General features: G+C 54.6%; 46 protein-coding genes and 9 tRNA genes. 23 read left to right on the top strand and 32 right to left on the bottom strand.

Annotated features, from left to right (window positions below):
- Nucleotides 1-353 precede the first annotated feature (353 nt).
- The 8 genes from ettA to ACYVG7_RS08155 all read left to right on the top strand — a co-directional run bounded on the left by ettA (nucleotide 354) and on the right by ACYVG7_RS08155 (nucleotide 9,623).
- Nucleotides 354-2,021, top strand: a complete 1,668-nt coding sequence (ettA, locus tag ACYVG7_RS08190; RefSeq protein ID WP_460882690.1) for an energy-dependent translational throttle protein EttA — start codon at nucleotides 354-356, stop codon at nucleotides 2,019-2,021.
- 418 nt (nucleotides 2,022-2,439) lie between these two features.
- On the top strand, nucleotides 2,440-2,916 hold the full coding sequence (locus ACYVG7_RS08185) for an Lrp/AsnC family transcriptional regulator (RefSeq protein WP_460882689.1): 477 nt from the start codon (nucleotides 2,440-2,442) through the stop codon (nucleotides 2,914-2,916).
- A gap of 28 nt (nucleotides 2,917-2,944) precedes the next feature.
- Nucleotides 2,945-3,370, top strand: a complete 426-nt coding sequence (locus ACYVG7_RS08180) for a nucleotide triphosphate diphosphatase NUDT15 (RefSeq protein ID WP_460882688.1) — start codon at nucleotides 2,945-2,947, stop codon at nucleotides 3,368-3,370.
- Between the two features lie 113 nt (nucleotides 3,371-3,483).
- Complete coding sequence (locus ACYVG7_RS08175) at nucleotides 3,484-4,038, top strand: DUF4136 domain-containing protein (protein ID WP_460882687.1); 555 nt, start codon at nucleotides 3,484-3,486, stop codon at nucleotides 4,036-4,038.
- Nucleotides 4,039-4,134: 96 nt separating this feature from the next.
- Nucleotides 4,135-5,313 carry a chromate efflux transporter gene (gene chrA / locus ACYVG7_RS08170; protein ID WP_460882686.1) on the top strand — a complete coding sequence of 393 codons (1,179 nt, stop codon included), beginning with the start codon at nucleotides 4,135-4,137 and terminating at the stop codon, nucleotides 5,311-5,313.
- 25 nt (nucleotides 5,314-5,338) lie between these two features.
- Complete coding sequence (locus ACYVG7_RS08165) at nucleotides 5,339-5,977, top strand: HD domain-containing protein (protein WP_460882685.1); 639 nt, start codon at nucleotides 5,339-5,341, stop codon at nucleotides 5,975-5,977.
- 146 nt (nucleotides 5,978-6,123) lie between these two features.
- Nucleotides 6,124-7,146 carry a polyamine ABC transporter substrate-binding protein gene (locus tag ACYVG7_RS08160; protein WP_460882684.1) on the top strand — a complete coding sequence of 341 codons (1,023 nt, stop codon included), beginning with the start codon at nucleotides 6,124-6,126 and terminating at the stop codon, nucleotides 7,144-7,146.
- Nucleotides 7,143-9,623 (top strand): putative bifunctional diguanylate cyclase/phosphodiesterase, encoded by a 2,481-nt coding sequence (locus ACYVG7_RS08155; RefSeq protein ID WP_460882683.1) that lies wholly within the window; start codon nucleotides 7,143-7,145, stop codon nucleotides 9,621-9,623. The genes ACYVG7_RS08160 and ACYVG7_RS08155 overlap by 4 nt, the downstream gene beginning before the upstream one ends.
- A gap of 10 nt (nucleotides 9,624-9,633) precedes the next feature.
- Here the strand turns inward: ACYVG7_RS08155 and dusA are convergent, their stop codons facing one another.
- Nucleotides 9,634-10,623: a tRNA dihydrouridine(20/20a) synthase DusA gene (dusA, locus tag ACYVG7_RS08150; RefSeq protein WP_460882691.1), complete on the bottom strand. Its 990-nt coding sequence runs from the start codon at nucleotides 10,621-10,623 to the stop codon at nucleotides 9,634-9,636.
- 326 nt (nucleotides 10,624-10,949) lie between these two features.
- Here dusA and ACYVG7_RS08145 point away from each other — a divergent pair, with 326 nt between their 5' ends.
- Nucleotides 10,950-11,411 (top strand): chemotaxis protein CheX, encoded by a 462-nt coding sequence (locus ACYVG7_RS08145; protein ID WP_460882682.1) that lies wholly within the window; start codon nucleotides 10,950-10,952, stop codon nucleotides 11,409-11,411.
- A gap of 62 nt (nucleotides 11,412-11,473) precedes the next feature.
- Entirely contained in the window at nucleotides 11,474-11,692 is a 219-nt protein-coding gene (locus ACYVG7_RS08140) for a hypothetical protein (protein ID WP_460882681.1), read from the top strand.
- A 90-nt stretch (nucleotides 11,693-11,782) separates the two neighbouring features.
- Here the strand turns inward: ACYVG7_RS08140 and alr are convergent, their stop codons facing one another.
- A complete protein-coding gene (gene alr / locus ACYVG7_RS08135) occupies nucleotides 11,783-12,856 on the bottom strand; it encodes an alanine racemase (RefSeq protein WP_460882680.1) in 1,074 nt (357 codons plus the stop codon).
- Between the two features lie 9 nt (nucleotides 12,857-12,865).
- Nucleotides 12,866-14,263 (bottom strand): replicative DNA helicase, encoded by a 1,398-nt coding sequence (gene dnaB / locus ACYVG7_RS08130; RefSeq protein ID WP_460882679.1) that lies wholly within the window; start codon nucleotides 14,261-14,263, stop codon nucleotides 12,866-12,868.
- A gap of 131 nt (nucleotides 14,264-14,394) precedes the next feature.
- Between dnaB and ACYVG7_RS08125 the strand changes: the two genes are divergently transcribed.
- A complete protein-coding gene (locus ACYVG7_RS08125; protein ID WP_460882678.1) occupies nucleotides 14,395-14,589 on the top strand; it encodes a hypothetical protein in 195 nt (64 codons plus the stop codon).
- 58 nt (nucleotides 14,590-14,647) lie between these two features.
- Nucleotides 14,648-15,523, top strand: a complete 876-nt coding sequence (locus tag ACYVG7_RS08120) for a Tim44 domain-containing protein (protein ID WP_460882677.1) — start codon at nucleotides 14,648-14,650, stop codon at nucleotides 15,521-15,523.
- An 85-nt stretch (nucleotides 15,524-15,608) separates the two neighbouring features.
- On the opposite strand, the gene ACYVG7_RS08115 is transcribed toward ACYVG7_RS08120, so the two are convergent.
- From ACYVG7_RS08115 to ACYVG7_RS08005, 23 genes are all read right to left on the bottom strand, one after another.
- Nucleotides 15,609-16,739, bottom strand: a complete 1,131-nt coding sequence (locus ACYVG7_RS08115) for a sodium ion-translocating decarboxylase subunit beta (protein ID WP_460882676.1) — start codon at nucleotides 16,737-16,739, stop codon at nucleotides 15,609-15,611.
- A 21-nt stretch (nucleotides 16,740-16,760) separates the two neighbouring features.
- Complete coding sequence (oadA, locus tag ACYVG7_RS08110) at nucleotides 16,761-18,584, bottom strand: sodium-extruding oxaloacetate decarboxylase subunit alpha (protein WP_460882675.1); 1,824 nt, start codon at nucleotides 18,582-18,584, stop codon at nucleotides 16,761-16,763.
- The gene (locus tag ACYVG7_RS08105; RefSeq protein WP_460882674.1) at nucleotides 18,581-18,838 is read right to left on the bottom strand and encodes an OadG family protein; all 258 of its coding nucleotides are present in this window, start codon (nucleotides 18,836-18,838) and stop codon (nucleotides 18,581-18,583) included. The genes oadA and ACYVG7_RS08105 overlap by 4 nt, the downstream gene beginning before the upstream one ends.
- A gap of 196 nt (nucleotides 18,839-19,034) precedes the next feature.
- Nucleotides 19,035-19,111: transfer RNA gene (locus ACYVG7_RS08100), tRNA-Arg, on the bottom strand.
- Between the two features lie 33 nt (nucleotides 19,112-19,144).
- Nucleotides 19,145-19,221 (bottom strand) — tRNA-Arg (locus ACYVG7_RS08095).
- Nucleotides 19,222-19,241: 20 nt separating this feature from the next.
- A tRNA-Arg gene (locus ACYVG7_RS08090) sits at nucleotides 19,242-19,318 on the bottom strand.
- A 9-nt stretch (nucleotides 19,319-19,327) separates the two neighbouring features.
- Nucleotides 19,328-19,420: transfer RNA gene (locus ACYVG7_RS08085), tRNA-Ser, on the bottom strand.
- A 181-nt stretch (nucleotides 19,421-19,601) separates the two neighbouring features.
- Nucleotides 19,602-19,799, bottom strand: coding sequence for a carbon storage regulator CsrA (gene csrA, locus ACYVG7_RS08080; RefSeq protein WP_460882673.1), 198 nt, complete (start codon nucleotides 19,797-19,799; stop codon nucleotides 19,602-19,604).
- 79 nt (nucleotides 19,800-19,878) lie between these two features.
- Nucleotides 19,879-20,400, bottom strand: coding sequence for an ACT domain-containing protein (locus ACYVG7_RS08075; protein ID WP_460882672.1), 522 nt, complete (start codon nucleotides 20,398-20,400; stop codon nucleotides 19,879-19,881).
- A gap of 148 nt (nucleotides 20,401-20,548) precedes the next feature.
- Nucleotides 20,549-23,173 (bottom strand): alanine--tRNA ligase, encoded by a 2,625-nt coding sequence (gene alaS, locus ACYVG7_RS08070; RefSeq protein ID WP_460882671.1) that lies wholly within the window; start codon nucleotides 23,171-23,173, stop codon nucleotides 20,549-20,551.
- 209 nt (nucleotides 23,174-23,382) lie between these two features.
- Nucleotides 23,383-23,901, bottom strand: a complete 519-nt coding sequence (locus ACYVG7_RS08065; protein ID WP_460882670.1) for a regulatory protein RecX — start codon at nucleotides 23,899-23,901, stop codon at nucleotides 23,383-23,385.
- A gap of 67 nt (nucleotides 23,902-23,968) precedes the next feature.
- Nucleotides 23,969-25,045, bottom strand: coding sequence for a recombinase RecA (gene recA / locus ACYVG7_RS08060; protein WP_460882669.1), 1,077 nt, complete (start codon nucleotides 25,043-25,045; stop codon nucleotides 23,969-23,971).
- An 84-nt stretch (nucleotides 25,046-25,129) separates the two neighbouring features.
- Nucleotides 25,130-25,624: a CinA family protein gene (locus tag ACYVG7_RS08055; protein ID WP_460882668.1), complete on the bottom strand. Its 495-nt coding sequence runs from the start codon at nucleotides 25,622-25,624 to the stop codon at nucleotides 25,130-25,132.
- 317 nt (nucleotides 25,625-25,941) lie between these two features.
- Nucleotides 25,942-27,240, bottom strand: a complete 1,299-nt coding sequence (locus ACYVG7_RS08050) for an adenylosuccinate synthase (RefSeq protein ID WP_460882667.1) — start codon at nucleotides 27,238-27,240, stop codon at nucleotides 25,942-25,944.
- 352 nt (nucleotides 27,241-27,592) lie between these two features.
- The gene (hflC, locus tag ACYVG7_RS08045; protein ID WP_460882666.1) at nucleotides 27,593-28,483 is read right to left on the bottom strand and encodes a protease modulator HflC; all 891 of its coding nucleotides are present in this window, start codon (nucleotides 28,481-28,483) and stop codon (nucleotides 27,593-27,595) included.
- Between the two features lie 3 nt (nucleotides 28,484-28,486).
- Nucleotides 28,487-29,641, bottom strand: coding sequence for an FtsH protease activity modulator HflK (hflK, locus tag ACYVG7_RS08040; RefSeq protein ID WP_460882665.1), 1,155 nt, complete (start codon nucleotides 29,639-29,641; stop codon nucleotides 28,487-28,489).
- Between the two features lie 44 nt (nucleotides 29,642-29,685).
- The gene (gene hflX, locus ACYVG7_RS08035) at nucleotides 29,686-30,972 is read right to left on the bottom strand and encodes a ribosome rescue GTPase HflX (RefSeq protein ID WP_460882664.1); all 1,287 of its coding nucleotides are present in this window, start codon (nucleotides 30,970-30,972) and stop codon (nucleotides 29,686-29,688) included.
- Between the two features lie 77 nt (nucleotides 30,973-31,049).
- Nucleotides 31,050-31,307, bottom strand: a complete 258-nt coding sequence (gene hfq, locus ACYVG7_RS08030) for an RNA chaperone Hfq (protein ID WP_460882663.1) — start codon at nucleotides 31,305-31,307, stop codon at nucleotides 31,050-31,052.
- A 75-nt stretch (nucleotides 31,308-31,382) separates the two neighbouring features.
- On the bottom strand, nucleotides 31,383-32,312 hold the full coding sequence (gene miaA / locus ACYVG7_RS08025; RefSeq protein WP_460882662.1) for a tRNA (adenosine(37)-N6)-dimethylallyltransferase MiaA: 930 nt from the start codon (nucleotides 32,310-32,312) through the stop codon (nucleotides 31,383-31,385).
- A complete protein-coding gene (mutL, locus tag ACYVG7_RS08020) occupies nucleotides 32,305-34,128 on the bottom strand; it encodes a DNA mismatch repair endonuclease MutL (protein ID WP_460882661.1) in 1,824 nt (607 codons plus the stop codon). Before mutL ends, miaA begins: the two co-directional genes overlap by 8 nt.
- 1 nt (nucleotide 34,129) lies before the next feature.
- The gene (locus ACYVG7_RS08015) at nucleotides 34,130-35,776 is read right to left on the bottom strand and encodes an N-acetylmuramoyl-L-alanine amidase (RefSeq protein WP_460882660.1); all 1,647 of its coding nucleotides are present in this window, start codon (nucleotides 35,774-35,776) and stop codon (nucleotides 34,130-34,132) included.
- Between the two features lie 5 nt (nucleotides 35,777-35,781).
- On the bottom strand, nucleotides 35,782-36,240 hold the full coding sequence (gene tsaE, locus ACYVG7_RS08010) for a tRNA (adenosine(37)-N6)-threonylcarbamoyltransferase complex ATPase subunit type 1 TsaE (protein ID WP_460882659.1): 459 nt from the start codon (nucleotides 36,238-36,240) through the stop codon (nucleotides 35,782-35,784).
- Nucleotides 36,230-37,801, bottom strand: a complete 1,572-nt coding sequence (locus ACYVG7_RS08005) for an NAD(P)H-hydrate dehydratase (RefSeq protein WP_460882658.1) — start codon at nucleotides 37,799-37,801, stop codon at nucleotides 36,230-36,232. The genes tsaE and ACYVG7_RS08005 overlap by 11 nt, the downstream gene beginning before the upstream one ends.
- On the opposite strand from ACYVG7_RS08005, the gene queG reads away from it, so the two are divergent.
- Nucleotides 37,800-38,945: a tRNA epoxyqueuosine(34) reductase QueG gene (gene queG, locus ACYVG7_RS08000; protein WP_460882657.1), complete on the top strand. Its 1,146-nt coding sequence runs from the start codon at nucleotides 37,800-37,802 to the stop codon at nucleotides 38,943-38,945. The genes ACYVG7_RS08005 and queG overlap by 2 nt on opposite strands.
- A 16-nt stretch (nucleotides 38,946-38,961) precedes the next feature.
- Nucleotides 38,962-39,720: a polyphosphate--glucose phosphotransferase gene (gene ppgK, locus ACYVG7_RS07995; RefSeq protein ID WP_460882656.1), complete on the top strand. Its 759-nt coding sequence runs from the start codon at nucleotides 38,962-38,964 to the stop codon at nucleotides 39,718-39,720.
- A gap of 136 nt (nucleotides 39,721-39,856) precedes the next feature.
- Here ppgK and ACYVG7_RS07990 read toward each other — a convergent pair.
- The 6 genes from ACYVG7_RS07990 to orn form a co-directional block, all read right to left on the bottom strand.
- A tRNA-Gly gene (locus ACYVG7_RS07990) sits at nucleotides 39,857-39,932 on the bottom strand.
- A gap of 35 nt (nucleotides 39,933-39,967) precedes the next feature.
- Nucleotides 39,968-40,043: transfer RNA gene (locus ACYVG7_RS07985), tRNA-Gly, on the bottom strand.
- Nucleotides 40,044-40,078: 35 nt separating this feature from the next.
- A tRNA-Gly gene (locus tag ACYVG7_RS07980) sits at nucleotides 40,079-40,154 on the bottom strand.
- A 17-nt stretch (nucleotides 40,155-40,171) separates the two neighbouring features.
- A tRNA-Gly gene (locus ACYVG7_RS07975) sits at nucleotides 40,172-40,247 on the bottom strand.
- 28 nt (nucleotides 40,248-40,275) lie between these two features.
- Nucleotides 40,276-40,351: transfer RNA gene (locus tag ACYVG7_RS07970), tRNA-Gly, on the bottom strand.
- A 121-nt stretch (nucleotides 40,352-40,472) separates the two neighbouring features.
- Nucleotides 40,473-41,018 (bottom strand): oligoribonuclease, encoded by a 546-nt coding sequence (gene orn, locus ACYVG7_RS07965; RefSeq protein WP_460882655.1) that lies wholly within the window; start codon nucleotides 41,016-41,018, stop codon nucleotides 40,473-40,475.
- A gap of 81 nt (nucleotides 41,019-41,099) precedes the next feature.
- Here orn and rsgA point away from each other — a divergent pair, with 81 nt between their 5' ends.
- From rsgA to ACYVG7_RS07920, 9 genes are all read left to right on the top strand, one after another.
- Nucleotides 41,100-42,134, top strand: coding sequence for a small ribosomal subunit biogenesis GTPase RsgA (gene rsgA / locus ACYVG7_RS07960; protein ID WP_460882654.1), 1,035 nt, complete (start codon nucleotides 41,100-41,102; stop codon nucleotides 42,132-42,134).
- 54 nt (nucleotides 42,135-42,188) lie between these two features.
- The gene (asd, locus tag ACYVG7_RS07955; protein ID WP_460882653.1) at nucleotides 42,189-43,049 is read left to right on the top strand and encodes an archaetidylserine decarboxylase; all 861 of its coding nucleotides are present in this window, start codon (nucleotides 42,189-42,191) and stop codon (nucleotides 43,047-43,049) included.
- Between the two features lie 402 nt (nucleotides 43,050-43,451).
- On the top strand, nucleotides 43,452-45,284 hold the full coding sequence (locus ACYVG7_RS07950) for a methyl-accepting chemotaxis protein (protein ID WP_460882652.1): 1,833 nt from the start codon (nucleotides 43,452-43,454) through the stop codon (nucleotides 45,282-45,284).
- A 339-nt stretch (nucleotides 45,285-45,623) separates the two neighbouring features.
- The gene (gene frdA / locus ACYVG7_RS07945) at nucleotides 45,624-47,405 is read left to right on the top strand and encodes a fumarate reductase (quinol) flavoprotein subunit (RefSeq protein ID WP_460882651.1); all 1,782 of its coding nucleotides are present in this window, start codon (nucleotides 45,624-45,626) and stop codon (nucleotides 47,403-47,405) included.
- Nucleotides 47,398-48,135 carry a succinate dehydrogenase/fumarate reductase iron-sulfur subunit gene (locus ACYVG7_RS07940; RefSeq protein ID WP_460882650.1) on the top strand — a complete coding sequence of 246 codons (738 nt, stop codon included), beginning with the start codon at nucleotides 47,398-47,400 and terminating at the stop codon, nucleotides 48,133-48,135. Before frdA ends, ACYVG7_RS07940 begins: the two co-directional genes overlap by 8 nt.
- 4 nt (nucleotides 48,136-48,139) lie before the next feature.
- Nucleotides 48,140-48,544, top strand: coding sequence for a fumarate reductase subunit C (locus tag ACYVG7_RS07935; protein ID WP_460882649.1), 405 nt, complete (start codon nucleotides 48,140-48,142; stop codon nucleotides 48,542-48,544).
- An 11-nt stretch (nucleotides 48,545-48,555) separates the two neighbouring features.
- Nucleotides 48,556-48,906 carry a fumarate reductase subunit FrdD gene (gene frdD, locus ACYVG7_RS07930; RefSeq protein WP_460882648.1) on the top strand — a complete coding sequence of 117 codons (351 nt, stop codon included), beginning with the start codon at nucleotides 48,556-48,558 and terminating at the stop codon, nucleotides 48,904-48,906.
- A 277-nt stretch (nucleotides 48,907-49,183) separates the two neighbouring features.
- The gene (locus ACYVG7_RS07925; protein WP_460882647.1) at nucleotides 49,184-51,826 is read left to right on the top strand and encodes an Ig-like domain-containing protein; all 2,643 of its coding nucleotides are present in this window, start codon (nucleotides 49,184-49,186) and stop codon (nucleotides 51,824-51,826) included.
- A gap of 684 nt (nucleotides 51,827-52,510) precedes the next feature.
- A complete protein-coding gene (locus tag ACYVG7_RS07920; RefSeq protein WP_460882646.1) occupies nucleotides 52,511-53,473 on the top strand; it encodes a DUF932 domain-containing protein in 963 nt (320 codons plus the stop codon).
- Nucleotides 53,474-53,634: the final 161 nt, after the last annotated feature.

Below are 53,634 nucleotides of genomic sequence, written 5' to 3'. Positions count from 1 at the left end.
CTTGTTTCTGGCCATGATTTAATCCTCCAGAACAGAACCCTTTAAGTGTAGTCCTGAAGGACTGAATCATGGTGGTAATCAGGATTATTTTTATCCTTTCGAGCCACTCACCCAATAACGAGCCGGATAGCCGGCATGGCGCTGAGGTTTCTCATGGCCGGGGTCACTGAGTGTCGGCATCTGCTTGAGCAGTCGCCGAGCATGGCGAGGCGTGATGACACAAGCCGGTTCCCATCGCCTGGCGCCGTGATGTGATGCGCCACCAAAGGCTGTCGCACCACGCTTTCACCCCTAATCACCATGGTTTAAAATGCGGGCCTGTGAATTTTCCTCTGGCTGACAGCGAGATTCGTATGGCTCAGTTTATTTACACCATGAACCGGGTGGGCAAGGTTGTTCCGCCCAAACGACATATCCTGAAAAACATCTCCCTCTCCTTCTTCCCGGGCGCCAAGATCGGCGTACTGGGTCTGAACGGTGCCGGTAAATCCACCCTGCTGCGCATCATGGCCGGCATCGATACCGAGATCGAAGGCGAAGCCCGCCCGCAACCGGGGATCAAGATCGGTTATCTGCCTCAGGAGCCAAAACTGGAGCCAGAGCAAACCGTTCGTGAAGCCGTCGAACAGGCGATGGGCGAACTCAAAAACGCCCTGACCCGTCTGGATGCGGTCTACGCCGCCTATGCCGAGCCGGATGCCGACTTCGACAAGCTGGCCAAAGAGCAGGGCGAGCTGGAAGCTATCATCCAGGCCCACGACGGCCACAACATGGAAAACCAGCTGGAACGCGCGGCCGATGCCCTGCGCCTGCCCGCCTGGGATGCCCAGATCAAACACCTCTCCGGGGGTGAACGTCGCCGGGTCGCTCTGTGCCGGCTATTGCTGGAAAAGCCCGACATGCTGCTGCTGGACGAACCGACCAACCACCTGGATGCCGAATCCGTGGCCTGGCTCGAACGCTTCCTCCACGACTATGAAGGCACAGTCGTCGCCATCACCCACGATCGCTACTTCCTCGACAATGTGGCCGGCTGGATCCTGGAGCTGGACCGCGGCGAGGGTATCCCGTGGGAAGGCAATTACTCCTCCTGGCTGGAACAAAAAGATGCTCGTCTGGCGCAGGAAGCCTCTTCTGAAGCGGCGCGTCGCAAGTCTATCGAGAAGGAACTGGAGTGGGTCCGTCAGAATCCCAAGGGCCGTCAGGCCAAGTCCAAGGCCCGTCTGGCGCGCTTTGAAGAGCTAAACAACAGCGATTACCAGAAGCGCAACGAGACCAACGAGCTGTTCATTCCGCCAGGACCTCGCCTCGGCGACAAGGTGGTGGAAGTCCAGAACCTGCGCAAATCCTATGGTGATCGGGTGCTGATCGATGATCTATCCTTTGCCATTCCCAAGGGCGCCATCGTCGGCATTATCGGCCCCAACGGTGCCGGTAAATCGACTCTGTTCCGTCTGCTCTCCGAGCAGGAACAGGCCGACAGTGGCACCATCACCCTCGGTGATACGGTGCAGTTGGCCTCGGTGGATCAGTTCCGCGACAAGATGGATGGCAAGAAGACGGTGTTCGAAGAGGTGGCCGACGGTCAGGATATCCTGAAGATCGGCAATCTGGAGATCCCGAGTCGCGCCTATATCGGCCGCTTCAACTTCAAGGGCTCGGATCAGCAAAAGCGGGTCGGCGAGCTCTCCGGTGGTGAGCGTGGCCGTCTGCACCTGGCCAAACTGCTGCAAGCCGGTGGCAACGTGCTGTTGCTGGATGAACCGACCAACGATCTGGATATCGAAACCCTGCGCGCCCTGGAAAATGCCCTGCTGGAGTTCCCCGGCTGCGCCATGGTCATCTCCCATGATCGCTGGTTCCTCGACCGCATCGCCACCCATATCCTCGACTATCAGGATGAGGGCAAGATCGAATTCTTCGAAGGCAACTTCACCGAATACGAAGAGTGGAAGAAGAAGACCTACGGTGCCGATGCCGTTCAGCCCCACCGCGCCAAATACAAGCGGATTGCCAAATAACCGCGGATCAACCGGGCAGCCTCCGCGCTGGCCTGACGTTCACCATCACGGGACCTGCGGGTCCCGTGTTGTTTTTACCGAACATCACCTGTGTAGAACGCAAAAAGAACGAAACCAGCACTAAGGCTGGTTCGTCGTCGTGTCCTGCTTCCCTGATCCGGCGATAACCGTCTTTGCCCCCACCCGGCTTGTGGTGCAAGCGGGTCGTTCGGTGGTGCCCCATCTCCGGTAAGAGAGGGGGCGGCCTGCAAGACCGGATGGGTCTGGGCTTGCCACTGGAAGTGAGGAAATAATAGCGAGGATCGGCGGGTGAGTGGTTGCAAAGTTAGTCTTGTTTTCGCACCACATTGGCAGATAAACTCATATCCGGTTATTAATGCGCAATAATTCACCCTTCATATACAAAAGGCGTTATATAGTGCTCAAGCTGGATCGCATCGATCGTAAAATTCTGACCCTGATGCAACAGGATGCTCGCATCAGCAATCTGGAGCTGGCCGAGCAGATCGGCCTCTCGCCTTCCCCCTGCTCGCGCCGAGTCAAGGCGCTGGAAGATGCGGGCCTCATCCTCGGCCATGTCACCCTGCTCAACCCCGAGCGGCTGAACCTGAAACTTACCGCCCACATCCATGTCACAGTAGACAAGCACACGCCTGAACGACTGGACAACTTCAACCAGGCGGTGAGCCAGATGCCGGAGGTGTTGCAGTGCGCGCTGATCACCGGCAACGACGCCGACTACATGCTCACCGTCATGGTGCCAGATATGGAACACTATCAGCGCTTCTTGCTGGACAAGTTAACCCGCATCGACGGGGTGACCGGGGTGCGATCCAGCTTTGTGCTGCGCCAAATCAAGCAGCAGACCGCGCTGCCGCTGGATCATCTGGAATAACCGCCCTTACCGAGAATGGAGACTGATCATGCAACCTGAATATCCTCGCGTCGGGATCGGCGTCATCCTGGTCAATGGTGACGGCCATATCCTGCTGGGCAAGCGCAAAAACAGCCACGCCCCCTACTGGTCCATTCCCGGGGGCCACCTGGAGATGGGGGAGAGCTTCGAAGCCTGCGCCATCCGTGAAGTGGCAGAGGAAACCGGGATCCGCCTGGAAAACGTGCGCTTTGTGGCCGTCAGTAACGATCTGACGACCCATGCCGCCTGTGGCAAGCACTACATCTCCATCGCCCTGCTGGCCGAAGGCGTGACCCAACAGCCGCGGTTGTGCGAACCGGATAAATGTGAGGGTTGGCAGTGGTGTGATCCGGCTGCCCTGCCAGAGCCCCACTTCGAAGCCAGCCGCAGTGCCATTCGGTGCTGGCTAGCCCAGAGACCCTATCTTCCGTAACGGCTTGATGCGCTTCAATATACTCGTTGAAAGTACGCGACGGCTGCAGCCAATAGCATTATGCTCATGCACAAAATTTCATCTTGCTCCCCAGATCCCGGCCCGGAGGCTTCATGCGTAAACTGGCTCTACTTCTTCCTCTGCTATTGAGTGCCTGCGCGCAACCAACCGGCTCCTCAGGCAGCAGCACTGATGCCGCACTCAACGAGCCGACGGTGCAAATGACCCTGGTCGCCACCTCGCTCGCCAACTGGCCCTATGCGTCCCCCGTGACCTTTGCGGTGCCGGACAACTTGCTGTATGGCAAGGAGCAGGGCCGTCCCTGGCTGCCGCTGTTCCAGAGCGCCGCCCGGGATTACCTGACCTCGCAGGGTCTGAAGGAGGCACCTGCCGCAGAAGCCAATGTGCTGGTCGCCATCGGGGTGCTGGGTGAAAAAGAAGATACCGCCGGATTACTGTTCAGCAAGCTGGGCATGGACCCCGGTGTCACGGTCAGCAAGAAAGGGACGGTCGCCCTGGTGCTCAAGGATCGGCAGAGCGATACCAAGCTGTGGAGTGCCGCGTTGCAGGCCAGCAGCGATATGCCGTTGAAGGCCAACGACGTGCGGGACAGAACCGCTCGCACCCTGATCCAGCAGATGATGATGCGGCTCCCCCCGGCGCAATAACCCGCTAACTGCTGACACCACAGGCCCCAACCGGTTCACAATGGTGTCATATTCCGCCGCTATATATACTGGCCTCCCGATCCGTAGGCTGAGCTGATGATGCTCTCGATCTTTATCTGCTTTTTACGGCTGGGCTGTCTGAGCTTTGGCGGCCCGATGGCCCATATCGCCCTGTTCCGCGATGAATTTGTGGTCAAACGCGCCTGGCTAAACGCCGAAACATTCCAGCATCTGCTCGCCATGTGCCAGCTATTACCCGGACCCGCGTCCAGTCAGTTGGGCTTTGCCATCGGCCTGCAACGGGGGGGACTCTCAGGAGCGATCGCCGCGTTTCTCGGCTTCACCCTGCCCTCCTTTATCCTCATGATTGTCTTGGCCCAGGCTCAGGCACTGGTGAGTGATCAGCCGCTCTTCCTGATCCTGGGTCACTGGCTCAAGCTGTTTGCCGTCTGTATCGTGCTGGATGCCGTGGTCAGCCTGTTTCGTCAATTCTGTCGTGAACCCCAACATCGCCTGATTGCCCTGTTCACCGCTTTGTTGCTGGTATTCATGCCCAGCAATGCCCTGCAGTTAGTGCTGTTAGCGCTCGCAGGCGTTGTGGGTTACGGGTGGTCCGCAGTCCATGCCGCCGCGCCACCGCCTGAACCTCTCCCCTCCCCAGCCAGCACCGATGGCACGGTCCGGATCCACCGTTGGTCCCTGATCCTGTTTCTGTTGCTGTTTGCGGGCAGCCTACTGGATAGCGGAACCGGATACCTGTCGCTCTTTGCCCTGCACTATCAAGCCGGCAGCCTGGTCTTTGGCGGTGGTCATGTGGTGCTGCCCCTGCTGCAACAAGGGGTTGCCGACCGTCTCACCCCCGATCAGTTTCTCAACGGCTATGCCGCCGCCCAAATCATGCCCGGCCCCATGTTTACCCTGGCCAGCTATCTGGGGGCCATGCTGGTTCCCTCAGCCCCCTGGGCGGGTGGCGCCGTGGCAACGCTCGCCATCTTCTTACCTGGCTTCTTGCTGGTATTAGCCATTCTCCCGGTGTGGCAGCAATTGCAGACCCAGCCTCGTCTTCGCGCCGCCATCAGTGCCATCAATGCCAGCGTAGTCGGGCTGCTCGTCGCCACCCTGTACCACCCACTGTTGACCAGCGCCATCACCCAGGTCACCGATCTGCTGTGGCCGCTGCTCGCCTGGTTGGCCTGGCGACGTTATCGACTGCCAATCTGGGTGCTGGTGAGCCTGTTTCTAGCCGCCGCCTTGATAGATAATGCGCGGCTGTGAATTGGAACAACAGACAAGGCATGGCATGACCCTGACGCATTGGCAAAACCAACTGGAATCCTGGCTCGATCAACACCACACCATGGACGATGGGGCCCACGATATCGCCCACTTCCGGCGCGTGTGGAAAACCGCTCAGCAGCTGAACCAGGCCGAAGGCCAGCAGGCTGACGAGCTGGTTCTTCTGGCGGCCGCCTATTTACACGACATCATCAGCCTGCCCAAGGACCATCCCGAGCGCCACCTGAGCTCCCGACTCGCAGCCCGGGAAGCCGTCTTCATCCTGAACGAGCTGGGGTTTCCTGCAGAGTTAATCCCGGCCACCTGCCACGCCATCGAGGCGCATAGTTTTTCTGCGGCACTGCCCGCCGAAACCCTGGAGGCCAAGCTGCTGCAGGATGCCGATCGGATGGAAGCCCTGGGAGCCATCGGCTTGGCACGGGTGTTCTACACCTCGGGGCGCATGCAAAGAGCCATGTTCGACCCGTTCGATCCGCTGGCTCGCCATCGCCCACTGGACGATCTGGCCTATGCCCTGGATCACTTCTTTGTCAAGCTCTACAAGGTCGCCGACAGCATGCAAACCAGTGCCGGACGCGCCATGGCACTCCAACGTCGCCACGTGCTGGAGCGCTATGTCGAGGATCTGCTGCAAGAGCTCTGAGCCACAAAGCGCTAGTCGATTGAATATCTCTGTCAATTAGCGTTTCTGACAGGTCGGAAGCAATCGCGAAAGTCTATAGTTGCGTAAAGCCATCAGCTCCACTGTGGGCCATGCCAGCATGGCCCTCACTGCCTTCCAAGGAGTGCATGATGATACGCACCGTCTGGCTCAGCCTGGTTTTCATGCTTGTCACTCCGTCACTGCGGGCTCTTGAGCTGGTGATCTACAACTGGCCGTATTACCTGGCACCGGAAGTGAAGAGCCTGTTTACCCAAGAAACCGGCATCACCATCAAAGAGCTCTACTACGACAGCGATGAAGCCCGCAATCGGCTGTTACTCTCCGAGCATCCCCCGGTTCTCGATATTGCCATCGTCGACTATTTCACCCTGAAAAATAACTCCTGGGCTTCACTCTTTGTGAACAAACCAGCCGGTGGCTACCACAACGAGTCGCATATTGACTCCCGCTATATAGCGGCCTGTGGCCAGCATGCCGCCCCCTATTTCTGGGGCTCGGTCGGGATCGCCTATCGCGCCAGCAAAGTGAAACAGCCCATTACCCAATGGCGCGATCTGTTAACTCCAGCCCCGGAGCTGAGCGGACACATCATCATGATCGATGATGCGATCGACTTGGTCTCGATTGCGCTAAAAACCTTGGGCTACTCGATCAATACCGATACCCAAAGCGAGTTGCAGCAGGCCTTTAAACTGCTCAAAGCACAAAAACCTCATGTTCTGGCGTATGCACTCTCCTTGGCCGCGATTCAGGATCCAGAACTCAGCCCCCAGGTGTACGCCACCGTGACCTACAGCGGTGATTTTTACTCCCTGCAATCCATGTCTGAATTTCAAGACTGGCGCTACGTTGCCCCCACGGAAGGTTCGCCGTTATGGATCGACTGTCTGGCAATCAGTAAAACCAGCCCACATCCAGCAGAGGCCGCCCTTTTGGTCGATTTTCTGATGCGGCCGGACGTCGCACGGCTCAATGGTGAACGGTTAGGCTTTACCCCCACGCTGCATGACAGCGAGATATCTAACAAAATCAAACAAGATAGTGTGGCCTACCCAAGCGGAACACATCTTCAGGCCTCTGAATACTACACTGACAAAATCAGTAGCGACCGGATCCGTAACGCCATCTACTTTTCGGTGTTGAAATGAAGAAAATTCGCAGCAAACTCAGTCTGGCTCTTCTTCCCGTAGTGGTATTTCCGCTGCTGGCACTCGGGCTGCACAGCATGTTCCTGCTGGAGCGCCTTAGTCAGGAAAATAGTGCTGTCCAGTTCAAATTATTATTGCGCAACAGCCAAGCATTCTTAAATGCGAGCATTAAAACCAACCATGCTAATCTTGCCTTCTTGCCACAAACTTCAGCCGTAAACCGCTATATCAGCGCAGAAAATATAGAAGATAAAAACTCGCACCTCGGACCCATGGTGCAACTGTTATTTCACCAGATGATGAAGAGCAATCCCGGCATCTTACAAATTGTATTAGTCAATAATAAGCAGGAGGAGGAGTTGCAGGCCGGCGATGGCATTGATCCATTCAGTCCTATCAGCCCAACCAACAAGGCAGTGCTGAAGCTGATGCAAAGCCAGGCGGAAAAGAGCTATGTCGACTTCATTTATTCACCAGAGCTGTCACAGTTTGTATTTAAACAGGTCATCAGCTTTAGCAATAACAATCCCGAGCTAAAGGCATACAACTACCAGCCAGAGCCAAACACACTGATTTTAACCTATTCATTATCTCCGCTATTGGATTACATCAAGGCGCAAGAAAAAATCAGCGGTTATCAATTATTGCTTATCGATAGAATTCAAGAAAAAACCTTGGATGCCCGCTATAAAAATATGCCAATAGAGAATATAAAAAACAGTTCAGAAGTGAACCTGAATGACACCTCCTTTTATATTGAAAAAGCCAACCTGACGGACGGAATGGCCCTGATTGCCATGATCCCCAAAGCCATAGTCACGGCACCCATCGACAGTATTCGCTGGGCATTGATCATTTGGCTAGTGTTGAGCATGACCGTATTATTATTTCTTTGCAGTTGGATTCTTGGTCGCGTAATTGTTCATCCGATGGAAAAATTGCGCCGCTTGATGCATCAAGTCGCCAAACAAGAAATTCGGCATATACCATTACTGCCACCCGATGATGAAATGGTAGAACTGCGCAATCAATTCTCTTTAATGCTCTCCCGGCTGGAAGCCTCTCAGCTGGAGTTGGAGCATTCTGCATTTATGGATCCGGTCACCGGCCTGAATAATCGAGGCGCATTCCTACAATATTTGCAAAAGCGAGTCTTTCAGGCCAAGCAGGAAGGTAGTAGCTTCTTCATGGCACAAGTAAAAATGCATAACCTCAGTGGCATTAATAACACTTTCGGCTCGCGCACTGGCGACCAGGCATTGCAATTAATCGCACAGGTATTAATGGGATTACTGAAAAAATATCGTTTGTATGATAATGCCAAAGTTAGCCTTGCCCGTATCGGTTCGGATGAATTTGCCTTTATTATACCGCCGCCCCAGAAAGACAACCAACCCAGTGCCGCCCAGCTGTGTGAGCAATTAGCACGGCGCATGAAAACCCCGATGATGGTTGGCAATTATGAATTAAAGCTGAGATTCAGTGCCGGTATTATCAGCTATCCAGAAGCCGGAAGCCGAGTGGAGGAGTTAATGCAGTCGGCAAATCAGGCGAGACATGAAGCTAGCCGCTATACCGGCAACTATTGGTATCTTCTCGATGGCATGATCGCCGCCAAGCTGCGCGAAGATAAATGGCTGGAATCAGAGTTAAGTTCGGCCATTCAACTGCAACAACTACGGGTAGTCTTTCAACCACAGTACTCATTAATCACCAAGAAAATAATAGGAGCCGAGGTGTTATTACGCTGGCACCATCCGGAATTTGGCATGGTTCCACCGGACCGATTTATCCCTATTGCCGAGCACTCTTCACAAATTCTGGATATTGATTTATGGGTGCTGAATCAGGCTTGCCAGTGCTTGGCTAAATTGCAGGAGCTTGGCTTTACCGAGTTTCATTTAGCTGTCAATGCCTCCGCCACCGAACTCTCCAACCCTAATTACCCGAAGGAGGTCTCTCGCCTCTTAAAACACTATAATTTGTCACCTGCGCTCTTCGGCATCGAAATTACAGAAACAGCGTTAGTCGAGCTGGATGATGTCGCGAGAAACATGGTCAAAACACTCAAGGAAATAGGTGTCGAGATCGCCCTAGATGATTTTGGAACCGGATATACGTCCTTAAATCACCTAGCTGCACTGCCTCTGGATATTCTAAAAATTGATAAAAGCTACACCGATCAATTATTGGAAAACCCGAAGCTGGTTGACTCAATTATTCAGCTGGCCGAGGCGTTTAATCTCCAGGTCATCGCGGAGGGCGTCGAAACCCAGGCGCAACTGCAGGAGCTGATCAAGAAGGGGTGTCACATGGCACAGGGTTATCTGTTATCTCGCCCCATCACGCAAGATGCCCTGCTCACCCTACTGGATGAGTCTCCCGATTTTGAGCAGTGGGAGACCCATACCGATGTCAACACAGAGTCCCACGGTCTGATGACGCAGAGCCGCTACCCGGAACGATCCGGACTCTAGAATCCGGCACTCAAAGCTCTGGCATTGGCGCTGGATGATCAGGCACCAGCGCTAATGCATCGAGCAGCACCCGGATATCCGCACCCCGTTTACCCGCATTCTCGCTCAGATGACGTCGCCAGGAGCGCGCACCGACCACCCCTTGAAATAAACCCAACATATGGCGGGTGATATGGGATAACTGATTGCCGCTCGCCAGCTCGGCCTCGATATATGGCACCATCTGCTGCACCACCTGGTGCCGCGATAGCGAAGGCCGGCTGGTATCACCAAACACCTGCTCATCCACACTCATCATCAGATAAGGGTTCTGGTACGCCTCGCGCCCCAACATGACACCATCCACATACTGCAGATGGGACTGAACCTCGGCCATGCTCTTGATGCCCCCATTGAGCGAAATGGTCAAATGCGGGTAATCCTGCTTGAGCTGGTAGACCCGCGGGTAATCCAGCGGCGGAATTTCTCGATTCTCTTTGGGACTCAAACCACTGAGCCATGCTTTGCGCGCATGCACGATGAAGGTATCGCAACCGGCCGCACTGACCCGATCGATGAACTGGCACAAGAACTCATAAGAATCCTGATCGTCGATACCAATCCGCGTCTTGACCGTGACCGGAATCGTAACTTCTCCCCGCATCGCCGCCACACAGTCGGCGACCAGATCTGCCGAGGCCATCAGACAGGCGCCAAATCGGCCGTTTTGTACGCGATCCGACGGGCAGCCCACATTCAGATTAATTTCATCGTAGCCACGGGACTGGGCCAGGGCTGCACAGCGCGCCAACTCTTCCGGCTCGCTGCCTCCCAGTTGCAAGGCCAGCGGATGTTCGGCCTCGTTATAAGCCAGATAATCACCACGCCCTTTGAGGATGGCCCCCGTCGTCACCATTTCGGTATACAACAACGCATGCTGACTCATGAGGCGTAAAAAATAACGACAATGGCGATCCGTCCAATCCAGCATCGGGGCCACAGAAAAACGCAGTGCGGGCAGATTCATATTCTCTCTTGTCAAATAGGTGGAATGCGGACCTTGGAAAAGGGGGATTCTACCTGCTGCACCCGACACGGCAAAGCATTGGGATCGCCCCATGATCGCGGATACGCCTGCCAAGTTTTCCGCCATTTGGCTATTTCGCAGGATGAATATTGTCACGCTTTGCCTAGATGCTATATGTTAAACTTTAACGAGAATTGAGATCGTCCACCGGGCAAACGTTAATCCCCCTGCGGAATCTATGTTGCAAAGGTCAAGATCCGACCGCCAGAGCCCTCCAACCAAGATTCGATGTTGCGGTTGGGTTACCACTGAGGATAAAAATGCGTGCCGAATTCGTTAACCCTTTTTTAGTGTCGTTGCTACACGTCATCAGCACCATGGCGCAACTTGATTTGAAAGCCGGGGCGCCGCGTAAAAAAAATGATGAGTTAGCCCGAGGCGATGTTTCCGGTTTGATTGGAATGGTTGGGCCGCAAACCCGAGGTTCATTTTCTATTACTTTCGACAAGGGTTTGGCTCTGGAAATCATGCGTCGCATGCTGGGCGAGGCTCCAGAAACCATCAACGAAGAAGTCACCGACATGGTGGGTGAAATCACCAACATGGTCACAGGCGGCGCCAAGCGTATGCTGGCTGAGAAGGGCTATGACTTCAACATGGCCAGCCCTGTGGTTGTCTCAGGTCCCAGTCATACCATTTCTCATAAAACCGATAGCACCAAGCTGCTCATGCCGTTTGAAAGTGAATATGGCCGGGCCACGATCGAAATTTGTTTTGAGTAACACCTATCGGGACGGACTCCCGACACACTGGTATTTGATGATAAACAAGGCATGGAGCGACCGTGGGTAAACTTATCAAGTGGGGATTCGTGGCATTGATTGGTTGTCTCATCGTCTCCCAAATCAATATCCAGACCTCCATCTACAAGAAGCAGGATAATAGCGTCGAGATCATTTTCCCGCAGTGGCAACTGGAAAAGCCCTGGTTCTACTTCTACTGGACTCCCGGCACCTTACGCTTCAAACAGCCGCCCAAAGAAGATCAGGACGACAATCTCTAGACGGCTCTCATCTGGACGACTCCCATAGAAAAGGCGCGAATCATTCGCGCCTTTTCACTCTGGTCCAGACTCACATCCACCAGCGCGGTGCTAAATAAAATCGAGACTGACCCGCGAGGTCAGCTTGAGCACCAGCTCATAGGGGATGGTCCCCACCTGCTCGGCCACTCGCTCGACCGGCAATCCCTCGCCCCACAGGATGACCTCGTCTCCCACCACGTCCGTCGCATCCGGACCTAAATCAACCGTCATCATATCCATGGAGACCCGGCCCGCGATGGGCACCAGACGACCATTGACCAGCACGGGTGTCCCGTTCGGTGCCATTCTTGGGTAGCCATCGCCGTATCCCATCGCCACCACACCTAGGCGCGTATCGCGCTCCGCCGTCCAGTTGGCACTGTAACCGACACTTTCCCCGGCTTTGGCATCCCGTACCGCGATCAGATTACTTTTCAGGGTCATGACCGGTTGCAGGCCATGATCCGCGCCGATCCGATCCGGAAAGGGCGAGATCCCGTAGAGCATGATCCCCGGCCGAATCCAATCCGCATGGGCATCTTTCCACGCCAACACAGCCGCTGAATTGGCCAGCGCACACTCTCCCGGATGGTTGTTCGCCAACCGGTTAAACAGATCGATCTGTTCCCGGGTCGCCGGATTGTCCAACTCATCGGCACAGCTGAAATGGGTCATCAAATTGAAGGGCTGCACCACGTTTTTACACAGCGCCAAGCGGTCATAAAACGCAGGAACCTCTTCTGGGCGAACCCCTAAGCGGTGCATGCCCGTATCAAGCTTCATCCAGGCGCGGATCGGTTGTGGCAGATCAGCCCGCTCCAGCGCCTCCAGTTGTTCCCAGGAGTGCACGGCGGTCTGCAGATTGTTGGCGGCTAACACCGGCAGATCATCGGCACTGAAAAAACCCTCCAGCATGATCACCGGTTTGACGATGCCACCGCTGCGTAGGGTCAATGCCTCTTCAATCCGCGCGACCGCGTAGGCATCGGCATCGTGCAGGGTTCGGGCAACGGTCAGCAGATCGTGTCCATAGGCGTTGGCTTTCACCACGGCGACCACTTTGGCACCAGGTGCCTGGGCACGCACCACCTTCAGATTGTGCTTGAGGGCTTGGGTGTTGATCTGCGCCGTTACTGCTTGCATGACTTGTCCTTAGTAATCGTCGTCGTAAGCGGGGCCGGCATAATTATCGAAACGAGAATACTGCCCCTGAAACGTCAAACGCACCCGACCAATCGGGCCATTCCGTTGCTTACCGATAATAATTTCGGCAACCCCTTTATCGGGGCTGTCATCGTGATAAACCTCATCGCGGTAAATAAACATGATGAGATCGGCATCCTGCTCGATGGAGCCCGATTCCCGCAGATCCGAGTTGACAGGCCGCTTATCCGCCCGTTGCTCCAGGCTCCGGTTCAGCTGGGAAAGGGCAATCACCGGGACTTGCAGCTCTTTGGCCAGAGCCTTCAATGAACGGGAAATTTCCGCAATTTCCAACGTCCGGTTTTCACTCAAGGAAGGCACGCGCATCAGTTGCAAATAATCGATCATCACCAGACTGATACCGCCATGCTCGCGGGCAATGCGCCGGGTCCGGGAACGGAGTTCAGTTGGGGTCAATCCGGAGGCATCATCGATGTACATTTTGCCCTTTTCCAGCAACATGCCCATGGTGGAAGAGAGTCGCCCCCAATCATCATCATCCAGCTGCCCGGTCCGGACCCGGGTCTGTTCGATGCGCCCCAAGGAGGCGAGCATCCGCATGATGATCTGTTCGGAAGGCATTTCCAGCGAGAAGATCACCGCAGGCTTATCCTGGGTCAGTGCGGCATGTTCCACCAGATTCATGGCAAAGGTGGTTTTCCCCATTGAGGGTCGAGCCGCCACTATGATGAGATCCGAGGGCTGGAAACCCGAGGTCATCTTGTCCAGATCCGAGTAGCCAGACGAGACACCGGTGACCCCGTTATGCGGTTTCCGGAACAGCTCTTCAATCTTGTCGACCGTCTTCTCCAGCACCACCTTCAGCGGTTGCGGGCCATCACTGGCACTGCTGCGGGACTCAGCGATCTTGAAGACTTTGCTCTCGGCCTCATCCAGCAACTCACCGGCATTGCGGCCCTGAGGATCAAAACCGGATTCGACGATATCATTCGCCACCGAGATCATCTCACGCACCACAGCCCGTTCTCGGACTATTTCGGCGTAGGCACTGATATTGGCCGCACTGGGGGTGTTTTTCGCAATTTCGACCAGATAGGCAAAGCCGCCGACGTCATCAATCTGCTCATGTCGCTCCAACTCTTCCTGCAGCGTGATGAGATCGATCGGTTGCCCTTGTTCGGACAAGCGGGTCATGGCGGAGAAAATCATGCGGTGCGGACGACTGTAGAAGTCATGGGCCGACACCCGCTCCGCCACCCGGTCCCAGGCTTCATTGTCCAGCATCAGACCGCCCAGTACGGATTGCTCAGCCTCGAACGAATGAGGCGGCATCTTGAGCTGTTCGAGTCGCGGATCTTTCTTGCTGGAGGAGGAAGGCTGCGCCATTACGACTAACACCGAATCTGGAGAGGGCAGCCATTATCGGCCTTTTTCGCAGCTTCGAAAAGTCCTGTGCCGATTCGATTGCCGAAAACTCTCCCTCAGCGCTGCCGTCACCCAAGACCGCAGGAGTGCAGATGCTCGTCGCCGATTTTTTCGTTGCTAAAATCGCGTCGTCCTATGCGCAAGGATGTTATTCACCATGGCATACGCCGAATCATCTCGAAATGTGGAAAAAGGTAGGAATCAACACCTTCCCCAACAAGGGCAGACAGTGCAACGTCATCTTAATCGAAAAAACCGAACAGGAGGCCATGGACAAACAGAATTGACAGCGGAGCTACGCTCCGTAGCATGGGTAACGTCATTCCAACCCACAGGGCAAATTCGATGAAAAAATTATGGACCTTCTTCGGTGTGTTTTTAGTGAGCCTGACGCTCGCACTGACTGCCGCAGATGCCAATGCCGCCAAGTTCGGAGGCAAGCGCTCTTTTGGCAAGAGTTATCGCACCGCCCCGGCTCCACAGGCTCAACCAGTGAATACCGCCAAACCAGGGGTGAACCAACCCGCGGCCGGCGCCGCTAAAAAAGGGATGCTGGGCGGTTTAATGGGTGGCCTATTAGCGGGTGGTCTGCTGGCCTGGATGTTCGGTAGCGGAGCCTTTGAAGGGCTGCAAATCATGGACATGCTGATCATGGCCGGCGTTGCCTTCTTGGCCTTCAAGCTATTCCGCAGCATGAGCCAGGCAAAAAATGGGGCTATGGCCCGACAACCAGCCGCCGCGTATTCGCCTGCAGGCTCGGTGCCACCGACCCCATCGCCAGCATTTAATCGCGATGCTGATAGTGCGGCCCCGCAAGCCAGCACCGGCGTTAACAACGATGTGCCGTTTAATCTGCCCGCTGGTTTTGATTTGCAGCAGTTCCTCAATGGCGCTCGGGATCACTATCGCACCTTGCAAGAGGCCTGGAATCGTAACGACTTCAGCAAGATCCAGGAGTACGTCACGCCAGAACTCTACAATGGCCTAGTTGAGGAGCGGAAGAATTATGCGGGTGAGCAACACACTGACGTGATGTTTGTCGATGCCGAACTGGTTCGTGCCGAGCACAATCCAAATCTGGCGCAAATCAGTGTCCAGTTCAAAGGCCGCTATCGCGATGCGGTCGAAGGCATTGAAGAAGATATCGCCGAAGTCTGGCATCTGGAGCGGGATCTGCGCACCGCCAACGCTCCCTGGCTCATCGTCGGTATCGAGCAATAATTCTAATGCTACTCCGCGCCAGTACATCGGCGCACAGATAAGACAGAGGCGGCCTAAGCCGCCTCTGCTTTTATGCCTCTCATCGCTATTTTAACAGCGCCAACAAGACACCGGCCGCCACGGCTGAACCCAGAACGCCCGCCACATTCGGACCCATGGCATGCATCAATAAGAAGTTATGGGGATCCACCTCCTGCCCTACCTTATTCGAAACCCGCGCCGCCATCGGGACAGCCGAAACCCCGGCCGAGCCGATAAGTGGATTGATTTTATCCTGACAGACGCAGTTCATCAGCTTGGCCATCAGAACACCCGCTGCCGTCCCCATCGCAAAGGCCAGGGCTCCCAGCACCAGAATACCGAGAGTTTGCAGGTTCAGAAACTTATCCGCAGAGAGTTTAGAGCCGACGCCAAGTCCCAAAAAAATAGTGACGATATTGATGAGTTCATTCTGTACCGTATGAGATAACCGCTCCACCACACCGGACTCACGAAACAGATTGCCCAGACAAAACATACCAATCAAGGGCGAAGCGGCAGGCAAAAACAGGACACACAGTCCAAGCACCAGCATCGGGAACAGGATCTTCTCCCGCTTACTCACCACCCGGAGTTGTACCATGCGGATTTTACGCTCTTCCACATTGGTCAGAGCCCGCATAATCGGCGGCTGAATGATGGGTACCAGTGCCATATAGGAATAAGCGGCGACCGCAATAGCGCCAAGTAGATCCGGAGCCAGGCGACTGGTCAGAAAAATCGCGGTTGGGCCATCCGCACCACCGATAATGGCGATGGAGGCCGCCTCCTTGAGGGTGAAGGCAAAGCCCGGTAACTCATTCAAGGCGACAGCACCCAACAGAGTGGCGAAGATGCCGAACTGCGCAGCCGCCCCCAGCAACAGAGTTTTCGGGTTGGCAATCAGAGCACCAAAGTCGGTCAAGGCGCCGACACCGAGAAAAATCAGGAGTGGGAAAACGCCGGAGGCAATACCGACCTCATAGATGTAATAGAGCAATCCACCGGGCTCATTGAATCCACCATTGGGGATGTTGGCCAGAATGGCACCAAAGCCTATGGGTAATAACAACAAAGGCTCGAACTGGCGCACTATTGCCAGATAAAGCAAGAGACAGCCCACGGCTATCATCACCAGCTGCTGCCACTGGAAATTAGCGAGTCCCGTGTCTTGCCACAAGATCAATAAGCCATCCATCTCCCCCCCCTTATCGCCCTGCTAGCGGCGAGTTGACTCCAACGGCATAAACCCGGCCAGCGTGGCACCCTGCGCAATCAAATCGCCCGGCTGCACATGGTAGCGGTGCAAGATCCCGGCACAAGGAACCCGGATCTCGGCCTCCATCTTCATGGCCTCCATCACCAGCAGCACAGCGCCTTCCTGCAACGTTTGCCCGGGTTCCGCAATCAGTTTGACAATGGTGCCGGCTAACGGAGCCGGGAAAGGAGTCTCTGCGTTCGCAGATACTGGTTGGGGGGCTGAAAGCTTATCCAAAGGAATAGCTTGTACGGCCAGCAACGCCCCCTCTGGTGCTACGTCAACGCGGTACAGGACTCCATCCACACGAACGTCGTAACGTGCCGCAGTGGCTGCTGCAGACGCCGGAGCCGTGTTTACTGGTACTGGCGCTATCGATGGTTCAGGTTTATTGACGCATCCGGGCATAGGTTCAAAAAAAGATGGATCATCGCGATGGCGGAAGAACTTAACAGCTACCTGAGGGAATAGCGCATAGGTTAAACGGTCATCCTCATTCAGGCTCGTCGCCTCAATACCGGCTTTTTCTGCCTCCCGTAATAATTCAGCGCCCAATCGTTCCCACTCCGGCGGTAAGAGATCCGCAGGACGACAGGTTATCGGCTCGGCTCCCTGCAGAACTCTCGCCTGCAGCACAGCATTGAGAGGTGCTGGCGCAGCACCATACTCGCCTTTCAGAATGGCAGCCGTTTCCTTGGTAATGGTTTTATAACGCTCTCCGGCCAGCACATTCAGCACCGCCTGAGTGCCCACGATCTGCGACGTTGGCGTCACCAGAGGTATGTATCCCAAGTCGGCTCGGACTCTGGGGATCTCGGCTAGCACCTCATCTAGACGATTGGCAGCCCCCTGCTCTTTCAGCTGGGCCTCCATATTGGTTAACATGCCCCCAGGCACTTGTGCCAGCAGGATCCGGGAATCGACACCACGCATGGCACCTTCAAATTGCGCATATTTTTTACGGATATCGCGGAAATAGGTGGCGATCTCTTCCAGTAAGGTCAAATCCAGCCCGGTGGCATAGGGACTTCCCTCAACCATGGCCACCACGGTTTCAGTGGGCGAATGGCCATAGGTCATACTCATGGTTGAGATAGCGGTATCCAGAATATCCACACCTGCATCAATGGCCTTCATATGGGTTGGCAGACTCAGACCCGTAGTGGCGTGACAATGTAGTGCCAGCGGCAAATCAACCTCCGCCTTGATAGCCCGGATCAGCGTCTCTGCCTCGAAAGGCTTCAAGAGTCCCGCCATATCCTTGATGCACAGGGAGTGACACCCCAAGTCTTGCAATCTCTTGGCAAGATCGACCCAGTCCTGCATCTGGTGCACCGGGCTTGTGGTGTAGCAGAGCGTACCTTGGGCATGAGCACCGACCTCGAGGGTAGCCTGTACCGCACACTGCAGATTCCGTACATCGTTCATCGCATCAAAGATACGAAACACATCCATACCATTGTGATGGGCCCGCTCCACAAAATGGCGCACCAAGTCATCTGCATAATGGCGGTAACCCAGTAGGTTCTGCCCCCGCAACAACATCTGCTGAGGAGTCTTCGGCATTAATTTTTTGAGCTCGCGCAGGCGAATCCAGGGATCCTCTCCCAGATAGCGGATGCAAGAATCGAAGGTTGCACCACCCCATGATTCGATGGACCAGAAACCAACCTGATCCAGCTTACCGGCAATTGGTAGCATATCGGCAAGCCGCAATCGGGTTGCCAGGAGCGACTGGTGGGCATCTCGAAGCACAACTTCGGTAATCGCTAGTGGTTTCTTCATGATTGATGCTCCGGGTGGTCGGTGGCTGAATGCTGGGTCTGATGACGATGAATAGCGGCGCTGATGGCCGCCACAATAGCGGGAGAAGGCGAATCGGCCAGGAGCGGTTCTCCCAACGTCATGGAGGTTGGTGGTTCGCGCGGGGTCTCGCGCGCTACCCAACCCAGCGCCTTAATCGCCAGTACCATGATCCCGAGCAACAGATAGACAAAGCCCATCCCCAGCACCAGCAGCTTGAAAGCCTCAACCATCATTCCCGATCCTGTTGTCATCATTTCCTCCCAAATGCCGCACGGACGGCATAGGACTCGATATCCACTACTGAAATCTAGTTGATGAGCATGGGAAAAAGCGGGCGATCTTCACAGAGAGAAAAAGAGTAAGCAGAATGCATAGTTAAAACAGGAGATAAAAAAACGGGCCCTCGCTAGAGGGCCCGTTTTTAAAAGATGGTGCATCCGAGAGGATTCGAACCTCTGACCACTCGGTTCGTAGCCGAGTACTCTATCCAGCTGAGCTACGGATGCAAGAGTGTGAAACTGTGTAACTTATATAGAAAATGGTGCATCCGAGAGGATTCGAACCTCTGACCACTCGGTTCGTAGCCGAGTACTCTATCCAGCTGAGCTACGGATGCATGAGTAAGGTAAACAAAAATGGTGCATCCGAGAGGATTCGAACCTCTGACCACTCGGTTCGTAGCCGAGTACTCTATCCAGCTGAGCTACGGATGCACTATGCAATGGCGGTGAGGGAGGGATTCGAACCCTCGATGCGGCTTTTGACCGCATGCTCCCTTAGCAGGGGAGTGCCTTCAGCCTCTCGGCCACCTCACCGTTGCGGGTGCAGATATTACTGTGCGGGGAAAATATGTCAAACCTTTTTTCCCCACAACTCTCTGTTCGCACAGCAATTAGGCAGATTGAGCATGAGTTATGCTAGGAGAGGAAAAAACGACCTAAGACCAACCATCAACATGGTACTAAAACAAAGGCGGCCCAGTGGCCGCCTTTTGTATCAGTAATTACCTTCTGCGCCGGTATCATCGCCTTTCTCGGCTTGAATACGCATATAAATTTCTTCGCGATGAACGGATACTTCTTTTGGCGCATTCACACCAATCCGAACCTGATTACCTTTCACGCCCAGAACAGTCACCGTTACGTCGTCACCAATCATCAGGGTTTCACCCACACGACGTGTCAAAATCAGCATTCAGTTGCTCCTTGGTTCCCATGGAACAGATTATTGAATAGTCATTATCTCTGATAATGCAGAAAAAAATAAGCTCTATCTAGCACCGCATCTCATCAGTCACCAGCTCCAGTCCAATAAAGGCCTGCTGTAATGCCTGGACCGCAGATTCAACATCCACCTCTGCGATCAGCACAGAGATAGTCTGCTCAGACGTTGTAACCGAATCAACTCGAATATTCGGTACCGCCAACGCAGTAAGCGCGACATCCATGATACCGGGTTGCAGCCAAAGAGCAGGTCCACTCATCGAAAGTCTGGCAATTGTCTGGTTCGTCTGAATATGCGCATCCCCCCACCTTGGCACCAGTTGTTCGAGTATAGTCAGCGCTGACTGATAGTCATCCTGATGAACCATAAAGCTGAAACTCGCTCTGCCATCATCCTGAGCATTCAGCGCCATGGCATCCACACCGATCCGAGCCTCGACCAGGGGATGCAGAATCAAAGCCGTTGTTTCCGGACTATTCGGCACCCCAGAGAGAACAAACTGGCACTCATCACGCACGACAGCAAGCGTGGATAAAACAGGCATAGATTTAGATTCGAGGACATCGGACATCAGGAACTCTTGGATAATACCAATAGATGGAGTAGCAGTTGCAGGGGCGTTGATCCGGGCTAGTGACGCACAGATCGTCCCATGAGATATAGAGAGTTAACCAGATGATTGAGGGGCTTCCGCAGAAGCCCCTCTACACCTAGAAGCGTTACAGGCGCTCTTCCAACCAGGGGATCACACGTTCCAGTGCAGCAGGTAAAGCTTGGGGCTCGGTACCACCAGCTTGCGCCATATCGGCACGGCCACCGCCCTTACCCCCGACTTGCTGCGCAACCAGATTGACCAAGTCTCCGGCTTTCACCTTGCTGGTCAAATCATGGGTCACCCCGGCAATCAAACTGACTTTGCCGTCCGCAACGGTGGCCAGCAGCAAGACACCGGATTGCAGGCGGTTCTTCAGTTCATCCAGAGTGGTACGCAGGCTCTTGGGATCGACACCTTCCAACTCGGCAACCAGGACTTTCTGCCCATTGATTTGCACCACCTGGGTCAGCAGGTTAGCTCCCGCGTGTGCCGCCAGCTTGGCCTTGAGTTGTTCCAGCTCCCGCTCCAGAGAACGGGTGCGGTCCATCACCTGGCGCACTTTGGCGGCAATGGAGAATTGATCGCCCTTGACCAGGGAGGCAGTCTCATCGATCTGCTCGCCTAACTGGTGCAAGTAGTCGATCGCGACCTGTCCGGCTACGGCTTCAATCCGGCGAATACCGGCGGCCACACCACTTTCGGCGATGATCTTGAAGAAACCAATATCCCCGGTGCGAGATGCATGAGTCCCACCACACAGCTCGGTGGAGAAATCACCCATGCCGACCACGCGGACTTCGTCGTCATACTTTTCGCCAAACAATGCCATAGCACCGCTCTGCTTGGCATCATCTACCGACATCAGACGGGTTTCGATCGGGTGATTCTTCCGGATCTCGGCATTCACCAGCTCCTCGACCCGACGAATGGTCGCCATGGTCAGAGGCTCGAAGTGCGAGAAGTCAAAGCGCAGGCGCTCAGGGCCAACTTGCGACCCCTTCTGCGCCACATGCTCACCGAGCACTTTGCGCAATGCAGCATGCAGCAAATGGGTGACAGAGTGATGGGCTGCCGTCGCCAGACGACGCTCGCCATCCACCTCAGCCAGAACCAAATCGCTCAGCTTGAACTGTCCGCGTTCCACATAACCCTTGTGGGCGATGGCCTGACCCAGTTTGATGGTGTCGGTGACGGCGAAGACGTTATCGCCATGATGCAGCAGGCCTGCATCCCCCAACTGACCACCCGATTCAGCATAGAAGGGGGTGTTGGCCAGAATCACCAGCGCCTCATCCCCTTCGTGGATGGTCTCCACCTCGGCATCCTGTTTGATAAGACCGGTAATAGTTTCTTGTGCGGTCAGATGCTCATATCCGGTGAATTGGCTGGTCTGTTCAATCTTGAGGCGTTTGTTGTAGTCAACGGCAAAATTCGAAGCGCCCTTGCCCCGCTCACGCTGCTTTTCCATCTCACTCTGAAAGCCGGCTTCATCGATGCTGTAGTCGCGATCTCGCACCACATCGGCGGTTAAATCCGCCGGAAAGCCATAGGTGTCATACAGCTTGAACACCACTTCACCGGGCACCACCTTGGCGTCACCCAGGGAAGACAGAGCCTCTTCGAGCAGCGCCAGGCCCCGATCCAGGGTACGCACAAACTGCTCTTCTTCCTGCTTGAGTACACGCTCGATAACCGGCTGTTGACTATGCAATTCCGGATAAGCATCTCCCATCTGCTGTGCCAATTCGGCTACCAGACGATAGAAGAACACCTCTTGCGCTCCCAGCTTGCGGCCATGACGTACGGCGCGACGGATAATACGCCGCAGCACATAACCTCGCCCTTCATTGGAGGGCATGACTCCATCAGCAATCAGGAAGGCACAGGAGCGGATGTGGTCCGCAATCACGCGTAGGGATTTATTCGCCAAGTCCCCGATCCCGACAACGGCCGCAACCTGTTTGATCAGCGCCTGGAAGATGTCAATTTCATAGTTGGAGTGGACACCCTGCATGATGGCGGAGATGCGTTCAATCCCCATCCCGGTGTCGACCGAAGGCTTTGGCAACGGCTCCATCACGCCATCAGCCTGACGGTTGAACTGCATGAATACCACGTTCCAGATCTCGATGAAACGATCACCATCCTCCTCCGCAGAGCCAGGAGGACCGCCCCAGATATCGGCACCATGGTCGTAGAAAATTTCGGTGCAAGGGCCGCAAGGGCCTGTGTCACCCATCTGCCAGAAGTTATCGGATGCATAGGGGGCCCCCTTATTGTCACCGATGCGGACGATCCGCTCCGCCGGTACGCCGATCTCCTTGGCCCAGATGTCATAGGCCTCGTCATCGGTGGCGTAAACAGTAACCAACAATTTTTCTTGTGGCAGCTTCAACACCGAGGTTAAAAAACGCCACGCAAAGGTAATGGCGTCACGCTTGAAATAATCGCCGAAACTGAAATTACCCAGCATTTCGAAGAAGGTATGGTGACGAGCCGTATAACCGACGTTATCCAGATCGTTGTGCTTACCACCGGCACGCACACAGCGTTGTGACGAAGCGGCACGGTTATAGGAGCGGATGTCGCTACCTAAAAACACATCCTTAAACTGGTTCATCCCGGCATTGGTAAACAGCAGCGTCGGGTCGTTGTGGGGTACCAGCGAACTGGAAGCCACAACTTGGTGGCCTTCGGAGCGAAAATACTCGAGAAACGCGGTGCGGATCTCTGATGTCGACATGTACATGAATAAACCTGCTTGGTTCTGAAATGGGGTTGGCGCTTAACCGCCATAATTTAAGAGTTATCCCGCCCAAAGTAAAACCATGTACAGGAAAAGGAAGGGAAGAGAGCGTAATTGACGGTAGTTTGACGATTAAATGCAGTCTTCTGCGCTGGACAGTGCGCCATCAGCGCACAGAGTCGGGCGCCTATGCCGATGCAGACAACAACGGCTTATTCTTCATCGCTCGGGGTCAAGGCATAGCGGGCCTGCTCGGAGGTAAAGCCTCGGCGTTGTAGAAAAGCAAGCAGCTTCCCGCGCGCCACCCGGTCTAATATAGCCGGTTCGTTGACTTTACGCACAGCCTGCTGCTTAGCCATCGCAAACCAATCGATCTCGCAGGCCTCCAACGCCAGCTTGATTGGTTCAGCCGATAACCCTTTGAATCGGAGCTCTTGCATCACCCGCATCGGCCCGTAACCACGGCTGGCGCGGGAGCGGATAAACACTGCCATCATCCGCGCCTCATTCAACCAATCCAGCGCCCGGCAGCGCTCGATCACCACCGCCAGAATGGTGGTAGGATACTCGTCCCCCAGCTTTCTGCGGATCTCTTGCTCACTGTATTCACGGCGGGCCAACAGACGCATGACCCTGGACAAGGCCTGCTTATATTCAACGGTCGTCTGCGCCTGGTCCGCCTCACCGGAAAACGACGTGGCCAACAGATCCTCTTTTTCTTCAGGGGTCAAACCTGCACTCCATGATAAAAGCTCTATAAACAATCAGGCCGACATAATGTCGGCCTGATGGATTGAATTACAGCGCTTCTTCGTCGTACGCCAGGTCATCTTTTTCTTCGGCACTCGGCGTAAAGACTTCGGCCTCAACGACAGGCTTAGCACCCTCCTTGTTCAACAACAAGGTTCGAAGCTGCTGCTCAATTTCATTTGAAACCGCCAGATTTTCTTGCAGGAACTTCATGGCGTTTGCCTTGCCCTGACCAATCTTCTCCCCTTTATAGGCGTACCAAGCACCTGATTTGTCGATCAGTTTGCACTTGACTCCCAGATCCACCAGCTCGCTCTCCTTGGAGATCCCAGCACCATACATGATCTGGAAATCAGCCTGCTTGAACGGCGGTGCCACCTTGTTCTTCACCACCTTGACGCGAGTCTCGTTGCCGACAATCTCGTCGCCATCCTTGATGGCGCCGGTGCGACGAATATCCAAACGCACCGAGGCATAAAACTTAAGGGCGTTACCGCCTGTAGTAGTTTCCGGGTTACCGAACATCACGCCAATTTTCATCCGGATCTGGTTGATGAAAATCACCAAACAGTTGGCATTCTTGATGTTGGCCGTCAGTTTGCGCAGAGCTTGCGACATCAGACGCGCCTGCAAACCAACATGGGTATCACCCATCTCGCCTTCAATTTCTGCCTTCGGTGTCAATGCTGCCACTGAGTCAATGATGACCACATCGACCGCACTAGAGCGGACCAGCATGTCACAGATTTCCAGCGCCTGTTCGCCAGTATCCGGTTGTGACACCAGCAGATCGTCAACCTTCACACCCAATTTTGCGGCGTAAATTGGGTCGAGCGCATGTTCGGCATCGATAAAAGCACAGGTTTTGCCCATCTTCTGAGCTTCGGCGATGGTCTGCAGGGTCAGCGTGGTTTTGCCAGAGGATTCTGGGCCAAAAATCTCCACCACTCGTCCACAGGGCAGACCACCAATCCCGAGAGCGATATCCAACGACAGTGAACCGGTCGAGATGGTTTCCACATCCAGAATCTGATTATCTCCCAGACGCATAATGGAACCTTTACCAAACTGCTTTTCGATCTGACCGAGCGCTGCGGCTAAGGCCTTTTGCTTGTTTTGATCCATGCTAATCTCCGCCGAAGGCTGATTCACTGACACTGAAGTTGATAGAAGAAGTATACTGTTTGCTTATACAGTATCAAGTAAATTTTACTGTATAAGTTTACACATGCCTTGCAACGCGATCTCGATTGCCTGCTCGCGGACTTGCCGCCGGTCGCCGATTAGGTGAAAACACTCCGTCACCAGCGTCGCGGAGGGGTCCGCACTCCGCGCCCAGGCAAACCACACGGTACCAACCGGCTTATCGACAGTGCCACCTTGCGGCCCGGCAATCCCGCTAATCGCTACGCTGATTTGAGCCACTGAATGCGTCAGGGCGCCCAACGCCATGGCACTCACCACCTCGCGACTAACAGCACCGTGAAGCAGCAAGGTACTTTCTGCCACCCCAAGCATCTGCATCTTGGCCGCATTGGTGTAGGTAATAAAACTGCGATCAAACCAGGCCGAACTCCCGGATATATCCGTGATCGCGTAGGCAACCCCCCCACCGGTGCAGGACTCTGCCGTGGTCGCCATCAACTGATGGGCCTGCAGTTTAGTTCCCAATTGCCGCGCCCAAGTTTCTATATCTGGATTCATGCTGACCCGCTTGTCGTCGGAACGAGGACCATTATGCAACCTGGCCACTTTGCCTCGCAACCGCTGGCTCGACTCCTACGACGACATAAATCTATCGTATTGATTTATAATAAAAAAAGTTAACGGTAAGCATGATGCACAGCGCACGGTAGACACAGATAGCGCAAATAAGCCTGATGCGAGAGATCCAATTGAATGAGCGGATGGAACATGATGGCAAAGAGTACCGCACCGAGGAAACCTCGAAGCACACGACGCCGGAGAACCAAGAAAAAAAGCCGGTCAAACCGGCTTTTTTGTGCAGAAGAGGCAACCAATCAATCAGCAAACGGATGACGCAAAATCATCGTTTCATCCCGATCAGGTCCGGTTGAAATGATATCAATCGGCACACCAGTAATGGCTTCAATACGACGGATATAATTCCTTGCCGCTTCCGGCAGTGCTCCTAGCGTCTTGGCACCGAAGGTGTTTTCACTCCAGCCCGGCATACTTTCGTATACGGGTTCCACCAGCTCGTAGTCATCTGCAGCCATGGGCGGCACATCACGAATGGAACCATCCTGGAATTTATAACCCGTACAAATTTTTACGGTTTCCAGCCCATCCAGCACATCCAGTTTGGTCAGACAGAAGCCTGATACTGAATTGACCTGAATGGCTCGCTTCATAGCCACAGCATCAAACCAGCCACAGCGACGCTTACGGCCAGTGGTGGCACCAAACTCATGCCCTTTGACACCCAGACGCTCTCCGATTTCATCATGCAACTCAGTCGGGAATGGACCTGAACCCACACGGGTGGTGTACGCCTTGGCGATACCAAGCACATAATCGACAAACCGTGGGCCAAAACCAGAACCGGTAGCAACACCACCAGCCGTGGTATTGGAAGAGGTCACATAGGGATAGGTGCCGTGATCGATGTCAAGCAAGGTGCCCTGAGCCCCTTCAAACATCAGACGATCGCCCCGCAGACGCGCCTTGTCCAGCAAGTCAGTGACATCCACCACCATGGAAATCAGCAGGTCAGCATAACTCTTGGCTTCCGCCAGAACGGCCTCGTAGGAAACCGCCTCAACCCCATAGTACTGGGTCAGCTGGAAGTTATGGAACTCCATGACTTCTTTGAGCTTCTCGGCAAAGGTTTCCATGTTGAACAGATCACCAACCCGCAGACCGCGGCGCGCAACCTTATCTTCGTACGCCGGACCGATACCACGCCCCGTGGTACCAATCGCCTTGGCACCCCGTGCTTTTTCACGGGCCTGATCCAGAGCAACGTGATACGGCAGAATCAAGGGACAAGCTTCGCTCAGCAGCAAGCGCTCACGCACTGGTACGCCACGAGCTTCCAGCTCTTTCATCTCTTTCAGCAACGCATCAGGTGCCAGCACAACGCCATTGGCAATGATACATTTGCAGTTGTCACGCAGGATCCCGGACGGGATAAGGTGGAGAACGGTTTTCTCACCGTCGATGACCAGGGTATGGCCGGCATTATGGCCGCCCTGATAGCGAATTACATACTGTGCCTTGTCGGTCAACAGATCGACAATTTTGCCTTTACCTTCGTCACCCCATTGGGTGCCCAAGATTACGACGCTCTGTCCCATCTTCATTATCTACAGTGTGGTTAAAAAAGGATTCTACCAAAGTTTGAGCAATGCCGGAATCATCTTGTGGTCGTTTTCCCAGCACTCAGACCAGTGAAAATACTCGGCATCCGCCGCGCCAAGACGTATACCGCAATCCGGGTAGTGAAACAACTTAAGCGACCCATAGCAGGAGCGTTTAAGCTGGATGGCTCATCGCAAATCCTCTGTCTCTCGCATCTTCGAGATAGATGCTGAAGCCATCGAGTCGGAGATCCCAGTCATAAACATGGTGAATATCGGTAAAGGCACTATTTCAAACCAAAATAAAAAGGGCCTCATTAGATGAGGCCCTTTGCATCAGAGCATGAACTCAGTGTTTAGCTGCGGGATTTGCCTGTTTGAAGTAGCGGAAGAAATCATCATCCGGTTTGAGGACCATGAAATCGTTGCCTTGTTCAAAACTCTTCTTGTAGGCCTCCATGCTGCGGACGAAAGAGAAAAACTCCGGGTTTTTCTTGTAGGTGTCCGCATAGATCCGGGTCGCTTCAGCGTCCCCTTCCCCACGGAGTTGCCGGGAGCGACGCTGGGCGTCGGCGAGCATGATGGTTACCTTGCGGTCGATATCGGCACGGATGAATTCGGCTTTCTCACGTCCCTGGGATCTGTGCTCTCGGGCAACCGCGTTGCGTTCAGCACGCATCCGTTGGTAGATGGAATTGGAGACTTCCAGTGGCAAGTTGATCTGCTTGATACGCACATCGACTACTTTGATCCCCAATTCGGAAGAGCTAGCCGAATTCAGTAACGCTTTTTGCATCACCTCAGTGCGTTCGCCAGAGACAATATCCTTGATCGAACGACCACCAATTTCCGAGCGCAAGCCGTTGTTGATCTTCCGCTTGAGCAGCGCCTCAGCCTGAACCCGATTACCGCCCCCCGTCGCCAGAAAGAATTTGGCAAAGTCTTCGATCCGCCATTTCACATAGGAGTCGATGATCAAATCCTTTTTCTCCGAGGTCACGAAGCGATCCGCCTGGGCATCCATGGTCTGGATACGGGCATCCAACTTGCGCACCTCATCAATCATCGGCACTTTGAAGTGCAATCCAGGTTCATAAACATGGGGTAAACCGGAATCACTATCCCGTTTGACCTTACCAAACTGCACCACAATACCAGCCTGGCCCTCATCAATCACAAACAGGGTGGAGGAGAGCACTACGGCCGCGATGGCGACAACGCCTAATACAATCTTTTTCATCGCTTAATATCTCCCACTCGTCCGATCGCTGCTGCGTAAAGGCACGCTGGCCTGCCCCATGGTATCCGGTGTCAACTCATCCGCCGCCGAACGCGTAGACGATGGTACCGAAGCGGGCTGACGAGGTGCATTCGCTGATTTCCCTGGCGCCATTTTATCCAGCGGCAGATAGATCATGCTGTTTGAGCCTTCTGGCAGCGCAACAAGAACCTTGTTGGCCTTGCTGTAAATCTCTTCCATGGTTTCCAGATAGATACGTTCACGCGTCAGATCGGGGGCGGCCAGATACTGCGGCAACAACTCGTTGAAACGGGCTACTTCACCACTGGACTTCAACACCACCTGCTCTTTGTAACCCTGAGCTTCCTCTTCCAGACGCTTCACCTGTCCACGAGCTTTCGGCTCTACTTCACGAGCATAAGCTTCTGCCTCGCGGATGAAACGCTCTTCATCCTCCTGAGCGGAAATCGCATCATCGAACGCATCTTTTACTTCTTCTGGCGGACGGGCCGGCAAGAAGTTCACATCCACCACCACAATCCCCATATCATAGGGCTCTATGGTCTGCTCCAGCTCTTGCCAGGTATCCTGACGCACCTTCTCGCGTCCGCGAGTCAGGACCTCATCCATGGTGGTATGCCCGACCACATAACGCAGGGCGCTATCCGTTGCCTGGCTGAGGCTATCATCGGCATTAGTCACACTAAACAAGTACTTACGAGCATCAGCCACTCGATACTGTACATCCATTTCGACACGAACCACGTTCTCATCCTGAGTCAGCATGAAACCAGCTGCCGGCAAAGAGCGAACTGATTCAACGTCGACGGGGATCACCTGATCGATAAATGTGGCCTTCCAGCGCAGGCCTGGCTCGACGCTTTGGTAGAACTTACCAAACCGCAACACCACACCACGCTCGGCTTCCTTGATGGTATAGAAACCACTGATCACCCAAGCGACCAAGGCAACCATGACGATCAAAACAATCCCCAGGCTGCTGACGTCACCGCCAGGGCGACGGCCACCAAGAAGAGCGGATAATTTCTGCAAAAAATTACGAAACACCTTGTCCAAATCAGGGGGCGTCTGGTTCTTACCGCTGTTCCCCCACGGATCTCGGTCTTTCCCATTATTTCCGGGCTCATTCCAAGCCATTGGCGTCTCCAAATTTTTGTAGTTTGATGAACTCTATCAAGCAATCAGCTGACAATAAAGGCAGAGAGCGCTTCACCTTCCTGCTTCAACAAGCGATTCCAGTCACTCTGTGGCATCCGGATTGCCAACAACAAGCTGCCATGCTCGGTGATCTGTTCTGACTGTATGGCTTTCATTTGATAAAACAGGCTCCGCAAGCGGCCTGCCGAGGGTGGTAGTTCGAGTCGATGTTGTGCAATCCCCGGTAACAGAAATTCACCGATCACCTGCAATAACAACTCCAGCCCCTCCCCAGTCAAGGCCGAAACCCACACCGCCCGAGGTCGGCCGCTATCATCTCGCTCTACCCGCGGAGCTGCATCGGGAAGCATGTCGACTTTGTTATAGACCAGAAGCTGTGGCAACTCATTGGCTTCGATTTCTTCCAGAACCAGCTCGACCTGCGCAACATTGTCTTGCAGGCGCTCATCGGCGCAATCAATGACATGCAGTTGTAAATCAGCTTCTCGGGTTTCCTGCAGCGTCGCTTTAAATGCGGCGACCAGATCATGGGGAAGGTGGCGAATAAAGCCAACTGTGTCCGCCATGATCACGGTACCAATATCTTCGACCTGAATACGGCGCAATGTCGGATCCAGGGTCGCAAAGAGTTGATCGGCAGCATAAACGTCCGACTGTGTCAGGCGATTAAACAAGGTTGATTTGCCGGCATTGGTATAACCCACTAGGGATACCACCGGGATCTCGTTGCGAATTCTGGCTCGACGCCCTTGTTCGCGCTGCTTTTCGACCTTATCCAGGCGCTTGAGAATATTGGTGATCCGTTCGCGGATCAGACGACGGTCCGTTTCCAACTGGGTTTCGCCAGGTCCCCGCAAGCCAATCCCGCCTTTTTGGCGTTCAAGGTGGGTCCAGCCGCGAACCAGCCGCGAAGAGATATGTCGTAGTTGCGCCAGCTCAACCTGCAACTTCCCCTCATGGGTTCGTGCACGCTGGGCAAAGATGTCAAGGATCAAAGTCGTGCGATCCAGAACGCGACATTCAAACAGCCGTTCGAGATTTCGTTCCTGCGCTGGGGTGAGTGCGTGGTTAAAGATGACGACATCGGCCCCCAGATTTTTAACTTCCATGGCAACTTCCTGGGCCTTGCCCGTGCCAATGAAAAATTTGGGCTGCGGATTACTACGTCGGCAGGTCATGACGGACAGCACATTCGCGCCGGCCGAGCTGACCAACATCCGTAGCTCGGCCAGATCTTCCCGTGCGCCTTCATCCGTGAAATCAACGTGAACCAGAATGGCCTGTTCGCCAGCTTCATAACGGTCAAACAAGCAAACGCTCCTTAAACAGAGGCAACACGCACTCCAGGAAAAAACTCATCACAAGAAACATCGAGCCGGGAGGTGGATCACTCTTCGCTCTGGCCATCGACGCCGGTACCACCGGTATGCTGATGGTGCGGTACAGCACGCGCAGGCACCACAGTAGAAATGGCATGCTTGTACACCATCTGACTGACGGTGTTCTTCAGCAGAATGACAAACTGATCAAACGACTCAATCTGACCTTGCAGCTTGATCCCGTTGACCAGATAGATAGAAACAGGAATACGCTCACGACGCAGCGCGTTCAAAAACTGATCCTGAAGTGATTGCCCCTTAGCCATATGTTTTAATCCTTATATTTTGTAGTACTAAATTATTGCCATTTCTTTAAAAAGACGTTAGCGATTATAGCGTGCTCACTCACAGGAACCAACGTCGCGCAAAATGATATCAGGATTCAGCTGGCTTCCTGTCTCCAGCCAAATCAAAGGATGTGACCAACCTCTCAACCAAGTCATCTGTCTTTTGGCTAATTGGTTAGTGGCAACGATGCCACGATACCGCATTTCTGCATAATCTAGCACCCCGGACAAATATTCCCACATTTGACGATATCCGACACAGCGCATGGACGGCAACTCTGGATGCAGATCGCCCCGCGCCATCAAGTTCCGAACTTCAGTTTCAAAACCAAGCGCTAACATGGCATCGAAGCGTTCGGCAATCCGCTGCCGCAGGAGAACCCGCTCCTGAGGTGCAATCCCATATTGCAACGTCTGATAGGGTAAACCGGGCCCCTGCTGCTGTGTCAATTCGGTTAAGGTTTTACCGGTGATCCGGAAAACCTCCAGCGCCCGAGATAAACGTTGGGGGTCATTGGGATGGATCCGCGCGCCGGCAACCGGATCGATCCGGCACAATTCGGCGTGTAATGCCCCCCATCCCGACTCGGCCGCCTGTGCTTCAATTACCGCGCGGATGTGCGGATCCGCCTCCGGCAATGGCGACAAGCCCTCCAGCAACGCCTTGTAATACAGCATGGTGCCGCCCACCAGCAGCGGGATCCGGCCCTGTGCGGTAATGGCCGTCATTTCCTGCAAAGCGTCCTGGCAAAAATCGGCGGCAGAGTAACTCTGCAACGGATCCCGTACATCGATCAGGCGATGCGGGGCAACGGCCAACTCAGCCGGGGTCGGTTTGGCGGTGCCGATATCCATGCCCCGATAGACTAGGGCGGAATCCACACTGATGATATCGCATGGCAAACGCCGCACCAGCTCCATGGCCAGGGCGCTCTTGCCCGAAGCGGTGGGGCCCATCAAAAAAATGGCCAGCGGTTTACTCATGCCGCACTAACTCCTCAATCACAGGCTCCAACGACAAGCGCCTGGCCAGTTCAGGCAAGCACAAGAGCTCTGGACATTCGTCCTCGATCTCCACCAGCAACTGCATGGCAGCAGACAAAGAGCCATCCTGACGGCTGGGCGCCAGACTAGCCAGCCACTGGCAGAGTTGTTCTTGCGCCTCAGGATCCTCATCCAGTTCCCCCAGCATCTCCAACAGGGTCACCAGAGTCGTCACCAGATTACTCTGCCGTAAAACAGCAGGCACCCGCAGCACGGTAACGCTGCGGCCATGGCCAGCTCGCCACTCCAGACCCAAACGCTGAATCCAATCAGCGCTATCATCCAATCGAGCCCTGAGCTCAGGCTCAAGCACCAGGCTCACCGGCATTAACAACGGTTGTGCAATCAAACCGGTTTGGAGTTGCTTCTTGAGCCGCCCCACCAGCAACAACCGTTCAGCATGCGCGACATGTAGCAGTCGGAGCTCGCCCCCCTGTTGCCATAACAGGATCTGTGGGTGCACGAAGGATAAGGCTCGGCTGTGCTCACCTGACGGCGACACCTCGGCACCATGGGTGCTGGTTGCAGGCAGGGCCAGAGGGGTCATCAATGCCTGGTAGCCATCCGCCGCAGCGCGACTCGGAGCCTTAGGCGCGGAAGTCTGATAGCCATGTTCCCGGGGCCGCAGGATGGCGGCGGCGTAATCGCCGACGGGCAATTCCCGTAACGTCGAGGCGGCCGCATCATCTCGGGTCGCAGGCGGCACAGCCGACACGAAATGCGGATCCAGTCCGTCACGGGTTTGCCCGACAACAAATCCCTGCTGCAATCCATCTCGCACCACTCCGACCACAAAATCGTGCACCAGCCGGGATTCGTGGAAACGAACCTCATGCTTAGCCGGATGCACATTCACATCGACCTGATGGGGATCCAGTGTGAGATACAGAACATAGGACGGCGAGCATTCCAGGCCAAGAGCCTCCAGATAGCCCTGACGGATGCCGTGATTGATCAACTTATCGCGCATGACGCGCCCATTGACGTAGCAGTACTGGATTTCGGGACTGGTATCCGTCCGGCGTGCAGGCGGTAGTAACCAGCCTTGCAGCGTTAACCCCAGATGCTCGCTGCGAATCTGGATGGCGTCAGTCAGAAATGTGGAGCCACAGGCACTGGCGATGCGGCGTAACCGCTCTTCATCATGGATGGCACTCCGGTATTGGCGTACCACTTTGCCATTATGTTTCAGAATGAATGTCACATCGAAACGGCTGAGCGCCAGACGACGGATCAATTCATCGATATGACCATATTCTGTTTTTTCACTGCGCAGAAACTTACGCCGGGCCGGGGTATTGAAAAACAGGTCAACCACTTCGAGGGTGGTCCCCACCGGATGGGCAGCCGGGCGAACCTGAACCGCCATATCCCGTCCCTCGGCCGTCGCTTGCCACGCTTCGGTCTGTTCCGCCGTTCGGGAGGTCAGAGTCAACCGGGAGACCGAACTGATGGAAGCCAGCGCCTCCCCGCGAAAGCCGAGACTGCAGATAGCCTCCAGATCATCCAGCGAGCTCACCTTGGACGTCGCATGACGAGCCAGCGCCAGCGCCAAATCGACTTGAGGGATACCACTGCCGTTATCGCGGATCCGGATCAGCTTGCAGCCACCTTTCTCCAACTCAATCTCAATGCGCGAGGCACCAGCATCCAGACTGTTCTCGACCAGCTCCTTCACCACCGAGGCTGGACGCTCGACCACCTCACCGGCGGCAATCTGGTTTGCCAGGATCGGCGGTAGAATACGAATTGGCATGTTAACTGGCAGGGATATAGAGCACCTGCCCAATCAGCAGGTTCTCGGATTTCAGACTGTTGTGATCCCGTAACCGGCGCTTGGAAACCCCGTAGCGCTGGGCCAGGCCAGAGAGGCTTTCGCCTGAGCTCACAACGTGACGGATCGCCTCACCACGGTTTTCAGAAACGCTCTTGGCAGCTGTTTGACGGCTGGCAACCCGCACACTGCCCTCCGGCGCATTCTCGGCATAATAACCACGAACACCACGGAAAATTGCGGTCGCAATTTGGCGTTGATACGCATGGGAGCTCAATTGTTTCTCTTCAAAATGGTTGGAGATAAACCCGGTTTCAATCAACAAAGAGGGGATATCCGGCGCTTTGAGCACCGCCAGGCTGGCATGTACTGGCTTGGACTTATGCAGGCGCGCCACCCGACCGATCTGGTTGAGCACCTCCTCCCCGATGTTATAGCCCTCACTGCGCGAGTTATCCCAGGAGAGATCCAGAATCGTCTGCGCCAGATAGGGATTGGGCTCGGCCTCGGCAATCACCTTTCCGGCCCCCCCCAACAACTGAGTATGCTTATCTTGCTGCTCTAGCAACTTGTTCATTTCCCGATCGACGCGCTTGTTGGAGAGGATCCAGACCGAGGCGCCTCGCGCAGTGGCGTTATCCACACTATCGGCATGGATGGAAATCAGCAGTTGGGCCTTCTGACGCCGAGCAATTTCCGAGCGCGCATCCAGATCCACAAAGTAGTCACCAGTCCGCGTCATGACGGCGCGCATCCCTGGTTGCCGATTGATCAGTTCCGCCAGCTCGCGAGCCACAGCCAAAGTCACGGTTTTTTCATGAGTACCGCGAGGACCTATGGCGCCAGGATCCTTGCCGCCATGTCCGGCATCGACGGCAATGACCACCACGCCGTTTGACGCTCGTTCAACAGCGGTAGACGCCGGAGTCGGCCGAACCACCGGAGCAGGCCTTTCCTGCTTTACTGAAGGGGTTGGTGATACGGTCCTCACTTGTGAGGAGATCGTTTCCTCCTTGATCGACACTTCTCCGGGTTTGATTCTGCCCGTGGAGGGATTTGGTGAAAACTCGCTCATCGGGATCACCCGGCCTGCGGTCGGCTTGCCCGATGTCCCCACAGCAGAGTTTGCACTACTTCTCGCCGGTTGCGCCGATGCGGAGGCGCTTCGAGTAGGCGTAGATACCACAGTTCGATCCTTGTTTGTCGACTGCGGTGAAGAGGACAAAGCGGAGGCCGTCGTCAAATCCCGGTGTAAAAAGTCCAGAACCAGACGGTGTCCATAGCGCTGCTGGGGCCGCAAGGTGAACATCTGCGGTTTCACACTGCCATTGAGTTCAAACACCAATTGCAATGTTGGATCGGTTGCCGGGTTTTGGCGGTGAATCGACTTGATCACAGGGCCAAGTTTGGCCCCCTGCCGTTCCAAATTCGCCAGTGAAGTCGTCACCGAGTCGATTTCTATGGTGAGACGATTCCCGGTCAGGGAATAACGGTAAGCCGGAGCCGACGACAAATCGAAGACCACCCGGGTCTTCTCTTCCGTCGGCGCGACGCGCAGGCTTTTGAGCTGATTAGCCCAAACCGGCAACGCCAGCAGACAACACAAACAACTGATCAGAAATTTTTTCACGGCGACTACAAAGATCTCAGTATGGCTTCACCCTTGGAAGTACAGCCGCGGACATGGATCTCGCGCTGTTCTCCCTCGTACTTCAGTGTGATATCCAGGTCAGGATGCGGTAACCACCCTTCCCCTTTCTCTGGCCATTCGACCAGACATAGGCAATCGGGGCCAAAATAATCACGAATGCCCATAAATTCCAGCTCTTCCGGATCGGCAAGCCGATACAGGTCGAAATGATACACCTGCCATGCCGGTAATTCATACGCTTCGACCAGAGTATAGGTTGGACTCTTGACCCGTCCAGAATGCCCTAATGCTTGCACGAAACCACGGGTCAGGGTGGTTTTCCCCGCCCCGAGATCCCCATGCAGGAAAAATGTCGCCGCATTTTGGCAGGCCTGCGCCAGCCGTTTACCAAAAGCCAGGGTAGCGGCTTCATCATGCAGTAACTCGATATGTTCAATGCTCATCCAAAGATTCCACAGGATTAACCAGTCGACGAATAAAGGGAAGCAGATCGGACGCCAACATGCCACGTTCACCATCACGCGCCGCAATATCGGCAGCCTCACCATGCACACAAACCCCCACCCAGGCGGCGGTAGCCGGTGAGAGTCCCTGCCCCCAAAGCGCCGCGATTATACCAGATAACAGATCTCCCATGCCGCCACTGGCCATGCCGGGGTTACCTTCTTGGCACAACCAGATGGTTTTACCATCAGATACCAGAGTTCCCGCGCCCTTGAGCAGCACCACACCGCCATATTGTTGTTGTAGGCGACGAACCGCCAGCAATCGATCCTGCTCAACCTCAGCCACGGTACAAGCTAACAAGCGGGCGGCCTCGCCTGGATGCGGCGTCAGGATCCAGTCCTCCCGATAGACAGGCACCTCGGCCAGCAGATTCAAACCATCAGCATCTAAGACTAGGGGCCCCGGTAGCGCCAGTTGCGCTGACCAGAGGCTTCGCGCCCACTCATCCTGGCCCAAACCCGGACCTAACACTCGCACCGAAGCCCAGGCCGCAGAGGCCGAGTAATCAGTATTGCTGCGACCGGAGGCTGCCCACATCAGCTCAGGTCGCCCAGCCAGTACTAGCAACTGATGTTCAGTTCGAGAAGCGACCCTCACCAGCCCAGCCCCCGTGCGCAAGGCCGCCTCCGCGGCTAAACGGATAGCCCCCGGCATGCCCAAGCCACCACCCAACACCAAAACTCGTCCGCAACTTCCTTTATGAGCAGTCCGCGAGCGAGGAGGCAGCGCATAACGAGCCAGTCCATAATCGGCACGCAATAGCGTCCCGAAGCGGGAAACAGTAACGTCATCATGCCCCAACGCTGCGGCCTCCATCGACTCAGTAACTATTGATTCAGTAACCAACGGACAAAGCGTTATCGGACCCGTCAGTTCCGGCCCCTGCCCCGTCAACAAACCAGACTTCCAACCCACAAAAGTTATCGTTCGGGAGGCTCGCACTGCCGTCCCTAATGGAGCCCCGCTCACACAGTGCAAACCACTCGGCAGATCCACGGCTAGCACAGGAGCCGGCTGTCGATTGATGTAATCAATCCACTCCAGAACTCGGCCTTGTAACGGCACTTGTGGACCGATCCCCAGCAGAGCATCGACCAGCAAATCAGGCCCATGGGTGGCATCAGACACCACGGGCAAGGATGTCTGCACCTGACCGCCATCGGCTAGCCATAACTGATAAGCCCGAGCGGCTTCGCTATCCGGTTTAGGCGCCCCTAGGGCATAGACCTCGACGATGAGCCCTCGCTGGCGCGCCAAGCGGGCCAGGACATAACCATCGCCGCCATTATTGCCTTGACCGCAGAAGATCCACAGCCGTTGCGCGTGAGGCCAATCGTGCTGCAGATGGGCATCCAAAGCCCTACCAGCTTGTTCCATGAGCCCATAGAGGCCTTCAGAATTGTGCAACGCCAGTTGCTGTTCCAGCATGCGGATCTGCTCCGGCAGCCAGAGGCGATATGCTAAAGTGAGCTGCAATTCATCGAGTATGGAAGTCATGACGTACCAACAACTGGAGAAACTGGCCCACGATATCAAGCTCTGGGGACACGAGCTAGGTTTCGACCAGATAGGCATCACCGGAACCGATCTGGGTGATGAGGAGCCGCGCCTGCAAGCCTGGTTGGATGCAGGCTACCACGGTGATATGGAGTATATGGCACGGCACGGCATGATGCGCGCTCGTCCAGCCGAATTGCATCCCGGTACCCGGGCGGTGATCTCGGTTCGCATGAATTATCTGCCCCCAGCCGCCAGCATAGCCCGAACCTTGGGTCAGCCCGAAAAGGGCTATATCAGCCGATATGCCCTCGGCCGCGACTACCACAAGGTCATGCGCCAACGCTTGAAACAACTGGCCCAGCGCATAGAGCACGGGATGCTCACTCTGGGTGCGGGTCCGTTGGCTGCTCGACCCTTTGTCGATTCGGCCCCGGTGCTGGAGCGGCCGTTGGCGGCCAAAGCCGGTTTAGGCTGGATTGGCAAACACTCGTTGTTACTCCATGAACAAGCTGGATCTTTTTTCTTCCTGGGTGAGCTGCTGGTTGATCTGCCGTTGCCCGTTGATTCACCCACCAGCGGCAGCTGTGGCAACTGCGTGGCCTGTATGACCATATGTCCGACCGCCGCGATCGTAGCCCCCTATACCGTCGATGCCCGGCGCTGCATCTCCTACCTCACCATTGAGTACGCAGGCGCCATTCCGCTGGAATTAAGACCGCTGATGGGGAATCGCATCTATGGCTGTGATGATTGCCAACTGATCTGCCCCTGGAATCGTTATGCCAGTGCCAGTCCAGAGGCGGATTTCAAAGCGCGCTCGGCCTTGCATACCCCGGATCTGCTCACCCTCTGGCAATGGCATGAATCCGAATTTTTGCAACACACCGAAGGCAGCCCCATTCGCCGCATTGGCTTTGAAAAATGGCAACGAAATCTTGCCGTTGCCTTAGGCAACGCGCCATACTCGTCGGCGATTGTCTCGGCACTCAGCCATCAGTTTGATGGCGCATCTGCGCTGGTGCAGGAACATATCACCTGGGCCTTACAGGAACAGGAGCGGAAGCGGAGCTTGAATCCGCGCACGCTCAAAACAGAACGCTTGATCCGCTGTATCGACAAGGGCATGCCCGATCACGCTTGAAGGAGAGCAACAGCATATGATGATTCTAGGAGTGGACATTGGTGGCTCAGGCATCAAGGGGGCAATCGTTGATACCGACAGTGGCCTGGTCATCGGCGAACGGCACCGGATTGCCACCCCACAGCCAGCAACCCCTGCCGCCATGGCACAAACACTCAAGCAACTGGTCACCCATTTTGACTGGCAGGGACCGATTGGTTGCGGCTTCCCGGCCACCATTCATCACGGTGTCGCATTCAGTGCCGCCAATATTGACGCCAGTTGGGTCAACACCAGCGTCGAGGAGCTATTCAGTCAAACCACGGGCCGTCCCTGCTTTGTTCTCAATGATGCTGACGCCGCAGGGCTTGCCGAAATGCGCTTTGGCCAGGGCCGGAATCGCGATGGCGTGGTCATGCTGATCACCATTGGCACCGGTCTGGGCAGTGCCATTTTTGTCAATGGCCAGCTGCATCCGAATACCGAACTGGGTCATCTGAAGATGAAGGGGCGCATCGCCGAACACTATTGCTCCGATGCCGTCCGGCAACGCGAGGATCTGAGCTGGGGCAAATGGGGACGCCGCTTCAACCGGTATCTGCAACGCCTGGAGTTCCTGTTCAATCCGGATCTCTTCATTCTGGGTGGCGGCACGGCACAACGCTTCGATCGATTCGAAGAGGAACTTCATCTCCGCGCCCCCGTGGTTCCAGCACAGAGCCTGAATCAGGCAGGCATCATAGGTGCAGCCCTATATGCCGAAGAGCAGGTCGACAAACACAGTAATTTGAGCTGAATAGGAAATTGCAGTGACTAACCGGGCCCACGAGTCCGGTTTTTTTATATCGACTGGATTTAGCCAGGAGAAAGCTCAGAAACGACAATAGCCGACAGAAGTCAGCAAATACTAAACACTTGAGATAATAAGAGATTGGAGCGGGAAACGAGACTCGAACTCGCGACCCCGACCTTGGCAAGGTCGTGCTCTACCAACTGAGCTATTCCCGCTTGGAAGATGGTACTTTACGTTTCACTGTCGTGATTGGAGCGGGAAACGAGACTCGAACTCGCGACCCCGACCTTGGCAAGGTCGTGCTCTACCAACTGAGCTATTCCCGCAACGTAAATTCTTGTGAAATCAGCAAGTCCGGAGTTGGAGCGGGAAACGAGACTCGAACTCGCGACCCCGACCTTGGCAAGGTCGTGCTCTACCAACTGAGCTATTCCCGCAAACCGGAACTTGTGATTGGAGCGGGAAACGAGACTCGAACTCGCGACCCCGACCTTGGCAAGGTCGTGCTCTACCAACTGAGCTATTCCCGCATCACAAGGGTGTGTTAGAGAGAGTCTTTGGAGCGGGAAACGAGACTCGAACTCGCGACCCCGACCTTGGCAAGGTCGTGCTCTACCAACTGAGCTATTCCCGCAATATGCTCTCTAGCACGGGAGCCGAATTATAAGGAGCGACCGCTTGATTGCAAGGGCTTTTTTCTCGTTCGCTCAAGAACAGAGCAACCGCGAGTGCGGCTGCGCTTTTTTTCTGCAAAATCACACTTTAAACACGGTTTCCCGGTAAAACTGCAATTCGGCGATCGACTCGCGAATATCATCCATCGCTAGATGAGTGCCCTGCTTCTTGAAACCATCCAGCAACGCGGGCTGCCAACGACGGACTAACTCCTTGATGGTGCTGACATCGACATTGCGATAGTGGAAAAATTGTTCCAGTGCAGGCAGGTGACGCACCATGAAACGACGATCCTGACCAATGCTATTTCCACACATGGGGCTACTGCGTTCCGGTACCCAGTCACGAAGGAAATCCAAACACTCCTGGGCTGCGGCAGCTTCGTCATACTGACTGGCTCGTACCCGAGCGACTAACCCAGACTCGGTGTGTGTCCGGGTGCACCAGTCATCCATGGCAGCCAAAACCGCATCAGATTGATGCACGGCAATCACGGGGCCTTCGGCCAAGACTCGCAACTCCTTGTCCGTCACTATCATGGCGATTTCCAGAACCTTATCCGTCTCCGGATCCAGCCCGGTCATCTCCATATCAACCCAAATTAAATTTTGCGCATCTTGCGTCATCTTTTCACCTTTGTGGGACAAGTTAGCTCGCTCCCATGTATCATAAACCCTTGATTGCAAAATTACGAAAGCAGCAAACGCGTGACAAAAAAGAGCAAGTTAACCCAAGGTCAGCAGCGCAGAGTCAATGCCAACCAGACCCGTCGCCTGAAAAAAGAGGCGCCGGAGGTTGATGAAAGCCTGCTGGGCGCACCTCAGGAAGGTCTGGTCATCAGCCGTTTTGGCCAACACGCCGATGTGGAAGATCAAACCGGTGTGGTGCATCGCTGCAATCTGCGCCGTACCGTGGGTAGCCTGGTCACCGGTGATCGGGTGGTGTTTCGTCTGGGCGATGAGCATCTGCACGGCATCCGCAGTGTGGTGGAAGCCGTGCATCCTCGGCGCACTGAGTTTTCACGCCCGGATTTTTACGATGGCCTTAAACCTGTAGCCGCCAATATCGATCAGATAGTGATTGTCTCGTCGGTCATGCCTGAATTTTCAACCAATCTGGTCGACCGCTACCTAGTGGCCGCCGAGACCATGGAAATCCAGCCTCTGCTGGTGCTGAACAAGATCGATATGCTGACGGCTGAAGCACGCCTGCTACTGGAACCGCAATTGGCGCAATATCGCCACATTGGCTATGAGGTATTGCTAGTCAGCTGCGAAAGCAATGAGGGAATCGAGGAACTCCAGGCTCGACTCAAAGACAAGATCAATGTCTTCGTGGGTCAATCCGGGGTTGGTAAGTCGACCTTGGTCAACAGTCTGATGCCGGAAGCTGCCGCCTTAACCGGAGAGATTTCCGATAGTTCAGGCCTGGGGCAACATACCACCACCACAGCCCGCCTCTACCACTTCCCCAGTGGCGGTATACTGATCGATTCACCGGGGATCCGCGAGTTCGCACTCTGGCATCTGGAAGCGGAACGCATCACCTGGTGTTTCATCGAGTTTCGTCGCTACCTGGGTGGTTGTAAGTTCCGGGATTGCACTCATGGTGATGATCCTGGGTGCCTGATCCGCCAAGCCGTCGAGGCAGGTGACATCAGTCAGGAACGCTACCAGAATTATCACCGGATCCTAGCTTCTATGGATGAGGCTCGGCCGACGCGTCACATTAAAAAAGGCTAACCACGCTTAGCGCCCAGCCAGGGCGTTAAGCCTCTTACCGATGAGAAGAAGACCATGACTCTGATTGATGCCCTGAAAATCGCCGGTCAGTATTGCCTGCCCAAACATGCACTTTCGCGCTTGGTTGGCAAATTGGCTGCCGCCGAAGCCGGAAGTCTGACGACCCGATTGATCCGCTTGTTTATCGCTCGCTTCGGCATCGACATGAGCGAAGCCGTGCACGAAGATCCGGCTCACTACAAGACCTTCAATGCCTTCTTCACCCGCGCCCTCAAGGCCGGGCTGCGCCCTGTGGTGGACGATCCCCTGTTGCTGGCCCTCCCCGTTGATGGCTGTGTGAGCCAACTCGGTGATATCAGCCAGGGTCGTATCGTGCAGGCCAAGGGTCATGATTTTAGCGCCCGCGAGTTACTCGGCGGCGATGCCAAACTGGCTGCGCCATTCCAGGGCGGCAAGTTTGCCACCATCTACCTCTCTCCCAAGGACTACCACCGCATCCATATGCCGCTCGACGGTGTGCTAGAAAGCATGGTCTACATTCCTGGCGATCTGTTTTCTGTCAATCCATTGACCGCAGAACATGTGCCGAATCTGTTTGCCCGTAATGAACGGGTCGCCTGTATTTTCCGGACTGAGCTGGGCCCTATGGCTCTGGTACTAGTCGGTGCCACCATAGTGGCCAGCATCGAAACTATTTGGGCCGGCACTATCACCTCCCCCGCAGGGAAAAAGGTAACCCGTTGGGATTATTCGGGCGAACAAGCCATCACCCTGAAAAAGGGTGAGGAAATGGGATTGTTCAAATTAGGCAGCACTGTAGTTTGCCTTTTCCCGCCAGAAACCATCAGCTTTGCCGACAACCTGCAACCGGGCGCGACAACCCGCATGGGGCAAATCTTCGGCCGCATTCGCTAGCCCAAACCAAAGATCACCAGGGGCTTGTGATGGGCCCCTTTTTCTTCTACTCCCAGACCTGCTCCTTGTCATCACCTGTTGTCATCTGCTGATGTCCGAGTGACCTCTCGTTCCAGAAACCGCATGCTTCCCCCCCAGCACCGACTATTCCTTTCTGCACTATAGTTTTCATAACGGCCGTCTTGGCTACAGCAATAACTCCAAGCCAATACAAATGTACCGGCTAAAGCATGGTCTCAACCGCTCGACTGACTAGCGGATCAATCATCCAACCACATGACTTGACACGGAAAACTGGTTCATGGACGAGCCGCCACCAGGCTCCTGACGATAAAAACTCGATAAGGTGCATACAATGAAGCTGAATATTCGACAAAAGCTGTTACTGGCACTGGTGCGTTATTGATTGTTACGGCGGGGCTGCAACAACTGTATAACCGACAAGCATTGATTTCCGCGGCTAACGAGGGGGTGGAGCGCTTCGAAACCAGTGTGGCCGAGGTACAAATCAATGGCTTAAAAAACTGGCTGGACACCAGCGCCGCCATCGTCAGTAGTGCCCAGAAAGGATTTTCTGCCGCCAAAGACCCAGAAACGGCGCTTGCCCAGGCCGCTCAGGGCGGTAAATTTGACATGATCTATGTCGGTACTGACCAAGGAGAGATGATCGCCTCGACCCAGGGCTGGAAAGCGCCGGATGGATATGATCCGCGACAACGCCCTTGGTATCAGGATGCGACCGCCGCCAATCGCATGGTAGTGACCGCCCCCTATGCCGATGCCAGCTCAGGCGAACTTATCATCAGCTTCGCCGAGCCATTTCACGATGGCAGCAGCAAAGGAGTGATTGCCGGTGACATCAGCATCAAGAGCCTGGTTGAAAATATAAACAGCATTGCCCGTGAGGGCGTATATGGGTTGCTGGTCGATGGACAGGGGAACCTGATCGCCCATAAGGACCCGGCTTTGACGCTAAAACCAGCCACTGAACTAGCCTCACAACTGGATCAAACAAGCATTCAACAACTGGCCAATCAGGGCAAACCGGTGAAGATGAATATCTCCGGTCAGGACAGTATTCTATTTTTCGCTCCTGTTCCCGGCTATGACTGGTACTTCGGACTGGTGTATGACGAGAGCACCGCCTTTGCCGATAGCAATAGACTCTTGCAACAATCCCTGTTCGCCACCTTGTTACAGTTGCTGATCGTCGCCGGTGGCGCCGCCTATAGCATTTCACGTTCTCTCCAGCCCTTGTCTGCCATGGGGGATGCCGTCGCCGAACTGTCCCGAGGTAACGGCGACCTGACGCGTCGGCTCAAGATCCTGCAGGATGACGAAGTAGGCGTGGTTGCCCGACAAATCAACCTGTTCATCGACATGCTGCAAACTATGATCAGTGATCTGGCCAACTCGGCTCGCGAACTGGATGAGCAGGCCAAACAGTCTCACAGCATGGCTGGTCATAACGACCAGAGCCTCGCCCGCCAGCAATCGGAGATCTCGCAGATTGCGACCGCAGTCCACGAGATGTCGGCTACCGCCAATGAGGTCGCCAGCAATGCCGAACAAGCAGCGGCTGCCGCACATGCCTCAGCCAGTAACTGTGAACATGGCAAACAGGTGATAGCGCGCAACCAAAACTCCATTACCAACCTGGCCCAGCAGGTCGAGTGCGCCTCGAATATCATTCAGGAACTCGAAAAAAATGCGCAGCAAATCAATACCATCCTTTCAACCATTCAGGGTATCGCAGAGCAAACCAATTTGCTGGCATTGAATGCCGCCATTGAGGCCGCGCGGGCGGGAGAGCAAGGACGCGGCTTTGCAGTCGTGGCGGATGAGGTTCGAGTCTTGTCGAAACGAACGCACTCTTCAACAGAGGAGATCCGGGCCATGATCGAAACTCTGCAGCGCAACACACAACAAGCAGTTGGAACCATGAGCCAGAGCCAGCAGTTGGCACAAAACAGCGTCGATGATGCGAAGAATGCAACACTCGCTTTGGAGCAAATTACCCAATCTATCGGCGAAATCTCGGACATGGCAACCCAGATTTCCAGTGCCGCCGAGGAACAACGAGCAGTCACCGATGAAGTAGGTCGTAACATTCAAGCCACCAAGGATGTGACCGACGAACTCAGTTACGCCGCGACCAATGCGAATCAACTAGCAACCCAGCTCAAAGATATTGCGCGCCGCATCAACGAACAGGTGAACAACTTCCACGTTTGATCGCTCGTCCCCGGCCTCAGAACCGCTGAGGCCGGGGAATTTTCTAGCGCAATAGGGCAGACTGTTTACTAATTTGATATAAAACAAAGCGTTACATTTTAATCATCGCCACAATCCCCACGCGATAACATAGGCTCCTTTTGTATCAGGTAAAAGGAGAGTTGTTTCTCATTTTTGTCGTGGGATTTTGCCTACAATTTCGTAACAATTTCCGTCGTTCGATTCCTGATCCGGCTGTTTATAGGCGTCGAGCTTCATCTCAACATCCAAGCTTGGAATGCTATTCACCATGGGCTCTGTGCCGGAGTCTGTTGTGCATCTTTTCTCAAGGAGGCAGAAGTGGACATAGTAAAGACCGATGTTGCCATCGTTGGCGCCGGTGGTGGTGGCCTTCGTGCTGCCATCGCCATTGCCGAAGCCAATCCATCTCTCGAGATCGCTCTGATCTCCAAAGTCTACCCCATGCGCAGCCATACAGTGGCGGCCGAAGGTGGAGCGGCAGGCGTGGTCCGGGAAGATGACAGTTTAGAAAATCACTTCAACGATACGGTCTCCGGGGGCGACTGGCTCTGCGAACAGGATGTTGTGCAGAACTTTGTCGAAAACTGTACCAAAGAGCTGATCCAACTCGAGCATTGGGGTTGCCCGTGGAGCCGTAAACCGGATGGCAAGGTCAACGTGCGCCCTTTTGGTGGCATGAAAATCCCCCGCACCTGGTTTGCTGCCGACAAATCCGGTTTCCACATGTTGCATACCCTGTTTCAGACCTCGATCAAATACCCATCAATCAAACGTTTCGATGAACATTTTTGTCTCGACCTGCTAGTCGAGGATGGGCGCGTCCAGGGTGTGGTCTGCTTCGATATTCAAAACGGCGTCACTCGGATGATTCAGGCCAAGTCGGTCATCATTGCGACCGGTGGTGGCAGCCGCACTTATCGTTTCAATACCAATGGTGGCATTGTCACCGGTGACGGTATGGCCTTGGCCTATCGCCATGGCGTGCCACTGCGGGATATGGAATTTGTACAATATCATCCCACCGGTTTGCCCGGTTGCGGTATCCTGATGACCGAAGGCTGCCGGGGAGAAGGTGGCATCATGATCAACAAGGATGGCTACCGTTATTTGCAAGATTATGGCCTCGGGCCGGAAATTCCCGTCGGACAGACCAAGAACAAATACATGGAGTTGGGTCCACGGGATCGGTTGTCCCAAGCCTTCTGGGGCGAGCAGCAAAAGGGCCGTACGGTGCAAACTAGACTGGGCGATGTGGTCTATCTGGATCTGCGTCACTTGGGTGCCAAATATCTGGAAGAGCGTTTGCCTTTTATCTGCGAATTGTCCAAGGCTTACGTTGGTGTGGATCCAGCCAAGGATCCGATCCCGGTGCGTCCGACGGTGCACTACACCATGGGCGGGATCGAAACCGATGGCCGCTGCGCCACTCGGATGCCCGGTCTCTATGCCGTCGGCGAATGCGCATCAGTCGGTATTCATGGCGCGAATCGCTTAGGATCTAACTCACTGGTTGAAATCGTGGTTTTCGGCAAAATCGCCGGTGAAGACGCCGCTAGATTTGCCAGCTCTCACCCCCACGGCAATACCGAAACACTCTATAAGCAAGCGGTTGCTTCTGTGGCCAAAGCCATGTCGCTGATGGAGGGCGATGGCACGGAAAACCCGGCCAACATCCGTAACGAGATGGGCGATGCCATGGAAAAAGGGGTAGGTATCTATCGCACCGAAGCCTTGATGCAAGAAACCATCGACAAACTGGCCGAACTCAAACAGCGCTACAAGAATATCCAGATCAAAGATAAATCCTCCGTCTTCAATACCGACTGGCTGTATGCCATTGAACTCGGTTTCTTACTCGACGTCGCCGAGTCGATGGCCCACTCCGCCATCGCCCGGAAAGAATCCCGTGGTTCGCACCAGCGCCTTGATGGCTATGAAGAGCGGGATGACGTCAATTTCCTAAAACACACTCTCGCCTTCCATAACGCAGCAGGAACACCGACCATCGATTACAGTCCGGTGAAAATTACCAAATCACAGCCGGCCAAACGGGTTTATGGCGCCGAAGCCGACAAACAGGAGGCCGCAAAACATGACTGAGATGATGGATATTGAGGTATTGCGCTATCGTCCGGAAGAGGATGCCGAACCTTGGTGGCAAAGTTTCAAGGTTCCCTTCAGCCATGAAATGTCGCTGCTGGAAGCCCTGAACCATATCAAGGACGAGCTGGATCAGACGCTGAGCTTTCGCTGGTCCTGCCGCATGGCCATTTGTGGCTCCTGCGGCATGATGGTGAATGGCATCCCCAAGCTGGGTTGCAAAACCTTTTTACGCGACTATCCGGCCGGCAAGATGAAGATCGAACCCTTGGCCAACTTCCCCATTGAACGGGATCTGGTCGTGGACATGAGCGATTTCATCGACAAACTGGAAGCGATCAAGCCCTATATTATCCCCAAGGTTACGCGGGAGCTCAGCGAGGGAGAATATATCCAGACCCCGGCTGAACTGGCCAAGTATCGTCAGTTCTCAATGTGCATCAACTGCGGGCTTTGTTATTCCGCGTGCCCGCAATACAAGATCAACAAGAGTTTCACGGGGCCGGCGGCATTAGCGCTTCTGCACCGCTATAACGCCGACAGTCGCGACGGCGGCAAAGCTGAACGCATGAAGATCGTCAATCAAGACTCCGGCGTGTGGAGCTGTACCTTCGTCGGTTACTGTTCACAGGTTTGCCCAAAAGGCGTCGATCCGGCTGCCGCCATCCAATTGGGTAAGGTGGAAAGCAGTAAGGATTACCTGATTGCCATGTTCAAACCAGGGGAATAAATCGATGACTAGCACGCAAAGTAAACGTAAGCCCTATGTCCGCCCCGTTGAAAAAGGGTGGTGGTTGAAGAACAACTTTTATATTCACTACATGCTGCGTGAAGGCACGAGTGTATTTGTCTCCATCTATGCAGTGATACTGCTGGTGGGATTATTACGCCTGAGCCAGGGCGCTAGCGCGTTTCAAGGTTGGCTGAATGCCTTGAGTCATCCGCTATCCGTGCTGTTCCATCTGGTGGTTCTGGCCGCTTGTTTATTCCATGCCAAAACCTGGTTTGAATTGGCGCCGAAAGCCATGCGCATCATGCATGGGGAAGAGCCGATCCCGGATAAACCCATAGTGCTGGCTCAATACATAGCGCTGGCGGCCGTGTCGCTGCTGGTGCTTATCGTAGCGCTGGTCGCTTGAAGGAGATGATGATGCGACGTTCCGATGAACCTATTTACTGGGGGCTGTTTGGCGCAGGTGGTGTTGTCACCGCCATGCTGTTACCTATCGTCGTGTTGATGACCGGCATTCTGGTCCCGATCGGGATCTTGCCTGCCGATACACTCAGCTATGACAAGCTCCATGGGTTGGCAACCTCCTGGTGGGGAGCGCCCATACTGCTGGCAATCATAGCACTGCCGATTTTTCACGGTATGCACCGTATCTATCATGGTCTGCACGATCTGGGGATCCACACCACACGCCTGCACCACTACCTGTGTTACGGCTTTGCATTTTTGGTCTCGGCCGCCGCGCTGACCTTGTTAGTACAGATGGCTTGAGCCCAGATCACAAATTATCGTCAGACAAAGGCACCCGAGGGTGCCTTTGTGTTATTTGCCCTATAGAATTCACTTGAAACCAAACATGGTTTATCAATTTATGCTAAAAATGATGCCAAAGCTTTGCATTACTTAACCTCGTTTATCCTGAACTCACACCAGAGATTGAATTTGGTGCGGTAGCTCTCAGTTTGCTCTCTGGGGAGCCCTTAACTGGGAACCCTCGAGCGATTAGGATAAAGACATCCGTTTTTAAGGTTTACCAAGGAAGGGAAAGATGACCCAATCCAAACGACTTTTCGCCATCCTATTTGGCTCACTGGTGTTAGCCGCGTGTGGCGGTGGTGGCGCCAAAGATTTATCCGGTGTCGGTACAGATCCCGACCCGGATCCGACGGAATCGGCCAGCGTTACTGTTACGACCCAGGCTTGTACCGATGCGACCAATGGCAGCGGCTGTACCGCAACAACCGCCCTGTCCGCCGCTGTGGATAATCGGGTCGAAGTGTTAGTTGTCGATGCCAATAGTAAGGCCGTAAGTGGCGCCTTGGTCTCAGCCACCACGACGGTTGGAACACTCTCGCCATCCACCGCGCTGACCAATAGCAGCGGCATTGCTGCTTTCGTATTGAGTGCGCCAGCGGCAAACAACAATAGCGCAGGGACCGTGACTGTTAGCTATACCGACAATTCAGACCAGAGTGTATCCGGAAAACAAAACTTTACGTTTGTTCCGGGAGAGAGCAGTTCTGATGACTTCCAGTTGAAGCTTTCTTTGCTCGCCTGCGAGAACGTATCCGATCTCTCCACCTGCAATGAGCAGTCGCGCTTACCCAGCAGCCAGACCAGCTTGGTACAAGCTACCTTACTGGATCCGTCAGGCAACCCTGTTGTTGATGCGATTGTCAAAGCAACTGCATCGGTCGGAACACTGGCAACTACTTCTGGGCTTACCAATAGCGAAGGTAAGGCAACATTCAAGCTCAACAGTTCGAGTGATTCATCCGAAGAAGCAGGGACTGTGACCGTCACCTCCACCGTCGCAACTGGTAGTCTGGCAACCAGCAAGAACTATATGTTTGGTGCCAGTGATTTGGCGATTTCTCTGGTGTCGGATAGCGCCACCCTCAACGCCGGTAGCGTGGCGGTACTGACCGCTTCAGTAACGCAAAATGGCACCCCCTATAACTACCCGATTGCCATTACGTTCAGCTCCTCCTGCGCCAGTAGCAATAAGGCCACGCTGGATACTCAGGTTACGGCCTACCAAGGCACGGCACTAGCCACCTATAAAGGCTCGACCGATACCTATGCTTGTGCGGGCAACGACACCATCATAGCTAGTGCAGCCGGCATCGATACCACCGCTTCCGTTACCATCACCAACCTGACCGCAGCAACTCGCTCCATTACTGCTGCAATACCGTCTCCGGAGTTCATCTATCTGCGTGGTTCCGGGAAAGATGAAAAAGCGACCATTACTTTTACCTTGCTGGATGCCCAAGCTAAACCAGTCAGCGGCAAAAGACTGAATTTTAGTTTTGCCGGAACGATCAGCAATAACGCCAATTATCAGGACTACACCCTGAGTCCGACCAGCGCCACTACCAATACCGATGGCAAGGCCACCGTGACGGTCAATTCCGGTAACCTCCCCGTCCCGATCAGCGTGATTGCGACTCTGGATGAAAACAAAGAAATCCGTGCTGGCTCCAGTCAGATTGGGGTTGGGATTGGCTACGCTGATGATGACAGTTTCTCCTTCGCTGCTACAGCTTACAACATTAACGGCGCTGGATATGACGGCGAAACTTCAACGATCACCATTCGTTTAGCGGATCGTTTCAACAATCCGGTCGCAGATGGCACCAAAGTTTACTTCACTACCGAAGGCGGTAGTATCGCGGGCGATTTAAGCAGTGGTAGTGGTGATACCACAGGCGTCTGCTCGACTGCAGCAGGTCTCTGTACCGCCACCTTGACCTCCCAAGACCCTCGCCCTGCAGATGGACGTCTGACAGTAAGCGCTTATGTCGCCGGTGAAGAGAGCTTTAAGGACCTGAACGGTAACGGGATATTCGATAAGAGCGAATTGACCGGTGTCACCGATGATCAGTTGGCCGCCGATGTACCAGACTATGTCCGTAACTATGTCGATGTCGGTGAACCCTTCATGGACCATAACGTCGATGATTCTACTGACGCCCTTCCGGCTGCAGATGCCGATGTGGATCACTTCCGCTTAGGCGTGGATACCTTCCAGGATCTGAATGGCAATAGCCGCCGCGATACCGGCGATGGTGTCTATACGGGTCTGGTCTGCGATACCGACACCATCACCCGTAGTTTTTGTCTACGCAATCTGACAACCTTGTTCCGGAATGTGGAATTTGTGTTTACCGGTGTCAATTCCAGCGCCGCGGGTGATGGTGCTATGCCAATCCAGGTCTATGATAGCGCAACAGGAACCTGGCGTTCAGATATTGACGTTGATTTGACCACAGGCGCCAAACTGGTTCGGATCCTGCCGATGCATATCCCCCACGATGCCAGTGGCGACGAAACACTACGGCGCGCCAATCCAGTGCCTGAGAGTCTGGGTTCGAGTGCCAATTTTGGTGATCTCATTCCTCAATATGATCTCCACGGTGTTAACCCAATCCCGGCGGGCAGTACCTTCGCTGTCACCAATGACAATGGTGGTTCCGTCAAGAGCATTGGTTTCTCAGGTGGTAACTGCAGTACTAGCTATAAAGGCGCCTATCCATCCACTACTCGCCCCATCTTCTATTGCTTGCAGATCGATCCCGAAACTGAAGGCAATAAGAAAACCAGTGGCACTCTGAGCATCACGGTGGAAACATCTGGCGACCATAAAGATGCGATGACCGCGTCGGTAACCGTGGTTGATAACGGTTAGTTGATGGGCCTCGTCATCAACGATGCAGATTAAGAGTCTGCAAAACACACAAAACAGGAACCTTCGCAGGTTCCTGTTTTTTTATGACATATCCAGCGTTTTGTTGAGTGCATCGATGCTTGACGAACGCACAAGCGACATCATTAAGAGCTTGTTTTGTTATTAGCCCGAGTTGATTTCAATATCATCCGACATACCGTCCCCCCAGTTGATCATTCCCCTCACACAACGCCGGAAAAACCTACCCGCGCAGCGGTATGAAATTGTAAGATGCCTATAGACCAGCGCGAGACCTCACCCTAGGTGTTGCATATAAATTCGCCGCTTATCAATAACCTAGACAAACAATCAATCGGTAACCCTCTGATGGAAAAACGTAATCTGGAACAGCATACTCCCATGATGCATAGGTGACTTAATATTGATTTTTATACAAATTAATCAATTAAAACCACACAAACCACGCTTTAACCTACGCTTATTTGCCCCATAGTAACGACGCGCTCTTTTTGAGGCACTGCATATTCATCTGTTCAGTCTCCTTCGCATAGTACTCATCAAGTCATGACTGACTAAACGTTACAGACTCAACAACGCTAAAAATTTTCAAACCTATATCACCCCTGTGGATCGCCGGAGGAACTGTTCTTCCGGCGCGTGATTTTCATGTTCACAGGAGGCTCTATGGCTCATCTCGTCGAATCGATGGCATATGTTGGTGATACGCCCTGGCATGGTCTGGGCAATCGCTTGAGTGCCCATCAACCGTTACAGACCTGGCTGGTTGAAGCCGGGATGGATTGGCATATCGCGCAGAGTGATGTGCTGTTTAATGTGGCACCGGATGGCCTGCATATCCGACCCCATGCGGATGCCAAGGTACTGTACCGCTCCGATACGCTGGCACCGCTGTCGGTGGTGTCGAACCGTTACAAGGTAGTTCAGCCGGATGAGGTGCTGGGGTTCTACAAGGATTTGGTCAAGGCAGGAGGGTTTGAGCTGGAGACAGCGGGCGTGTTGAAGGGTGGCCGCAAGTTGTGGGCTTTGGCGCGTACCGGTCAAGAGTCGGCATTGCGCGGTGGGGACAAAGTGAAGGCTTATCTGCTGCTGGCCACCAGTTGCGATGGCTCGTTGTGTACCACGGCGCAGTTCACTTCCGTAAGAGTGGTGTGCAACAACACCCTGCAGATGGCAACCGGTGACAGCAAGGGCGCCGTCAAGGTACCCCACTCCACGCAGTTCGATGCGGCAGCGGTGAAGAATGCGCTGGGTCTGGGGCTGTCCAGTTGGGACAGCTTTATGCGCTCGTTGAAGGAGTTGAGTCAGCGACCGGTGTCGCGAACCGAAGCCGATGCCTATTTCCGCACCGTGCTGGGTGAGCCGCTGGCCGATGAGAGTAATCCGTCAGCGCTGGAGCCCTCCCGCACTCTGCAACAGGTTCTGAATCTGTATCAGGGCACAGGACTGGGTTCGACGCTTTCGTCCAGTCGCAATACCGCTTGGGGGCTGGTCAATGCCATGACCGAGTATGTCGACCACCGGCGTCGGGCGCGTAATCAGGATTACCGGTTGGATTCCGCCTGGTTCGGGCAAGGCGCCCAGCTGAAGCAGCAGGCGATGACACAGGCGCTGGCGTTACTGCAGTAATCCTTTTCAGGGTTTGGTTTTCTACCCGCGCTTATACCCACATTTCTACCCGCATCTTGAATCTCCCCTTCCCTCTTATCGCCCCGGCAGGCTTCGGCTTGTCGGGGCGTTTTGTTTTGGAGTCCGTTATGAAACAACAACGCTATGGTCGGGCTATCCGT

It is taken from the genome of Pseudaeromonas pectinilytica, assembly GCF_054780855.1.
This window is presented reverse-complemented; position numbering and strand designations above follow the sequence as displayed.

Excerpts from the sequence above, each read along its gene's own strand:
- ettA (WP_460882690.1), top strand. The coding sequence starts at position 354 with ATGGCTCAGTTTATTTACACCATGAACCGGGTGGGCAAGGTTGTTCCG.
- ACYVG7_RS08180 (WP_460882688.1), top strand. The coding sequence starts at position 2,945 with ATGCAACCTGAATATCCTCGCGTCGGGATCGGCGTCATCCTGGTCAAT.
- ACYVG7_RS08175 (WP_460882687.1), top strand. The coding sequence starts at position 3,484 with ATGCGTAAACTGGCTCTACTTCTTCCTCTGCTATTGAGTGCCTGCGCG.
- chrA (WP_460882686.1), top strand. The coding sequence starts at position 4,135 with ATGATGCTCTCGATCTTTATCTGCTTTTTACGGCTGGGCTGTCTGAGC.
- ACYVG7_RS08165 (WP_460882685.1), top strand. The coding sequence starts at position 5,339 with ATGACCCTGACGCATTGGCAAAACCAACTGGAATCCTGGCTCGATCAA.
- ACYVG7_RS08160 (WP_460882684.1), top strand. The coding sequence starts at position 6,124 with ATGATGATACGCACCGTCTGGCTCAGCCTGGTTTTCATGCTTGTCACT.
- ACYVG7_RS08155 (WP_460882683.1), top strand. The coding sequence starts at position 7,143 with ATGAAGAAAATTCGCAGCAAACTCAGTCTGGCTCTTCTTCCCGTAGTG.
- ACYVG7_RS08145 (WP_460882682.1), top strand. The coding sequence starts at position 10,950 with ATGCGTGCCGAATTCGTTAACCCTTTTTTAGTGTCGTTGCTACACGTC.
- alr (WP_460882680.1), bottom strand. The coding sequence starts at position 12,856 with ATGCAAGCAGTAACGGCGCAGATCAACACCCAAGCCCTCAAGCACAAT.
- dnaB (WP_460882679.1), bottom strand. The coding sequence starts at position 14,263 with ATGGCGCAGCCTTCCTCCTCCAGCAAGAAAGATCCGCGACTCGAACAG.
- ACYVG7_RS08125 (WP_460882678.1), top strand. The coding sequence starts at position 14,395 with ATGCTCGTCGCCGATTTTTTCGTTGCTAAAATCGCGTCGTCCTATGCG.
- ACYVG7_RS08120 (WP_460882677.1), top strand. The coding sequence starts at position 14,648 with ATGAAAAAATTATGGACCTTCTTCGGTGTGTTTTTAGTGAGCCTGACG.
- ACYVG7_RS08115 (WP_460882676.1), bottom strand. The coding sequence starts at position 16,739 with ATGGATGGCTTATTGATCTTGTGGCAAGACACGGGACTCGCTAATTTC.
- oadA (WP_460882675.1), bottom strand. The coding sequence starts at position 18,584 with ATGAAGAAACCACTAGCGATTACCGAAGTTGTGCTTCGAGATGCCCAC.
- ACYVG7_RS08105 (WP_460882674.1), bottom strand. The coding sequence starts at position 18,838 with ATGATGGTTGAGGCTTTCAAGCTGCTGGTGCTGGGGATGGGCTTTGTC.
- csrA (WP_460882673.1), bottom strand. The coding sequence starts at position 19,799 with ATGCTGATTTTGACACGTCGTGTGGGTGAAACCCTGATGATTGGTGAC.
- ACYVG7_RS08075 (WP_460882672.1), bottom strand. The coding sequence starts at position 20,400 with ATGTCCGATGTCCTCGAATCTAAATCTATGCCTGTTTTATCCACGCTT.
- alaS (WP_460882671.1), bottom strand. The coding sequence starts at position 23,173 with ATGTACATGTCGACATCAGAGATCCGCACCGCGTTTCTCGAGTATTTT.
- recA (WP_460882669.1), bottom strand. The coding sequence starts at position 25,045 with ATGGATCAAAACAAGCAAAAGGCCTTAGCCGCAGCGCTCGGTCAGATC.
- ACYVG7_RS08055 (WP_460882668.1), bottom strand. The coding sequence starts at position 25,624 with ATGAATCCAGATATAGAAACTTGGGCGCGGCAATTGGGAACTAAACTG.
- ACYVG7_RS08050 (WP_460882667.1), bottom strand. The coding sequence starts at position 27,240 with ATGGGACAGAGCGTCGTAATCTTGGGCACCCAATGGGGTGACGAAGGT.
- hflC (WP_460882666.1), bottom strand. The coding sequence starts at position 28,483 with ATGAAAAAGATTGTATTAGGCGTTGTCGCCATCGCGGCCGTAGTGCTC.
- hflK (WP_460882665.1), bottom strand. The coding sequence starts at position 29,641 with ATGGCTTGGAATGAGCCCGGAAATAATGGGAAAGACCGAGATCCGTGG.
- hfq (WP_460882663.1), bottom strand. The coding sequence starts at position 31,307 with ATGGCTAAGGGGCAATCACTTCAGGATCAGTTTTTGAACGCGCTGCGT.
- miaA (WP_460882662.1), bottom strand. The coding sequence starts at position 32,312 with ATGAGTAAACCGCTGGCCATTTTTTTGATGGGCCCCACCGCTTCGGGC.
- mutL (WP_460882661.1), bottom strand. The coding sequence starts at position 34,128 with ATGCCAATTCGTATTCTACCGCCGATCCTGGCAAACCAGATTGCCGCC.
- tsaE (WP_460882659.1), bottom strand. The coding sequence starts at position 36,240 with ATGAGCATTGAACATATCGAGTTACTGCATGATGAAGCCGCTACCCTG.
- queG (WP_460882657.1), top strand. The coding sequence starts at position 37,800 with ATGACGTACCAACAACTGGAGAAACTGGCCCACGATATCAAGCTCTGG.
- ACYVG7_RS08005 (WP_460882658.1), bottom strand. The coding sequence starts at position 37,801 with ATGACTTCCATACTCGATGAATTGCAGCTCACTTTAGCATATCGCCTC.
- ppgK (WP_460882656.1), top strand. The coding sequence starts at position 38,962 with ATGATGATTCTAGGAGTGGACATTGGTGGCTCAGGCATCAAGGGGGCA.
- orn (WP_460882655.1), bottom strand. The coding sequence starts at position 41,018 with ATGACGCAAGATGCGCAAAATTTAATTTGGGTTGATATGGAGATGACC.
- asd (WP_460882653.1), top strand. The coding sequence starts at position 42,189 with ATGACTCTGATTGATGCCCTGAAAATCGCCGGTCAGTATTGCCTGCCC.
- ACYVG7_RS07940 (WP_460882650.1), top strand. The coding sequence starts at position 47,398 with ATGACTGAGATGATGGATATTGAGGTATTGCGCTATCGTCCGGAAGAG.
- ACYVG7_RS07935 (WP_460882649.1), top strand. The coding sequence starts at position 48,140 with ATGACTAGCACGCAAAGTAAACGTAAGCCCTATGTCCGCCCCGTTGAA.
- frdD (WP_460882648.1), top strand. The coding sequence starts at position 48,556 with ATGCGACGTTCCGATGAACCTATTTACTGGGGGCTGTTTGGCGCAGGT.
- ACYVG7_RS07925 (WP_460882647.1), top strand. The coding sequence starts at position 49,184 with ATGACCCAATCCAAACGACTTTTCGCCATCCTATTTGGCTCACTGGTG.
- ACYVG7_RS07920 (WP_460882646.1), top strand. The coding sequence starts at position 52,511 with ATGGCTCATCTCGTCGAATCGATGGCATATGTTGGTGATACGCCCTGG.